Consider the following 54,952-nt stretch of genomic DNA (forward strand, 5'->3'; position numbering starts at 1 on the left):
GTGGCTGCCCCGGCCCGCGTGACCTTCAGCGCCGCGGCTTTCTGGGCAAGGCCGATGGCCGCCTCCATCGCCATCCCCTCACCCAGACCGGCGAGCAGATATCCGGCGAAAGTGTCGCCCGCCGCAGTGGTATCGACGGGGGAGACCTTGATGGCCGGAAAATCGCGCGCGCCGTCCACGCCGTGCCAAGTGACCCCGTCGCCGCCGCGCGTGACGATCACATCCGCCACGCCCAGCGCCGCGGGGGCATCGCCCGTGGCGTCCTCAAGCTGGCTGGCCTCGACGGCATTGAGGATCAGCAGATCGGTCTGCGGGAGAATCGCCTGTGTCGCGGCGGCGTCGAACGGGGCCGCGCAGTAACAGATGCGCAGGCCGGCCTTGTGGGCCAGGGCGGCGGCCTCGATCTGCATGTTGGTCTCGTTCTGCGTCACGAACAGATCGCCGGGCTTGGCACCCTCCAGCGCCGCAGCCACCTCGCCCTCGGTCAGCGACAGGTTGGCGCCGGGCAGCAGCACGATGGCATTCTCGGCGCCCTCGTCGACCGTGATGATCGCGTGGCCCGTCGGCCCGCCCCGCCGCGCCACATGGGCGAGCGACACGCCGTGACGCTCTAGCTCGGCCAGCGCCAGCCCGCCGCCCTCGCCGACGGCGCCGATATGCACGACCTCCGCCCCCGCTTTCGCCGCAGCAACGGAAAGGTTGGCGCCCTTGCCGCCGAGGCCCTGCGAGACATCGGTGGAGGCCAGAGTTTCCCCCGGCGCCGGGATGTGCGGCACGCGGTACACATGGTCGATATTGATCGAGCCGAGATTATAGATCGTCATGGTCTGCCCCTACCCGACCTTCACGGCCGCCATGACGGCCATGTTGAGGATGTCGTTCACGTTGCTCAGCGTCGAGCAGATCTGGATCGGCTTGTCGATGCCGGTGAGGATCGGCCCGATCACCGTCGCCCCCGCCATCTCCTGCATCAGCTTGACCGAGATCGAGGCGGAGTGCCGCGCCGGTACCACCAGCACGTTGGCCGGGCCGGTGAGGCGCGAGAACGGGTAGTTCTCGGCCGAGCGCGGGTTCAGCGCCACGTCCACTGCCATCTCGCCCTCGAACTCGAAATCCACCCCGCGCCGCTCCAGCTCCAGCGGGGCGCGATGCATCTTCTCCGACCGTTCCGAGACGGGGTAGCCGAAGGTCGAGAACGAGACGAAGGCGACGCGCGGCACAAGGCCGAGATGCTTCGCCACTGCCGCGCCGCGCTCGGCGATATCGGCGAGATCGCCTTCCTCGGGCCATTCATGCACCAGCGTATCGGCGATCAGCACGATGCGGCCCTTGTGCATGAGCGCGGAAACACCGACGGCGCCATCATGCGGGCCGGCGTTGAAGACGTGGTTGATCAGCTCCAGCACATGCGCGCTCTTGCGGGTAGCGCCGGTGACCATGCCGTCGGCATGTCCATGCGCCAGCATCAGCGCGGCAAAGACGTGCCTGTCGCGCGCGGCGAGGCGGTGAATGTCCTGCGCGTCGTGGCCCTTGCGCTGCAGGCGGTTGTAAAGGAAATCCTTGTAGGTCTCGAGCTGGTCGGTGATCGCCGCATTGACGATCTGCAGCTCGCCCACCGCATCGCCCATCCCGGCGGCGCCGAGCTTCTCGGCCACATCGGATTCGCGCCCCACCACCACGGCCCGGCCAAGGCCGGAGCGCTGGAAGTTGACGGCAGCGCGCAGCACGCGCGGATCGTCGCCCTCGGCGAAGACGATCTTCGCCTGCGCCGCCCGGGCGCGGGCATAGAGGCCGCGAAGCACGCTCGCCGTCGGGTCCATCCGCGCCATGAGCGCCTGCTCATAGCTCTCCATATCGATGATCGGGCGGCGCGCGACGCCGGTGGCCATGCCGGCGCGGGCGACGGCGGGCGGGATCTTGTGGATCAGCCGGGGGTCGAAGGGCGTCGGGATGATGTAATCGCGCCCGAAGGTCAGGTTGCGGCCATAGGCCAGCGCCACCTGGTCGGGCACATCCTCGCGCGCCAGCGCCGCGAGGGCCTGCGCACAGGCAATCTTCATATCGTCGTTGATGGCGCGGGCGTGTATATCCAGCGCCCCGCGGAAGAGGTAGGGGAAGCCGAGGACGTTGTTGACCTGGTTGGGGTAGTCGGAGCGCCCGGTGGCGACGATGGCATCCTCGCGAACTTCGTGCGCCTCCTCCGGCGTGATCTCGGGGTCGGGGTTGGCCATGGCGAAGATCACCGGGTCCGGCGCCATGCTGGCCACCATCTCACGCGTAACGGCGCCCTTGACGGAAACGCCGAGGAAGACATCGGCCCCCTCCATCGCCTCGGCGAGGCTGCGCTTGTCGGTCACCGCGGCATGCGCCGATTTCCACTGGTTCATGCCCTCGGTGCGGCCCTGATAGATGACGCCCTTGGTGTCGCACATGATGCAATTGTCGGGCGTGGCGCCCATCGACTTGATGAGCTCCAGGCAGGCGATCCCCGCCGCGCCGGCGCCGTTGAGCACGATGCGGACGTCCTCGATCTTCTTGCCCGAGAGGTGCAGCGCGTTGATGAGCCCCGCGGCGCAGATCACCGCCGTTCCATGCTGGTCGTCATGGAAGACGGGGATGTCCATCTCCTCCTTCAGGCGCTGCTCGATGATGAAGCACTCGGGCGCCTTGATATCCTCGAGGTTGATGCCCCCGAAGGACGGACCCATCAGGCGGACGGCGTCGCAGAAGGCGTCCGCGTCCTCGGTGTCGAGCTCCAGGTCGATGGAGTTGATGTCGGCGAAGCGCTTGAAGAGCACCGACTTGCCTTCCATCACCGGCTTGGAGGCCAGCGCGCCGAGGTTGCCGAGGCCGAGCACCGCCGTGCCGTTGGAGATGACGGCGACGAGATTGCCCTTGTTGGTGTAGTCGTAGGCCGTCTCCGGGTTCTCGGCGATGGCCTCGCAGGGGATGGCGACGCCGGGGGAATAGGCGAGGCTGAGGTCCCGCTGGGTGGTCATCGGCACGGTGGCCGTCACCTCCCATTTGCCGGGCGTCGGCTCCATGTGGAACGTCAGCGCGTCTTCGCGCGTGAAACGCGGCTTGGCCATGTGGGGCTCCTCCGTTTGCCAACCACTCCATAGCCAGAACGATCTAGAACCGCGAGCATCGGTCAAAAAATTGTTCAAGCTTTCGACTTGCCACAGAGTCAGGCTTGACTCATAGTCAGAGACTAGATAGCGGAACCGATTCGGAGGAAGAGATGGAGTTGCTTTTTTCGATCTTCGTGGTTGCGTTGGCGATTGTGACAGTCTTTTCCATCGTTCTTTCTTGGACAATTATCCGCGCCGGAAGGCATCGATTTGAGGAAGCTCAACGACTCCAAGGAGACTTATCTTCCGTCAGCCAAGGAAAGGTCAAACCATCCTTTGAAGTCGGCAATGATCCTAGAGTTGTAGAAGGGATGGAGCAGGATAGTTCCGGGGTGGTAGTGCGGAATACCCGCCTTTCAGACGACTATTTAAAGAGTATTTTCGGAAGCTGATGACCGATACATATGTCGGCTGGGTACCTACCGTAACTGGAAATCTGTCCTTCTCGATTATTGGCACGGGCCGAAGTCCAAAAAAACTCTACAAGACTTATCGCACCGTCGATAAGCACAAATATACTTTGGCCGCCCAAGTCAGGCGCACCTCAGATAGAGTTACACTGAACCCTTATGCGCCGCTAAGGCATATCTTTATTTTTGCCGCATATTCATCCGAAACACAGAAACACTTTTTAAATTCTGGCAAAGTTTTCATAGTTCCAGAAGAGGAATCTAACCCGTTGTCTCGGTGTCTTAGCGTACGCGGAAGCCTTCTCGATGCTGCATCTAAATAGGAGCTCCGACGATGTGCCTGTGTACCTAAATGGGCCGGTAAAGGAGTCTCTTGCGTCAGCGCTTTCAGAGGCCGAAGTTTACGAGTCAAAGTCTGCATCTAGGACATTCTTTGACTATGCCCTTCCCCTCTTCGGTGCAGTCTTAGCTTTATTATCATTGCCAGTTGGTGCGATCCCTGATGAAGATCCTGGAAGCCAAGCCAACGCCTTCAATAATTTTGTCGGGGCCCTACGGAGTTATCCATTCGTTTTCGTTGCAGCTCCACTCATTCCGTTTCTCGTTCGATACACGGCATCCAAGTCACCGTTGTCGCGGTGGCGTAGCCTTCAAAGAGTCTTGATAGGAATTGGTTTCTCTGCGTCCGTATTGTTCTCAGTTTCTATCTCAATGACTCTAGCTTCTTTGTTATTGCTCTCTCTGAACTACTTCTCTCTCTAGGGTCGGTTTACCCTTTCGCCCGCCTGCCCCGCGCCCTACTCTGCCGCCTCGACCGGGAGCACGGGCAAAGGGGGCAGGCATGAGCGCAGACGGCGCCACGCCGATGATGGCGCAATATCTGGAGATCAAGGAGAGCCAGCCCGGCGCCCTCCTCTTCTACCGGATGGGCGACTTCTACGAGATGTTCTTCGACGACGCGATCGCCGCCGCCGAGGCGCTCGACATCGCGCTCACCAAGCGGGGCAAGCACCTCGGCGAGGATATCGCCATGTGCGGCGTGCCCGTCCACGCCGCCGAGGGCTACCTTCTGCAACTCATCCGCAAGGGCTTCCGCGTCGCCATCGCTGAGCAGATGGAGGACCCGGCGGAGGCCAAGAAGCGCGGCTACAAGGCGGTCGTGAAACGCGAGGTGGTGCGGCTGGTGACCCCCGGCACGCTCTCCGAAGAGGCGCTGCTGGATGCGCGGCGCCACAACTTCCTCGCCGCCTTCGCCGAGGTCCGCGATGACGGCGCCCTCGCCTGGGTCGACATGTCGACCGGCGGCTTCTGGGTGACAACCTGCGCGCCCTCGCGGCTGGCGCCGGAGCTCGCCCGCCTCGGCCCCCGCGAGGTGCTGATGGCCGAGGGGGTCGAGGCGCCCTACGCGGGCCTCGTAGAGGAGGCCGGCGCGGCGCTGACGCCGGTGCACAAGGGCACCTTCGACAGCACCGCCGGCGAGCGGCGGCTCTGCGGGCTCTTCAACGTCACCTCGCTGGAGGGCTTCGGCGCCTTCACCCGCGCGGAGATCGCCGCGATGGCGGCGTTGGCGGAGTATCTCGACCTCACCCAGCGCGGCCAGATGCCGCTCCTCCGCCCGCCGCAGCGCGAGCGGGCCGGGGCGATGATGCAGATCGATGCCGCGACCCGCCGCTCGCTGGAACTGACCCATGCGACGGGCGGCGGCCGCGCCGGCTCTCTTCTCGCCTGCATCGACCGCAGCGTCACCGCCGCCGGGGCGCGCCTGCTGGAGCGGCGGCTCTCGGCGCCCTCCTGCGACCTCGCCACCATCCATGCCCGGCAGGCCGGCGTGGCGGCACTGGTGGAGGCCGGCGGGCTCCGCCGCGACCTGCGCGAGCGGCTGCGGGCGGTGCATGACATCGACCGGGCGCTCTCGCGGCTATCGCTGGGCCGGGCTGGCCCGCGTGACCTCGCGGCCATCCGCGATTCCGTGGCGGAGGCGGGGCGGCTCGCCGAACGGCTCGACGGCGAGGAACTGCCGGAGGAGCTCGCGCAGGCGGCGGGCGCGCTGACGGGGATGGAGGAGCTGGGCGAGCTGCTCGACGCCGCCCTGATCGCCGAGCCGCCGCTGCTGGCGCGCGATGGCGGCTTCACCGCGCAAGGCTTCGACGAGGAGCTCGACGAGGCCCGCACCCTTCGCGACGAGGGGCGCGGCGTGATCGCCGGAATGCAGGCGGAGTATGCCGAGCGCTCCGGCGTGAGCGCGTTGAAGATCAAGCACAACAACGTGCTGGGCTATTTCATCGAGGTGACCGCGACGCATGAAGCGAAGATGCGGGCGCTTCCGGAGGTGTTCATCCACCGCCAGACGACCGCCAGCCAGGTTCGCTTCACGACGGTCGAGCTGAACGAGCTGGAGACGCGCATCCTCAACGCCGGGGGCCGGGCGCTGGAGCTGGAAAAGCGCATCTTCACCCGTCTGAGCGAGGCGGTTCTGGCCGAGGCCGGCCCGCTCGGCACCCTCGCCCGCGCATTGGCGGAGATCGACCTCGCCGCCGGGCTGGCCGAGCTGGCGGCGGCCGAGGATTGGGCCCGCCCGGTGCTGGAAGACAGCCGCGCCTTCGAGATCACCGCCGGGCGCCACCCCGTGGTGGCGGAGGCGCTGCGGCGCGAGGGCAAGCCCTTCGTCGCCAATGATTGCGGGCTGAGCGAGGCGGCGATCTGGCTGCTGACCGGGCCGAACATGGCGGGGAAATCCACCTTCCTGCGGCAGAACGCGCTCATCGCCATCCTCGCCCAGATCGGCGCCTATGTGCCGGCGGAGGCGGCCTGTATCGGGCTGGTGTCGCAGATCTTCTCCCGCGTGGGCGCGTCGGATGATCTCGCGAGGGGCCGCTCGACCTTTATGGTCGAGATGGTGGAGACGGCGGCGATTCTCCACCAGGCCGACGACCGGGCACTGGTGATCCTCGACGAGATCGGGCGCGGCACGGCAACGTGGGACGGGCTCTCCATCGCCTGGGCGGTGCTGGAGCACCTGCAGGCCGTGAACCGCTGCCGGGGCATCTTCGCGACCCATTACCACGAGCTGGCAGCGCTGGCCGGGCGGCTGGATGGGGTGGAGAACGCCCATGTCGCGGTGCGCGAATGGGAGGGCGACGTGATCTTCCTGCACGAGGTGCAGGAGGGCGCGGCGGAAAGCTCCTACGGGGTACAGGTCGCCCGGCTCGCGGGCCTGCCAGAAGCGGCGGTGGCGCGCGCCCGCGACGTCTTGAAGGCGCTGGAGGAAGGCGAGCGGGAGGGCGGCGCCTCGGCGGCTCTGATCGACGATCTCCCGCTGTTCGCCGCGGCCCCGCCGCCGGCCCCAAAACCCGCAGCGCGGGAAAGCGACGTGGAGGCCGCGCTGAGAGACGTGCTCCCCGACGAGCTGACCCCTCGCGAGGCGCTGGATCTGGTCTACCGGCTCAAAGGCTTGCTGTAAGGCGGGCTTCGCTGGCCAACCACCATCACGGACGGAGATGCCGAAGGGGGCTGTCTGCCCCCTCTTGGCCTTTGGCCAATTCACCCCCGAGGATATTTCGCAGTCGAAGAAAGCCGGCCTGCCGTAATTGCGACAGACCGGCCTCTTCGACTGCGGTCATCGGCGTCCCCGCCTGTACCGCCCTGTCAGGATGACCCAACAGGCTTAATGATAGATGAACGTGGAAGAGGCCCAACGGGGCCCCCTTCGACTGTCAAATATCCCGGGGTCCGGGGCAGCGCCCCGGGGGTGCCGCCGGGACAGGCACCCGGGTCAGTTCGCCGGCGTTGACGACACGCCCACCTGGGCGGCGCGCAGGAGGCGGCCCTGAAGGGTGAATCCGGCGCCCATGACCTGAATGATATCGCCGGCGCGGGTGTTCGGCACGGGTGCCTCGAACATCGCTTCGTGCACCTTGGGGTCGAAGCGGTCGCCCACTTCGGGCGTGACCTGCTCGATGCCGTGCTTGCCGAAGGTATCGAGCAGCGCGCGCATCGTCAGCTCGATGCCTTCGACGAGCGGGGCGTTGTCCTTCTTCAGCTCATCGCCCACCGCGTCGAGCGCGCGGGAGAGATTGTCGTAGATGGGCAGCAGATCGCCGGCGAGGCGGGAGGCGCCGTAGGCCTCGCCGTCGCGGCGGGCGCGGTCGGCGCGCTTGCGGGCGTTCTCGGCATCGGCGAGGGCGCGCACGAAGCGGTCCTTGTACTCGTCGCGCTCGGCGGCGAGCGCCTGAAGCTCGGCATTGCCGCCTTCCTCCTCGGCCTCGGCCCCCGCTTCGCGGGCAGCGTCGATCGCGGCTTGCTCGGCCTCGATCTCTTCGGCCTCGGCGGCGAGATCGTCGAGGCTCTGCGGCTCGGGGTTCTTGCTCGACATAACGTCCTCTTGTCTTGTCAGGCCCGCCCGGCGAGCAGGCGCCCGACGAGCTGTGCGGTATAATCTACAATGGGTACGATCCGGCCGTAGTTCAGCCGGGTTGGCCCGATGATACCAACCGCACCTATGATCTTACGGTCGGCGTTCATATAGGGAGAAACCACCAGAGAGCTACCCGAAAGTGAAAAGAGCTTGTTCTCCGAACCGATGAAAATGCGCACCCCTTCGCCGCCCTCGGCGAGCTCGAGGAAGGAGGCGATGTCCTGCTTGCGCTCCAGATCGTCAAAGAGCAGGCGAATGCGCTCGAGATCGGCCTCGGAGGCGGCCTCGTCGGAGAGCAGGTTCCCCCTGCCCCGGACGATGAGCCGGTCGGGCACGCCCTCGGCCACGGCCCAGCTGGCAAGACCGGATTCCACCAGACTCGCGGCGAGCGAATCGATTTCGGCGCGGCGGGTGGCGATCTCCTGACCGATGGCGCCGCGCAGCTCGCTGAGGCCGCGACCCTGCGCAATGGCAGAGACGAAATTGGCCGCCTCACGCAGGCTTGACGGGGTCTGGCCGGGCGGCGGGGTGAAAAGACGGTTTTCGACATGGCCATCGGCGAAGACGAGCACCACGAGTGCCCGGTCAGGCGCGAGTGACAGGAACTCAACGTGGCGGATCGGCGCCTCGTGCTTGGGCGCCAGCACCAGCGACGCGCCGCGGGTGAGGCCGGAGAGCGCGGAGCCGACACGGTCGAGCAGCGCCGGCACCTGCTGCTCGGGGCCAATCGCCGCGCCGTCGAGCAGCTGGCGGTCTTCGCCGCCCAGGTCGGACATCTCCAGCAGGCCGTCGACGAAGAGCCGCAGCCCCGCCTCGGTGGGCATGCGCCCGGCCGAGACATGGGGCGAGCCGAGGAGTCCGAGGTATTCCAGATCCTGCATCGTGTTGCGGATGGTGGCCGCGGACACCTGTTCGCTCAGCTGACGGGTCAGCGAGCGGGAGCCGACGGGCGCGCCGGTTTCGAGATAGGTCTCCACCACGCGGCGAAAGACCTCGCGCGAGCGGTCGGAGAGTTCCTGGATGTTCGGGCTCGTGTCCTGCATGGCGCTTTGCCCCCTTGCGGGTCGGAGACATTAAACCTGCCCCACTGGGAGCGTCAATGCGGGCGGGGGCCGCGCCCGGCGCGGAGGGTTGGAATTCAGCGTGCCGCGGCGTATTGCGCGGCCAACAAGTCAAGGAGAATGCGATGCGCCCGTCTGGCCGAGCGAATGACGAAATGCGGCAGGTGTCGATCGAGACCGGCGTGAACGCCCATGCCGAGGGCTCTTGCCTGATCCGCGTGGGCCGCACGCAGGTGATCTGCACGGCAACGGTGGAAGACCGGGCGCCCTCGTTCCTCAAGGGCTCTGGCCTGGGCTGGGTGACGGCGGAATACGGCATGCTGCCGCGCGCGACCAACACGCGGATGCGGCGCGAGGCGAAGACCAGCCAGGGCGGCCGCACGCAGGAAATCCAGCGCCTGATCGGGCGGAGCCTGCGGGCCGGGGTTGACCGGGTGGCACTTGGCGAGCGGCAGATCGTGGTGGATTGCGATGTGATCCAGGCGGATGGCGGCACGCGCTGCGCCTCGATCACCGGCGGCTGGGTTGCGCTGCGGCTGGCCGTGAACCGGCTGATGAAGGCTGGGATCGTAACGACCGACCCGTTGCATAAGCCGGTAAGCGCCGTGAGCTGCGGGATCTACGCCGGCCAGCCGGTGCTGGACCTCGACTACCCCGAGGACAGCGAGGCGGGTGTCGATGGGAATTTCATCCTCTGCGGCGACCGTCTGGTCGAAGTGCAGATGAGCGCCGAGGGCGCCACCTTCAGCCGCGACGAGATGGGCAAGCTGCTCGACCTCGCCGAAGCCGGCTGCGGGGCGCTGGCAGAGGCGCAGCTTCAAGCGGCGACCGATGCGCAGGTTTGAGGGCGACGCGCTTTTGATCGCCACCCATAACGGCGGCAAGCTGGCGGAGATGCGCGAGCTCTTGGCGCCTTACGGGGTGCGCGTGAGCAGCAATGCCGACCATGGGCTGCCGGAGCCGGAGGAGACGGAAGAGACCTTCGTGGGCAACGCGCGCATCAAGGCGCGCGCCGCCGTCTCCGCGACGGGCCTCCCTGCCCTTGCCGATGATTCCGGCATCGAGGTGGAGGCGCTTGGCGGCGCCCCCGGCGTGCATACCGCCGACTGGGCCGAGACACCCTCTGGCCGCGATTTCGTGATGGCGATGACACGGACCTGGGAGGAGCTGGAGCGGATCGACGCGCCGGAGCCCCGGCGCGCGACCTTCTGCTGCACGCTGGTTCTGGCCTGGCCCGATGGGCACGAGGAGGTCTTCGAGGGCCGCATGCCGGGGCGGATCGTCTGGCCCATGCGGGGCGCGACCGGACACGGCTATGACCCGATCTTCCAGCCCGAGGGCCATGAGATGACCTTTGGCGAGATGGATCCCGCGGAGAAGAACCGCATTTCGCACCGGGCGCGAGCCTTTGCGGCGCTGGTTGAGGGCTGCTTTGGCGGATGATTGGCGCGAAGGAGGCTTCGGCCTCTACGTGCACTGGCCTTTCTGCCAGGCCAAATGCCCATATTGCGACTTCAACTCCCATGTGGTCTCCGCCGTCGACCAGACCCGCTGGGCCGACGCCTTCGAAGCCGAGATCGCCCGCTACGGAGCGGAGACGGGCCGGCGGGTGCTGGGCTCGATCTTCTTCGGGGGCGGCACGCCGAGCCTGATGCAGCCCGAGGTCGTCGCCCGGGTGATCGAAGCGGCGCGCGGCCAGTGGGACTTCGCCAACGACATCGAGATTTCGCTGGAGGCGAACCCGACGAGCGCAGAGGCGGCGCGGTTTGAGGGCTATCGCGCGGCGGGGGTGAATCGCCTCTCGATGGGCGTGCAGGCGCTGAACGATACTGATTTGCGGGCGTTGGGGCGGCTGCATTCGGCGGATGAGGCGATGGCCGCTTTCGGGATGGCGCGGGAGCTGTTCGGGCGCGTCTCGTTCGACCTGATCTATGCGCGCCAGAAGCAGACCGTCGCCGAGTGGGAGGCTGAGCTCGGGCGGGCGCTGAGCCTCGCGGTGGATCACCTGTCGCTCTACCAACTGACGATCGAGGACGGCACGGCCTTCGGGGCGCGCGCGCGGGCCGGGAAGTTAGCGGGGCTGCCGGGTGAGGATGCCTCAGACGAAATGTGGGATGTGACGCAGGCGCTGACCGAAGCCGCGGGCATGAGGGCCTATGAGACCTCGAACCACGCCGCCGAGGGCGCCGAGAGCCGTCACAACCTGATCTATTGGCGGAGCGGTGACTGGGTGGGTGTGGGCCCCGGTGCGCATGGGCGGCTGACGCTGGATGGGGCCCGCTGGGCGACGGAGACGGCGCTGCAGCCGGGTGCCTGGCTGGCCGCTGCGGAAGCCGGTCGCGGCGAGGCTCAGCGCGAGGCGTTGGGGCAGCAGGAGCGGCTAGAGGAGCTGTTGCTCATGGGTCTGCGGCTGAGCGAAGGCGTGGATTGGGCGCGGGCCGAGCGGCTCGGTGGCGCTGATTTATCCAGAAATATCAGATATTTGGAAGAAATCGGCATGGTGGAGATGCCCGGCGGGCGACTGCGCGCCACCTCCGCCGGCCGCCCGGTACTGAACGCCGTTCTTCGCCAGCTTCTGGGCTGAGATCAGCCGCCGCCGAGGGCGCGGAGCAGGTCGTCGAGCTGATCCAGATCGCGGTAGTGCAGCGCCAAGGTGCCACCTTCGGTGCCCGGCTTGTGGGTGATCGAGACGCCCATCTTCAGCTGCGCGGCAAGCTCGGCCTCGATTGCCTTGGTGTCGGCATCCTTCTCACCCGCCTCGCGGGCCTGGCGTGGCTTCGGCGGGGTCAGGCCCTGCTTGACCAGCCGCTCGGTCGCGCGGACAGACAGGCCGCCCTGCAGGATGCGGCGGGCAAGCGCCGAGGCGTCGGCATGGCCGACGAGGCAGCGGGCGTGACCGGCGGAGAGCGTGCCCTCGGTCAGATGGGCCTGCACATCCTCGGGCAGCGTCAGAAGGCGCAGGAGGTTGGCGATATAGGGGCGCGACTTGCCGAGCGCCGTGGCCATCTGCTCTTGCGTATGGCCGAAGCGATCCATCAGGGCACGGTAGCCGGCGGCCTCGTCGATGGGGTTGAGGTCGGCGCGCTGGATGTTCTCGATGATAGCGATCTCGAGCACGTCGGATTCGGAATACTCCCGCACCAGCACGGGCAGCTCGTGCAGACGGGCGAGTTGCGCCGCGCGCCAGCGGCGCTCCCCCGCGACGATCTGATAGTCGCCGGGGTGGCCGGGATCCGGCCGCACGATGAGCGGCTGGATGATGCCGCGGCGGGCGACGGAATCGGCGAGCTCGCGCAATTCGGCCTCGTCGAAGTGGCGGCGCGGCTGATCAGGATTGGCGCGCACACGCTCGATCGGCACATGCGTGTCGGGCTTGCGAGGGGTCTTCGCCTCTTCGCTTGTGGCGGGCGAGACATCGGCCATCAGGGCAGAGAGGCCGCGCCCGAGGCCGCGGGTTTTCGGCTTGGCGAGAGGCTTCTCGGCGGGGGTCTCGTTGTCGGACATCAGCCCTCCTTGCCCGTCTCGCGGGCGATCAGTTCTGCGGCCAAGGCGCGATAGGCGAATGCGCCGGTGGAATTGCTGTCGTACTCCAGCACCGGGCGCGCGAAAGACGGCGCCTCGCTGAGCCGGACATTGCGGGGGATCACCGTCTCGAACACCAGCTCGCCGAGGTTCTCGCGCGCATCTTCCTCGACCTGGCTGGCGAGGTTGTTGCGGCGGTCGACCATGGTGAGCACGACGCCCTCGATGCGCAGATCCGGGTTGGGGCCCGCGCGAAGCTCTCGCACCGTCAGCATGAGTTGGGAGAGGCCCTCAAGCGCGTAGAATTCGGCTTGGAGAGGGACGAGAAGCGCGTCTGCCGCGACCAAGGCGTTGAGGGTGAGCAGGCTAAGGGCGGGCGGACAATCGATGAGGATCATGTCGAAATCGGTGTCTTCGGGGCGCAGGGCCTGGCGCAGCAGGCGCATACGATTGTCGTTGTTTATCAGGTCGATATCGGCCGACGAGAGATCCGTCGTCGCCGGGATGACCGATAGATTAGGGAAGGTCGTGGGCCGCGCTGCCGCCGCCAGATCGGCCTCTCCGATGAGGAGGTCGTAGGTATTCACCTCTCGGTCGTCGCGCTCGATACCGAGGCCGGTGGAGGCGTTGCCCTGCGGATCGAGATCGACAAGAAGCACGCGCCGCCCCTGTTCTGCCAGCCCGGCTCCCAGGTTGATCGCCGTGGTCGTCTTGCCGACGCCGCCCTTCTGGTTTGCGATGGCAATGATGCGGGCGCCGGCTTCAGGCACGTCGGATCCTTTCGAGGATGAGGAGGGTCGCGTCCGCATCAGTCTTACTGGGCACCCGGGTGAGATCAAAGACCCACCCGCGCATCGCGGCCTCGATTTCCTCCTTGGCGCGGCGGCCTTTTGGCAGAATGGCGCGGCCACCTTCAGCCAGGTGCGGAGTGAGGAGGTTTAGCAGCTCGGGCAAAGGCTTGAGAGCGCGGGCGGAGACGACGTCGGCGCTCAGCGGGGGCGTTGTCTCGATGCGGGTGGCGTGGATCTTCGGGGTGAGGGAGAGCTCGCGGGCCGCCTGGCGGAGGAAGGTCGCCTTCCGCTGGTCGGACTCTACGAGGGTCATTTGGGCGCTGGGAGCGCGCTCGGCGGCGAGGATGGCGATCACCATGCCAGGCAATCCCCCACCAGAGCCGAAGTCGGCCCAGTGGGTGAAGTCCGGCGGTGCGAGATCGAATAGCTGCGCAGAATCAAGGATATGGCGCTTCCAGACTTCTGACTGGGTGCCAGGGGCAATCAGGTTGATGCGGGATGTCCATTTCAGCAGGAGCGCGCTGAAGGCCTCCAGCCGCTCCTGTGTTTCACGTGAAACATCGAGGTTGCCCTGAGCCGTCACGCGATCTGCGCCTTCTCCAGCCGCTTGAGGCGGGCGGTCAGAAGCATGAGCGCAGCGGGCGTCATCCCCTCCATCCGCGAGGCCTGAGCGATGGAGGCCGGGCGAGCGCGCTGCAGCTTCTGTTTGAGCTCGTTGGAGAGACCTTCGATCGGCGCATAATCGAACGTCGCCGGGATTTCGAGAGCTTCGTCGCGACGCATCGCGGCGATGTCACGGGACTGACGTTCGAGGTAGTGCATATAGAGGGCGTCGCGCTTGAGCTGCTTCTGGATGGGCGGTGGAATGTCGCCCAATTCCGGAGCAAGCGTAAGGAGTTGCGGAAAGTCGGCGTCGGCGAGAGAGAGCATCTCCATCGCGTTGCGGCTCTCCTTCTCGGGGTTCAGGTTGGCGCCGGTGCCGGCAATGGCACGGGCCGTGAGCGAGACGCTCTCGAGCCGAGTGCGTCCTTCAGTGAGTGCCGCGGCCTTCGTCTCGAAGCTCTCCCAGCGCGCATCGCCGACGCAACCAGCATCGCGGCCGACGGGCGTGAGCCGCTGATCGGCATTGTCCGCCCTAAGCGAAAGTCGGAACTCGGCGCGAGAGGTGAACATCCGGTAGGGCTCGGTGACGCCATGCGTGATGAGATCGTCGATCATCACACCGATGTAGGAGGTCGAGCGGGTGAACAGCAGCTGCTCGCCGTGGTGAGCCCGACGCGCAGCGTTCAGCCCGGCCACGAGGCCCTGTGCTGCCGCTTCCTCGTACCCTGTCGTGCCGTTGATCTGGCCCGCGAGGTAGAGCCCCGGCAGAGCCTTCAGCCCGAGCCCGGCATCGAGCGCCCGGGGGTCGACGTAGTCGTACTCGATGGCATATCCCGGCTTCAGGACGACGGCCTGCTCCAGACCGGCGATTGAGTGCACATAGTCCTCCTGCACATCGGCGGGAAGCGAAGTGGAGATGCCGTTGGGATAGACTTGATGGGTCTCAAGCCCTTCTGGTTCAAGGAAAATCTGATGCGACGTCTTTTCGGCGAAGCGCACGACCTTGTCCTCAATCGAGGGGCAATAGCGCGGCCCGATGCCGCCGATATGACCGCCGTACATGGCCGACCGGCTCAGATTTTCACGGATGATCTCGTGAGTTCGTTCGTTGGTTTGCGTGATGCCGCAGGCGACCTGCCGCGCAACTGGTGCGTCGGAGAGGAAGGAAAACATCGTCGGGTCGTCGTCACCCGGCTGCATCTCAAGCCCATCCCAGTTGATCGTGCGACCGTCCAGGCGCGGAGGTGTGCCCGTCTTGAGCCGCCCCATGGGAAGGCCGAGCGCATCAAGCCTCTCTCCCAGCCTCGTGGAGGGCGCCTCGCCTGCACGTCCGCCGGGCCGAGAGACATCGCCAATATGGATTACACCACGCAGGAAGGTCCCCGTCGTCAGCACCGCGGCGGAGCAGCCGATTTCAGAGCCGTCACCCAGGATCACACCTGTCACCTCGCCTTGGGTGACGATGAGATCGGTCACCTCCCCTTCAAGGATCGTCAGGCCGGGCATCTCGGTCAGCTCGCGCTGCATCCGCTCGGCATAGCGGGCCCGGTCAGACTGCGCGCGCGGCCCCTGCACCGCCGGGCCCTTCCGACGGTTGAGCAGGCGGAATTGGATGCCGGCGTAATCGGCCACCCGGCCCATCACGCCGTCCATAGCGTCGATCTCGCGTACGAGGTGGCCTTTGCCGAGACCACCGATAGCCGGGTTACACGACATGGCACCTATCGAGCTCGTCTTCAGCGTCACAAGCGCGACGTCAGCGCCCATGCGGGCCGCCGCATGGGCGGCTTCTGCCCCAGCATGGCCGCCGCCGATCACGATGACATCGAAGCGCTGTTTCACGTGAAACACTCCTATTTGCCGATGCAGAAGCTCGAGAAGATCTCGTCCAGCAGATTTTCCACCCCGACCCGGCCGATCAGCATGTCGAGGGCTCGCATGGCCTCTCTCAGCCGTTCGGCGGCCAATTCGGCCCGATCGGAGCCCGCTCTTACCTCACCTTCAGCCGATTCCAAAGCCCCCGCGGCGGCCTGAACGGCACGAAGCTGCCGCTGCCGGTGGATGGTCGCCGCTCCGGCCACGCGCCGCTGAAGCCGTGCCCCAATTTCCTCAAGCAGCGCGCTCACCCCCTGCCCCGTCTTGCCAGAGACCCCTTCGCCGCCAAGGTCGGCCTTGCCGCTCACGATCAGATCGTCCGCCTCCGGCGTAAGCAGCGGCACGTCGCCAGCCTCGTCCAGCAGGAATACCCGCAGGTCCGCAGCAGCTGCCCGCTCAAGTGCACGAGAGACACCGATCCTCTCGACCTCGTCCTCCGCTTCCCGCAAACCGGCGGTATCCAGAAGGGTCACGGGCAGCCCGCCCACGTCCATCCGCACCTCGATCACGTCGCGAGTGGTCCCGGCCACACGGCTGGTAATCGCCGCCTCGCGCCGCGCCATTGCGTTGAGAAGCGTCGACTTTCCGGCATTCGGCCGTCCGACGATGGCCACTTCGAACCCCTCGCGCAGCCGCTCCGCCGCCCCGTATCCAGAGACTTCTGCGCGCAGCTCCGGCAGAACCTGGCCGATCAACGCGAGAACCTCTGGCGCCACATCGACCGGCACCTCCTCGTCGGCGAAGTCGATGGTCGCCTCGATCAGCGCCGCCGCCCGCACCAGCGCCTCCCGCCAGCCAGCCGCCTTGCCCCCGAGCGCCCCGGCCAGCACCCGCACCGCCTGGCGCCGCTGCGCCTCGGTCTCGGCCTCCACCAGATCGGCCAGCCCCTCCACCTGCGCCAGGTCGAGCCGCCCGTTCTCCAGCGCCCGCCGGGTGAACTCCCCGGCCTCGGCGGGCCGCAGCCCCTCCGCCTCGCTAAGGGCGGCCAGCAAGGCAGCAACAACTGCCCGGCTCCCATGGCAGTGCAGCTCCACCACCGCCTCGCCCGTGTAGCTCCGCCCAGGCTCGAAGGTCAGCAGCAGCGCTTCGTCGATCAGCCCATCAGGGCCGTTCAACCTCGCCAACCGCCGCCCCTGCACGGGAAGCGGCCCAGCCAGGGCCTCCACCGCAGCCCGAGCCTCCGGCCCAGAAACGCGAACCACCGCCAGCCCGGCTTTTCCGGCGGCGGTGGCAGGGGCGAAGATGGTATCCATTCGCCTATCTCACTGAAATATAAATGTTTTAGGTGTTCATCGAGTCGAAGAAGTCAGAATTCGTCTTGGTCTGCTTCAGCTTCGAAATCAGGAACTCGATGGCATCCGTCGTACCCATCGGGTTCAGGATCCGCCGCAGCACATAGGTTTTCTGCAGATCGGCCTTGTCGACCAGCAGATCCTCCTTCCGCGTACCGGACTTCAGGATGTCCATCGCCGGGAACACCCGCTTATCGGCCACCTTCCGGTCGAGCACGATCTCGCTGTTACCGGTGCCCTTGAACTCCTCGAAGATCACCTCGTCCATCCGGCTGCCTGTATCGATCAGCGCCGTCGCGATGATCGTCAGCGAGCCGCCCTCCTCGATGTTCCGCGCCGCACCAAAGAAGCGCTTAGGCCGCTGCAGCGCGTTGGCGTCCACACCACCGGTTAGCACCTTGCCCGACGACGGCACCGTCGTGTTGAAGGCCCGGCCGAGGCGCGTGATCGAGTCGAGCAGGATCACGACGTCGCGCTTGTGCTCCACCAACCGCTTGGCCTTCTCGATGACCATCTCGGAGACGGCCACGTGCCGCTGCGCCGGCTCGTCGAAGGTCGACGAGACGACCTCCCCCTTCACCGAACGCTGCATGTCCGTCACCTCCTCGGGCCGCTCGTCGATGAGCAGCACGATCAGGTAGGCCTCGGGGTGGTTCACCTCGATGGACCGCGCAATATTCTGCAAAAGCACCGTCTTGCCCGTCCGCGGCGGGGCCACGATCAGGCCACGCTGGCCTTTGCCGATCGGCGCCACAAGGTCGATGATCCGCGCCGAGCGATCCTTGCTGGCCGCGTCATTCTCGATTTCCATGTTCAGCCGCTCATCGGGGTAAAGCGGCGTGAGGTTGTCGAAGGCCACCTTGTGGCGGGCGCGTTCCGGGTCCTCGAAATTGATGCTCTCCACGCTGGTCAGCGCGAAGTAGCGCTCGTTCTCGCCCGGCTCGGCGATAACGCCCTCAACGGTGTCACCCGTGCGCAGCGAATATTGGCGGATCATGTCGGGGCTGACGTAAATGTCATCCGGGCCCGGCAAATAGTTCGCCTCGGGGCTGCGCAGAAAGCCGAAGCCGTCCTGCAGCACTTCCAGCACACCGTCACCGCCGATCACCCAATCGTCTTCGGCCCGCTCCTTCAGGATGGCGAACATCATGTCGCCCTTGCGCATGGTCGAGGCGTTCTCGATTTCCAGCTCTTCCGCCAGCGCGAGAAGATCCTTGGGGCTCTGGGCCTTCAGGTCGGCAAGATTCAGGCGCTCTTCGGGCATGGGGATACTCATGATGGGGCGGGTGCTCCCGCCGCTGGTCTGAAAGATCGGATGGTGCGGTCCCCGGACGGGGCGCAAGAGCTCAGATAAGGCCGCCAGAGCGCCAAGTCAATCCGGCGGGCCAGCGGAGGCCGCGCGGGCGCAGCCCGGCTCTCAGCGCCCCTCTCCTGCCGGTCTCAGCAAGCCTTCAGAACGGCCGGGCGATCACCATCACCACGATGACGATCAGCAGCACCGTCGGCACCTCGTTCACCATTCGGTAAACGCGCCCTGTCCGCGTGTTCGTGCCGGCTTCGAATTCCCGCAGCCGGGCGGAGAGCCAGCCATGCAGCCCCGTCATCCCCAGCACGGCTGCCGCCTTCACCCAGGGCCAGATCTCATGCCAATCGATCACGCCCGGGGTGAACACCAGCATCAGCCCGAAGAGCCAGGTCGCGATCATCGCCGGGTTCATGATGGCCTTGAGCAGCCGCCGCTCCATCACGCGAAACGTGCTCTCCAGCTCCGAGCCGCTCTTGGCGCGCTCGGCGTGGTACACGAACAGCCGCGGCAGGTAGAACATGCCCGCCATCCAGGCGACGACCGAGATCACATGCAGCGACTTCGTCGTCGGATAAAACCAGGTGAGAAAATCTCCGATCATGGCAGGCACTCCTTCGCCTCTCCTCAACCAAAGATTCTTAAGAAAGGAAAGTAGTGGTGGTTGTAGGGGCTGTGGGTAACCCACTGCTCCGAAGTTCTTCGCAGCTTTACCCACAGGTGGGGATGGTCCGGAGCGGCGAGATGAACGAATCGGAAACCTGACAAGCCACTGATATTTTTCATAAAGATTCGCAGATGACGCAGCAGTCTCTTAATTGACTCTCCGGATTGCTCCACAGCGCGCCCGAGTCCCTCACATTCCCCGACTTGTTCCTATCCACCGTGGGGGACTCGGGGCCCCTCTCCGCCGAAGCGCCGTCAAGGCCATGGGCAAATCGGCCGGGGCGTGGCATTCAGACGATCCACGCACCCGGTCTCCCGCGCTTGTCCCCCATGTCATCCACAGCCCTCATCCTTGCCTCCGGTTCCGCCATCCGCGCCGCCTTGCTCAAGCAGGTGCGTCTGCCGTTCGAAGTGGTCACCGCCCGCGTCGACGAGGTGGCGATCCGCGAAGCGCTGGCCGCCGACGGCGCCAAGCCGCGAGACATCGCCGATGCGCTGGCAGAAGCGAAAGCGCGCAAGGTCGCCGGCCGGCATGACAGCCGCATTGTGCTCGGCGCCGATCAGGTGCTCGTCCACCAGGGCGAGGTGCTCGCCAAGCCCGAAAGCCGCGACGAGGCGGCGGCCCAGCTCGACCGCCTCGCCGGGCAGACGCATGAGCTGCTCTCCGCCGCCGTGCTTTACGATCAGGGTGAGCCCATCTGGCGTCACATCACTCGCGCGCGTCTGACGATGCATGCGCTCACCGCTGCCGAAATCGAAGCTTACCTCGCCCGCACCTGGCCCGGCGTCGGCGACAGCGTCGGCGCCTACAAGATCGAGGAGGAGGGGCTGGCGCTCTTCAGCGACATTCAGGGCGATCAGGCCACCATCCTGGGTTTGCCGCTGCTGCCCCTCTTGTCATACCTGCGGCTTCGCGGAACATATCCGGCATGAGCGAACATTCCTTTCCCCTCGCCGGTGTCCTCGGTCACCCGATCGGACATTCGCGCTCGCCGCAGCTGCACCGCCACTGGCTGAAAACCTATGGAATTAAGGGCGATTACGTCGCCCTGCCGGTCAGCGAAGACAATCTGAAAGATGTGCTGGCCGCCATGCCCAAGATGGGCTTCGTCGGCTGCAACGTCACGATCCCCCACAAGGTCGCGGTGCTCGACATCGCCGACCATATCTCTGACCGCGCCACGTTGCTCGGCGCCGCCAACACGCTGATCTTTCGCGCCGATGGCGGCATCCATGCCGACAATACCGATGGCGTGGGCTTTCTCGCGAATATCCGCCAGCACGCGCCCGATTGGTCGGCCGCTACCGGCCCCTGCTGCGTGCTCGGCGCCGGCGGCGCGGCCCGCGCGGTCATCGGCGCGCTCATCGAGGATGGCGCGACAGAAATCCTGCTGAGCAACCGCACGAGGCCCAAGGCCGAGGCGCTGAAGCAGGATTTCGGCAGCAAGATCACCGTGGTCGACTGGGTGCAGGCCGGCAATGCCATCGAAGATGCCCAGACCATCGTGAACTGCACCTCGCTCGGCATGCAGGGCTGCCCCGAACTGCGCGTGCCGCTCGACGGGCTCTCGCCGGGCAAGCTGGTGACCGATCTCGTCTACCAGCCCCTCCGCACCCGCCTTCTGACAGAGGCCGAGGAGGCCGGGTGTACCACCGTCGATGGCCTGGGCATGCTGCTGCACCAGGCCGTGCCGGGGTTCGAGCGCTGGTTCGGCGTGAAACCCGAGGTGGATGACGCCGCCCGCGCCGCCGCCCTCGGCCAATGACGCGGCTGGGTCTTACCGGCTCCATCGGTACCGGCAAAAGCACCACCGCGGCGATGTTCGCCGACGAAGGGGTGGCCATCTGGGATGCCGATGCCGCCGTGCACCGGCTCTACGCGCCCGGTGGCGATGGGGCGGAGGTGCTGCGAGGCGACTTCCCCGACGCGATTACATCCGAAGGCGGGGTCGACCGCCCTGCCCTCGCTGCCCTTGTCACCGCCGATCCGGCGGCGCTGAAACGGCTTGAGGCACTGGTGCATCCGCTCGTCGCGGACGACCGCGCGCGTTTCCTTGCCGAAACAACCGCCCCCGTCACCCTCTGCGACATCCCCCTGCTCTTCGAGACCGGGCTGGAGGGGCTTTTCGACAAGACGATCACCACATCCTGCCCACCCGAGATGCAGCGCGAGCGCGTCCTCGCCCGCCCGGGGATGACGGAGGAGAAGTTCGCCGCCATCCTCGCCCGGCAGATGCCGGATGCCGAAAAGCGGGCCCGGGCGGATTTCACCGTCGTCACCGATACGCTAGACCATGCCCGCGCCCAGGTGCGGGCCATCCTCAAGGAGATCGCCGATGCGTGAGATCGTCCTCGACACCGAAACCACCGGCTTCGAGCCCGAAACCGGCGACCGCATCGTCGAGATCGGCGCCGTAGAGCTGAATGGCCATATCCCCACGGGCCGCACCTACCACAAATACCTCAACCCCCAACGCGACATGCCGCAGGAGGCGTTCGAGGTGCACGGGTTGAGCGAGGAATTCCTTCGCGACAAGCCGCTCTTCGCCGATCTCGCCGATGAGTTTCTCGCCTTCGTGGGCGATGCCAAGCTCGTCATCCACAACGCCGCCTTTGACATGAAATTCCTCAATGCCGAGCTTCGCTGGGCCGGCAAGCCGCTGCTGCCGATGGAGCAGAGCATCGACACCGTCGCCATCGCGCGGCGCAAGTTCCCGGGCTCGCCCGCCTCGCTCGATGCGCTCTGCCGCCGCTTCGGCATCGACAATTCGTCGCGCACCCTGCACGGGGCCCTGCTCGACAGCGAGATCCTGGCGGAGGTGTATCTTGAGCTGATCGGCGGCCGGCAGCCCGACCTGGTGCTCGGCGGGCCGGCCAGCAGCAACACGCCAGGCAGCGCCACGGCCTGGCGCCCCCAGCCGCGTCCCCAGCGCCTGCCGCCCCGGCTGACAGAGTCGGAGCGTGCGGCGCATGAGGCGTTCGTGGAGAAGATCGGCGAGGGCGCGCTCTGGCGTCAGGCCTGAGCGCGGCCCAGCCCGATCAGGCGTCAGCAGTCGGCGTTTCGCCGGCGGCCTTCTGCGCCTCAAGCCGGCGCTGCATGTCGGCGCGATAGAGGCTGACGAAATCGATGTTTTCGAGGTTCACGGCCGGGAAGCCACCATCGCGCGTCATGTCAGAGACGATGCGGCGCAGATAGGGGAAGGTCAGGCGCGGGCATTCGATCATCAGGTAGGGGTGCAGCTGCTCTTGCGCGACGCCCTTGATCTCGAAGATGCCGGCGTACTCGACTTCCATGTGGAAGAGCACGGTCTCGGTGCCTTTGGCCTTGGAGGTGATCTTCAGCTTGGTGATGACCTCGTAGGTATCCTCGCCGCGCTTGCGGGCATCGAGGTTCACCTGCACTGAGACTTCCGGCACGGCGTCGGGCTGGGCGCCCTTCTGGCTGAGCACGTTCTCGAAAGACAGGTCGCGGATGAACTGCGCGAGAACGCGCTGGCTGATCTGCTGCTGGGGTTGCTGAGGGGCGGCGCCGTTGGGCGCGCTGCCGTTCGGTTGGGTCTCGGGCGTATCGGCCATGTCGGGCTCCCGTTGTTATAAATCGCGTTTGCGTAACAGGCGGCGCCCCGCGCCTCAACGCAAAAGCCCGCTATGTGCGGCTTTGGCGTTAGTGACGTGTCCAGCCAGAGGGTTCGTGCGTCGGCCGTTTGCCGGGCGTCACCTCTTCGAAATCGGCGTCGATGATGTCGCCGCTCTGGGGCGCGCGCGGGTCGTGCTGCGGTTGAGCCGTACCGTAGGTGAAGCTCTGCGCCACCACCCGCTCGCGCACATGCTTGAACACGAAGCGCCGCACCTGCGGCACCAACAGCGCGAAGCCGCATGCATCGGTGAAGAAGCCGGGCGTCAGCAAAAGGGCGCCCGAGACGAGGATCATAGCCCCGTGGGCCAGAGGCTCGGACGGGTCGCGCAGCTCGTTGAAGCTGCGCTTGAGGTCATTGATGGCCCGCGCGCCCTCGCGCCGCACCAGATAGGTGCCGAGCAGGGCGGTGATGACCACGATGGCCAGCGTCGGCCAGAGCCCGATCAGACCGCCCACCTGGATGAACAGCGCGATCTCGATGATGGGTACAGCCAGAAAGGCCGCGAAAAGCCACATGGCTCAACCTCCTCTGGGCCCGGTTGGGCCTTTTCTGTCAGGGGCCAAGGTGGACTTGGCCCCTCGCCCGCCCTAGATAGGGTCTGTATGCCTCATCGCAACGCCGAACTGTCGAAAGTCGACTCTCCATGAACGGTCCGATCCTTCAATTACTGGTTCTCGCCGGTATCGCCATCTTCTTGATCCTGCGCCTGCGCAGCGTGCTCGGCACGCGCGAAGGCTTCGAGAAAAAGGCCGTGAAGGGGCAGACCGACAAGCGCCTCTCACGCCCTGAACTGGAAGTGATCGAGGGCGGCCCCGACCGTGATATCATCGATCATGTGCCGGAAAACTCGCCCTCGGCCAAAGCCCTGGCCGAGATGAAGCGCGCCGACCCGTCCTTCTCGGTCGGCGAGTTCCTGCACGGGGCGCGCGGCGCCTATGAGATGATCCTGATGGCCTTCGAGCATGGCGATCTAGCCAGTGTGCGGGCCTTCCTGTCGGATGACGTCTACGCCGCCTTCGCCCATGTGGTGGAAGAGCGTGAGCGTGAGGGCCTGCAGATCGAAGCCAAGTTCGAGGGCCTGTCTGAGCTGTCGCTCAAGGAAGCGGAGTATGACGAGCAGACCGGCGCCGGTGACCTCACCGTGCGCTTCGTGGGCGAGCTCATCTGGGCCGTGCGTGACCGTGCCGGCGATATCGTCGATGGCTCGCTGACCGACCGGCGCCGCCAGCGCGATGTCTGGACGTTCTCTCGCGACATGAAGAGCGACGATCCCAACTGGCAATTGGTCGCCACTGGCGAATGATCCGCTGGGCTGTCGCAGGCCTGGCGCTTCTCATCGCGGGGGCCGCCTATCCCATGCCGACCGCCCGCATCCTCTCTTTCGATGACCTCTCCGGCTGGGAGGACGACGACCACGCTGCGGCTTTGGACGTCTTCCTCTCCACCTGCGGCGACATGCGGGGCCGCGACTGGGCGACGCTCTGCGCCTTCGGGCGCACGGGGCCGGACGCGAAGGCGTTCTTCGAGCGCTTCTTCCTGCCCGTCGAGCTGGAGAGCGATACACCCGCGCTCTTCACCGGCTATTACGAGCCGGAGCTGCGCGGCGACCGCTTTCGCAGCGATTACTACCACGTCCCCCTCTACGCCCCGCCGCCGGAGCTGCCCGACAGCGGCCCCTGGCTGACGCGCCGCGAGATCGAGGAGAGCGGGATACTCGATGACCGAGGCCTTGCCCTGGCCTGGGTAGCCGACCCGGTGGATGCCTTTTTCCTGCAGATCCAGGGCTCTGGCCGCATCCGCCTGCCGGGGGGAGAGCTGATGCGGCTGGGTTATGCCGCCGCCAACCGGCGCGAATACAGCTCGATCGGCGAGGCGCTCATCGCCCGTGGCATCTTCGAGCCGCATGAGGTGTCGTTCGACCGTATCCGCGCCTGGGTGCGCGCCAACCCCGATGAGGGTCTGGACCTGCTGCGCAGCAATTCCTCCTACGTGTTCTTCCGCCGGGTCGACGATGTGCCCGCCGACAAGGGCCCGCTCGGCGCCATGAACCGCTCCGTCACGCCCATGCGCACGCTGGCCGTCGACCCGGCCTATGTGCCGCTCGGCGCGCCGGTCTGGATGGAGAAGCAGGGCGACGAGCCGATGCAGCGGCTGATGATCGCGCAGGACACCGGCTCGGCCATCAAGGGGCCGCAGCGGGCCGATATCTTCTTCGGCACCGGGCGCGCCGCAGGCAGCGCCGCCGGCAACATCCGCGATGGCGGGCGGATGGTGATGCTCCTGCCCATCCAGCTCGCCCATGCCCTTGCGGCGGATGCGGAGACGGAGATCCGCTGATGCGCCGGCCCAGACATCTCTCGCCAGAGGAGCGCCGCCTCTGGGACAGCATCGCGCGCCAGGCCGAGCCGATGCATCCCAAGGCCCCGGCCCCTCCGCCCACTCCGGCGCCCAAGCCAGAGCGCCCCGCGTCCAGGCCCGAGCCTCGTCGCAACGCGCCGCTGCCGCCCTTCCGCATGGGCGAGAAGGCGGCGCCGAAGCCGGTGAAGGACGACCTCGCCCCCAGCATGGCTGAGGCGCTGCGCGCCAAGCCGCCCACGATGGACAACAAGGCCCACAGGCGCCTGACCCGCGGCAAACTGAAGCCCGATGCCCGCATCGACCTGCACGGCATGACGGCGGCCGAGGCGCACCCCTATCTCACCAGCTTCCTGCTGACGGCCCATGCCCAGGGGCACCGACTGGTGCTGGTGATCACCGGCAAGGGCAAGCGCCGCGACGAGCTGGCGCCCATGCCGGTGCGCCAGGGCGTGCTGCGCCACAACGTGCCGCACTGGCTGGCGCTGCCGCCGCTGCGCACCATCGTCATGCAGATCACGCCGGCCCATATCCGCCATGGCGGAGAAGGGGCCTATTACGTGTATCTACGCCGGCATCGCTGAGGGGCGGGCGAAGAGGCTGAGTGCCACCCAGGCGAGCAGGGCCGCCACGGCGAAATAAAGCGCGAAGGCCATGAACTGCGCCTCCATCCCGATACCGCGGTCGAGCAGCCAGCCCGAGATGCCGGGGCCGAGCGCCGAGCCGAAGACCATGATCGAGGCGTTGACCGACTTGATCGCCCCGATGAAGCGCGTCCCATACACATCCGCCCAGAAGGCCGCGACGACGGTGCCCGCCAGCCCCATGCCCATGCCGACGAAGCAGAGGGCCACGGCGGCGCCCAGAAGGCTCTCGGCCCGGGCCATCAGCACGAAGGCGATGATGAAGGGGATGAGGAACAGCCGGAGCATCCGCATCGGCCCGAACCGGTCGATGGCGATGCCGGAGGCCAGCGTGGTGCTGACGGAGACGGCGGTGAAGAGCGGCAGCAGGGCGACGAAGCCCGCCAGCGTCCACCCCTTCTCGGCCACCAGCTCGACCTGCTGGAACCACAGCACCGTGCCCCAGCTCGGCGGGCCAAGCAGCAGCGGCACCAGGCACCAGAACAGCGGATGGCGCAGCATCTCGCCCCGTGTCCAGTGCCGGTTACTGATGCCGGCGCTCTCCTCGCCCGTCGCGAAGCTCTGCGGGCTGCGCTCGGCGCGCAGGAGCCGCAGGATCACCGGCAGCATCACCAGCACCAGCCCGGCGGCGACCACCCAGAGCCAGCGCCAGGCCATCACCTCGGCCAGCGCCACGAAGGTGATCGGCAGAACCGCCTGCCCGAGCGCGAATCCCATGGCGGCGATGGAAAGCGCCCGCCCGCGCGTGGCGACGAACCAGCGCGCCATGGCGACGGTGGAGAGCTGACTCATCATGCCCTGCCCGAAGAAGCGCAGCGCGAAGATGGTGCCCAGCAGCATGGCGATGCCGGCGAGGTTCGCCATTGCTAGACAGGCCAGCGCCAGCCCGCCCATCACCGCGATGGCCAGATGCCGCACGCGAAACCGGTCAGTGAGCGCCCCGGCCCAGAGCATCAGCGCCGCCGAGGCGGTGGTGCCGATCGTATAGAGCCCGCCCCACTGGCCATGGCTGAGCCCCAGCTCACCCCGGATCTGATCGGAGAACAGCGCGATGAAGAAGGTCTGCCCGTAGGAGGAGCTGAACGACAGGAGCACCCCGGCAAGCAGGAAGAGCCAGTTGTCGCGGATGAAGGTGAAAAAAGACATGGAGGCCTTCCTCTGCCGCTTTGGCGGGAAAGGGAAGGGTGCGCCGTGTGGAGAGCGGGGAGGGGGGCTGTCTGCCCCCCGTCGCCAGAGGCGACTCCCCCCGAGGATTTTCTTGGAGCAAAGACTGGGGGGCGGTGGCGGGCCGCGCTCGGCAGAGGATCGGGCGGCGGGCATGGGGCAGGCGGAGCGTTGGAAGAGGGGGCGCGCGCGGTTTTTCGAGCGCGCGCGCCTTGGATCAGAGTACGTACCGGCTGAGGTCTGAGCTGCGCGCGAGATCGCCGACGTTCTTCTCGACGAAGGCCTCGTCGACCACCACCTTCTCGCCGCCCTTGTCGGGGGCGGTGAAGCTGAGCTCTTCGAACACACGCTCCATGATCGTGTAGAGGCGGCGGGCGCCGATGTTCTCGACGCTCTCGTTCACCTCGGCCGCGATGCGGGCGAGGGCGTGGATGCCGTCGTCGGTGAAGGTGACTTCGACCTCCTCGGTGCCCATCAGGGCGGTGTATTGCAGCGTGAGGGCGTTGTCCGTTTCCGTCAGGATGCGGACGAAATCCTCCTCGGTCAGCGCGCGCAGCTCGACGCGGATCGGCAGGCGGCCCTGCAGCTCGGGCAGCAGGTCGCTCGGCTTGGCGACGTGGAAGGCACCCGAGGCGATGAAGAGGATGTGGTCGGTGCGGACAGGCCCGTGCTTGGTGGAGACATTGGTGCCCTCGATCAGCGGCAGCAGATCGCGCTGCACGCCCTCGCGGGAGACATCGGCACCGCGCGCTTCTGACTTGGCGCAGACCTTGTCGATCTCGTCGATGAAGACGATGCCGTTCTCTTCGACGCTCTCGAGCGCGGCGCGCTTGACCGCCTCGTCATCGAGCAGCTTGTCGGCCTCGTCGGCGATCAGCACGTCGTAGCTGTCGGCAACGCGCATCTTCTTCGTCACCGTGCGTTGCCCAAAGGCCTTGCCGAAGATGTCGCCCAGATTCATTCCGCCGCCCATCATGCCGGGCTGGCCGGGAATCTCGAACATGCCGCCGGGCTGCGAATTGTCGGCCACCTCCAGCTCGACGACCTTGTCATCGAGCTCGCCGGCGCGAAGCTTGGTGCGGAACATCTCGCGCGTCTGGTCGCGGGCATTCTCGCCGGCCAGCGCTTCGATCACCCGGTCTTCGGCGGCCTGCTGCGCGCGGGCCTTCACATCTTCGCGCATCTGCTCGCGGGTCTGCAGGATGGCGCTGTCGACGAGATCGCGGATGATCTGCTCGACATCGCGGCCCACGTAGCCGACCTCGGTGAACTTGGTGGCCTCGACCTTGAGGAAGGGCGCGCGCGCCAGCTTGGCCAGGCGACGCGAGATCTCTGTCTTGCCGACGCCGGTGGGGCCGATCATCAGGATATTCTTGGGGAACACCTCTTCGCGCAGCGAAGCCGGCAGCTGTTTGCGCCGCCAGCGGCTGCGCAGGGCAACGGCTACGGCGCGCTTGGCTTCCTTCTGGCCGATGATGAAACGATCGAGCTCCGAGACGATCTCGCGCGGCGTGAGGTCTGACATACTGTACTCCGGGTTTAACCGGCGACTTAGGCGGCGATGCGCCATTTTCCAACCCCGCCGCTGGCCAAACCGCGCGACGGGGCGGTACAGTCAGCGGATGTTGCAGACTGAAGACCCGGAATGAAGTCCTTCCTATCCAAGTTCTTTCGAGCCCCGACCCCCAGCTTCGATGCCCCGCTCGCCCCCGACCAGCCGCTCGCGCTGATCGGCGATGTGCATGGATGCGATACGCTGCTGGACGGCATGCTTACCCGGCTGGACGACGAGGCGCCGGGCCATCAGATCGTGCTTCTCGGCGATTACATCGACCGGGGCGAGCAATCGGCGCAGGTGCTGCGAAGGCTGATAGGCCTGCAGAATGCCATCTGTCTGATGGGCAATCACGAGGCCATGTGCCTGGATTTCCTGGAAAAACCGCGGCGGACCGGGGATCGCTGGTTGCGCAACGGCGGGCTGCAGACGCTCGCTTCCTTCGGGATCGGCGGGCTGGGGCTGACACCCTCGCCGGAACAGCTGAAGGCCGCGGCGGCGGAGCTGAAAGAGGCCATGGGCCCGGAGATGATCACCTGGATGGAACGGCTGCGCGCCAGCTACATCAGCGGCAACGTTGCCGCCATCCACGCCGGCGGCGACCCGGAGGTGCCGATTGAGGAGCAGGACGAGGCGGCCTGTCTTTGGGGCGCGCCCGGCTTTATGACGACGCCGCGGCAGGACGGAATGTGGGTGGTGCACGGCCATGTCATCGTGCCCGAGCCCAGCGTGGTGCTGGGCCGAATCGCCCTGGATACGGGTGCCTATGCGACAGGTTGCCTAACGGCTGCTCTCATTAACGGGTCAAACGTGCATTTCTTGCAGCACAGAAATAACAATTCGGCCTGAGCCAATTAAGGCTGTTCAACAAAGCAGGCCGTCTGAGTTAAGATTTTGCCAAATCGGCCGCCCCGGGTGGCCAGCCAAAGAGACCGAGGGGCGGATGACACCGATTTCGATGACGCTGCGCGCCACATTGCTGGGCTGTGCACTTTCCATGGCCGGATGCGGCGTGACCTATTTCAGCCCGACGGTGAGCGACCAGGTGACCGGCCTCGACGTGCGCGTGCTGCCCGTCACCCCGGAATCGGTTTTGCTTGCAAATCGGCAGCCTTACGCGCCCCGCAGCCTGCCCGCCTATTTCAGCCAGGTCGCCGGCGGCGGCACGCCGCGCGGGATTGGGGCGCTGCCGTCCTCGCCGCAGGTGCCCGACCTGACGCCGGGCCAGCTGTCTCTGCGCCCGCCGCCGTCGGCTGACGATACCTCCTACCGAATCGGTGTGGGCGATCAGATCCGCCTGGCGACGCGGGCGCGCGAAGACGTGCTCGACCCGCTGTCGGCCGATGTGGCCGGCCAGAACGTGCGGCAGGATTACACGGTGCGAGACGATGGCGCCGTCACCATCCCCGAGATCGGCACCATCGAGATGGCGGGCCTGACCATCGAGCAGGCCGAGGCGCAGCTCTTCGATCGCTTCATCCAGGGCGGGATAGACCCGAGCTTCAGCCTCGAGGTGTCGAACTTCAATTCGCAATACGTCAACATCGGCGGCGCGGTGACGAACGACACCCGCGTGCCGGTGGCGCTGACCCTGCCCACCATCAACGATGCCATTACCGCCGCCGGCGGCATCCAGGTGGCCAACCCGGAATTCGCCTCGATCCGCATCTATCGCGACGGCACGCTCTATGAGATCCCGCTGGAAGATTATCGCGACCGGGCCGATCTGCAGAACATCCGCCTGACGGATGGAGATTCGGTGTTCGTCGATACGGGCTACGATCTCGACCGCGCGCTCGACTTCTATCAGCAGCAGATCCAGCTCACGACGCTGGAGTCGAGCGCCCGCGCTCAAGCGCTGAGCGAGCTGTCGACAGAGATCGGCCTGCGCCGCGCCGCGCTGAACGAGGTGCGTGCGAACTACCAGGCCCAGCTCGATCTCGGTGCTATCGAATTCGATTACGTCTATCTCGCCGGCGAGGTGACCAACCAGGGTCGCCAGCCGCTGCCTCTGAACCAGCAGGCGTCACTGGCCGATGTGCTTTACGGCAATGGTGGCTTCCAGACGGCCACTGGCAACCCGGCGCAGATCTACGTGCTTCGCGCTTCGTCCGACCCGCGCGAATTCGGCGCGGTCACGGCCTGGCATCTCGATGCCTCCAACGCCATCAACCTGACGCTGGCGACGCGGATGGAGATGCGACCCGACGACATCATCTTCATCGAAGAGCAGCCGATCACACGTTGGAACCGCGCGTTGCAGCAGTTCTTCCCGGTGCTTCTCAACTCGGCCGCCGGAGCTCTCGAATAATCGTCCGCGCGCAGGCGAAACGATTGAATTTAGCTAAGATTCGAAGGTTGAGAGCCGCGTAAGATATTCATGCTTCCTTCTCACCTGCCGCGAAGCGGTGAGTGAGTTGAGGGGGTAGATTATCATGCGATTCTCTTTTTGGGCCCGCTGCCGCACTGCGGCGGCGATTCTGCAGCTTTGCCTGGCGCTGAGCGCCGGCTTGATTGTCTTGCCGGCGAGCGCCCTGGCAGAGGTAACCTATCCGCCGCTGGTCGTGGGCAATGACCGGGGCGGTCTCGTCGATACGCGGGCGCGCTTCGTTCGCCAGCTGATGGCTTCGGGCCAGCGCGTCGAGATACGCGGCAACATCTGCTATTCGGCCTGCACTCTCTATCTGGGCGCGAGCGATGTCTGCGTCTCGCCAAGTACCAGCTTTGGCTTTCACGGCCCTAGCAGCTACGGGGCGCCGCTGCCGCCGCAGATGTTCGAGCACTGGTCCAACGTTATGGCGCAGTTCTATCGCGAACCGCTGCGCAGCTGGTTCATGCAGGACGCGAGGTACCTGCGTATCAGCATGCGCCACATCTCGGGGCAGGAGCTGATCCGCATGGGTTACCGCAGCTGCTGACCAGAAAACGAAAGCGCCGCGACCCGGGAAGGGACGCGGCGCAAAACTCCGGGCCTTGGCCCGCTAAGCTTAGTTGGTCGTGTTCGGGGTCGAGCCACCAACGGCATTGCCGGCCGCGATCGCACCAACCGTCGTAACGGCAACGATACCGAGTTGCGCAGCGATACCACCGAAGGCGGTTACACCCGCGCCCAGGCCACCAGCCGCAGCGCCGCCGACGCCGGCGCCCGCGCCGCCAGCTCCGCCGGCACCACCGTTGAACAGATTACGAAGGCGCGGGAAGCTGTCCTGCGTCACGCCAACCGCGTCGCCACAGGTGACCAGCAGGTTGCCAGACACGGAATCGAGCGAGGCGGAGGTGACGGCACCAGAGCCGCAAGCGCCGGATTGGGTGGCGATGCTCATCAGGTCATCGGCCATGGCGGGGGCCGCGCCAAGGGTGAGGGCGGTGGCCGCAATCGTCAGAAACTTGGTCATATATTTTCCTTCTCAGTCTCAGGCTTCGTTGTGCCCCAGGATCAGGGCGCGAATAAACAGGTTCGCCTACCAATGCACTTCAAAATGTATGCGCCGCGCCTTTTGGGCGCGGCGCATCAGAGCCGGTTACCCGGTATTAGTTCGTTGTGTTCGGCGTCGCGCCGCCAACAGCGTTGCCGGCTGCGATGCTGCCAGCGGTAAGACCGACCGACAGAGCGAGCTGAGCGAAGACGCCGCCGAAGGCGGTGACGCCACCAGCCGCACCAGCCGCACCAGCCGCAGCGCCGCCGACGCCGGCACCAGCGCCGCCACCGTTAAGCAGATTGCGAAGGCGCGGGAAGCTGTCTTGCGTCACGCCAACGGGGTCGCCGCAGGTGACGAGGATGCTGCCGCCGGCATCGAGAGTCGCCGAAGTCACAGCGCCAGAGCCGCAAGCTCCGGACTGCATGGCGATATCCATGACGGAGTCAGCGTAGACGGGGGCGGAGCCGAGCGCGAGCGCGGTGGCGCCGATAATCATCAAACGGTTCATTGTTACTAATCCTCAAGGTGGGCGAAGCTGTCCCAGCGTTAACACAAGCAGCCCCGGCCTGCATAGCGGCGCGGGCGACATCATTTGTCCGTTTCGGAATATCGAAGCCTGTTTCGGCGCGAAATGCGCAATAAAGCGCCAATCGTGGTGGCGCTTTTGCCGCAATGCGGCGCGAAAGATCAGCCGCTGATTCGCTCCACGGTCAGATTGCCGTTCGTATAGACGCAGATATCGGCGGCGATGGCCATGGCCCGGCGCGCAATCTCCTCGGCGCTATGCTCGCTGTCCATCAGGGCGCGGGCCGCCGCGAGCGCGTAATTCCCGCCGGAGCCGATGGCGGTGACGTCATGCTCGGGCTCCAGCACGTCGCCGGCGCCGGTGATGACGAACAGGTCCTTGCCGTCGGTGACGATCAGCATTGCCTCGAGCTTTTGCAGGTATTTATCGGTCCGCCAGTCCTTCGCGAGCTCGACACTGGCGCGCTGCAGCTGGCCGGGCGTGGCCTCCAGCTTCTTCTCAAGCCGCTCCAGCAGGGCGAAGGCATCCGCCGTCGAGCCGGCGAACCCGGCGACGACCTCACGCCCGCCCGGGGCGAGCCGGCGCACCTTGGTGGCGGTGCCCTTGATGACGGTCTGGCCGAGGGTCACCTGGCCGTCGCCGGCGACGACGACCTCGCCGCCCTTGCGCACGCCGATGATCGTTGTGCCGTGCCAGCCGGGAAATTCGCTGTCTGCCATGGGAAAGCCTCCTTCCCGGCGGATATGGGGGCCGGGGCGAAAATGAAAAGGGCGCCCGAAGGCGCCCTGGTATTCAGATGATCGGCAATCAGATCGCGCTGTCGATCCAGCTTTTCAGCGCGGCCTTCGGCGCCGCACCGGCGCGGGAAGACACGGGCTGGCCGCCGGAGAAGACGAACAGCGCCGGAATGCCGCGCACACCCATCTGGGCGGGGGTATCCGGGTTTTCGTCAACGTTGACTTTGACGACCTTCAGCTTGTCGCCGTATTCCTCGGAAAGTTCTTCGAGGGCCGGGCCGATCTGCTTGCAGGGGCCGCACCACTCTGCCCAGAAATCGACGACGACGGGGACGTCGGCATTGCGAACTTCGGATTCGAATGTCGCGTCAGTGACGGGTATCGTGGCCATGGAAGCCTCCTAGCACAAGATGTCGAGGGCTGAACGTAGGTAGGCCCCCAACCCGCGTCAAGGCCGGAGGGGCGGCGCCGCTACGGCAGCTCGATGCGCAGAAGGGCATCGGCCAGCATCTGCTCCGGCAGATCCATGAGCGTGGCATTGGCCGTCCACAGGATCGAAAGCCGCAGGGGGCGGGTGCCGTAGATCTCGCGCAGCATTGCGCCATAGGCCGCCATCTGGCGCAGGATGCCTTCCGGCGTGGCGGCGGGGCGCTCTGGCACGATGCGGTTGGTCTTGAAGTCGATCGCATGCACCTCCGCCTCGGTCACGATCAGCCGGTCGATCGCACCGAAGAGCCTGCGGCCATGAAAGGCGGGGGGCGCCGCTGTCAGCTCGACCTCCGCCAGCGCGCCCGGGCCGAAGATCGGGGCGAGGTTGGGCGCCGCAATCAGGCGGCGGGCATCGGCGATCAGGCGGGCGGCTTCCTCCGGCTCTGGAGGCTCATCCGTCGCGGCGAGCAGGGCGCGGCCGGCGGCCTCGCGCTCGGCCTCGGGCAGGGCGGGCAGATGCTCGAAGAGCAGGTGGAAATGCCGGCCGCGCTGACGCGAGAAGTCGCCGTCGCCGGCAAGGGTGTCGCCATACAGGATCTTCGCCCCGCCGAGATCGGAGGGCGAAACGAATTCAGCCACGGCGGCGGGCGGTGCGAGTCGGGAAAGCTCCAGCGGTTCGGGCGCGGCGGGGGCAGGGGCCCGGGCCTCTGCCTCTGGGGCCGTGCCAGGCCAGGCACCGTGCTGCAGGCGTTGGCCGGTGCCGGTGGGCGCCTCCAACTCCACCGCCGGCCCATGCGCCATGCCGTCGGCGACCAGCTTGTGCCAGTCGCGATCCTTCCCGGCCTCGCCGGCGGCGGCAACGATCAGCCAGTGCTCTGCCCGCGTCATCGCCACGTAGAGCAGCCGCAGCTCTTCGCGCCGCTCCGCCTCCAGCCGCTCTTCGCGCATGGCGAGCAGCGGCGGCGGCATCTCGTCTTTCAGCGGTGCCCAGAACGGCGGGCCGTCCTCCGCCAGCACGGCGCCGCGGAACTGCTCGGGCCGGTTGGCGCAATCGGGCAGGATCACGATGGGCGCCTCCAGCCCTTTGGCGCCATGCACCGTCATCACACGGATGCGCCGCTCCGCCTGGCCGAGCGGGCGCTTGATGTCGATGTCTTCCGTCTGCATCCACTCGGCGAAGCCGGTGACGGAGGGCGCCTCGCGCCGCTCATAGGCGAGGGCCTGCGAGAGCAGCGCGTCGATACCCTCTTCGGCCTCCACCCCCAGCCGCTCCAGCAGACGCTTGCGACCGCCGTGATGGGTGAGCAGGCGCATAATCAGGTCGTAGGGGCGCAGGAAGTCGGCCCGGTCGCGCAGATCGCGCAGGATGGCGAGCGTTTCCGGATGGCGCGTATCGGCCCTCAGTGCCTGCCAGAGCGACTGGCCGCCGCGCGGCTGAGCGAGGCGGTGCAGATCGGCTTCGCTCCAGCCGAAGAGCGGCGAGCGCAGGGCGGCGGCCAGCGACAGGTCGTCATCGTCGAGGGCGAGGAAGCGGATGATGGCGCCGATATCCTGCACGGCGAGTTCGGCGCCCAGCTTCACGCGATCTTTCCCCGCCACGGCGAGGCCGGCAGATTTGCAGGCCCGGATGATCTCGGAGAACAGCGCCTTCTGCCGCCCGCGCACGAGGATCAGCACGTCGCCCTCATGGATGCGCCGGGGGCGCCAGAGCCCGGGCGACACCTCCTCCGGCAAGCGCTCCTCGGCGATCATGCGCTTGATCTCGGCGGCAATAGTCTCGGCCAGCAGGGTCTGCGCCTTGCGGCTTTCGGTCGGGTCTTCGCTGCTTTCGAACTCGGGGTCTTCGCTCTTCTCCTCCTTGGGGATCGGCGGCCAGACATCCACGCGGCCCGGCATCTCTTCCTTGAAGGCGATGTGCTCGTTGGCGTCGGGCAGGAGTGGGGCATCCTTCACCCGGGCGAAGGTCAGATCCACCGCCTGCAGGACGGCGCGGGAAGAGCGGAAGGAATGCTGCAGCACCGCCGTCTGCAGGCCGGGGGGCGGCAGGCGCTCGGCGAAATGGGCGCGCATCCGGGCAAAGCCCTCCGGGTCCGCCCCTTGGAACGAGTAGATGCTCTGCTTCATATCGCCGACGACGAAGAGCGTTCGCGTCACATCGCGCGCGCCCTCGCCAGAGACGATTTCGCGGGCGAGCAGCTCGATGACCTGCCATTGGCCGGGCGAGGTATCCTGCGCCTCGTCAACGAGGATGTGGTCGATGCCGCCGTCGAGCCGGTAGAGCACCCAGTCGGCAACCTTCGGGTCGGTCAGCAGGGCGGCGGCACGGGCGATAAGATCGTCGAAGTCGAGCAGGCCCCGGCGGGTCTTCTCTTCCGCCAGCCGCGCGGTGAATCGGTGGGCGAAGGCGTGCAGCGCCTCGGCGCGGGCGAGGGCGGCGAGGGCGATGCGGCGGGGGCGCGCGGCCTCGACCGCCTCGGCCAGCGGGTCGAGCCAGTCGGCGATCTCGGGATGCGCCTCGCGGATCGCCTTGGTGGGGATCTTGCCGGCCTTGGCGGTGAAGGGTGCGGCGGCGCCAGAGCCGGTGAGCAGCTGCGATTCCAGCACCTCCAGCTCGGCGGCGCGAAGGGGATGCGCCCAGTCGACAGCGGCGAGGCAGGCGGCCAGCTTGCGGTCGTTGGAGCCGCTGGCGTTGAGGATCGGAACGGCGGCGAGCACATCCGCCTCGGCGCCGGGCCAGGAGAGCGGCGCGCAGACTTCCTCGATCCGCTCGCCCTCGGGCACGCCGAGGATGCGGCGCAGGGCCGCGCTGTCGACCGGGGCAGAGAAATCGGCGGCGCGGCGCGACAGCTCGGCGAGCAGCGCCTTCAGCGCGTCTTCGCCGGAGAGATGCGCGGCCAGCCCGTCGACGAGGGCGACATCGGCGCCGCCGGCCATCTCTTCGAAGATGTCGCGGCGCAGCAGCTCGGCCTCGCGCTCTTCCATCTCGGCAAAGCCGGGGCCGACGCCGGCCTCCAGCGGAAAGCGGCGCAGAAGGGCGGCGCAGAAGGAGTGGATCGTCTGGATGCGCAGGCCGCCCGGCACCTCGATGGCGCGGGCGAAGAGCGTGCGGGCGGCGTTCAGCTCGTCCGGCCCGAACGGCCCGGCCTCGCCAAGGCCCTCCAGCTGGGCGCGCAGTTCGGCATCGGGCAGCATGGCCCATTCGCCGAGGCGGCTGAACAGCCGGTTCTGCATCTCGCCGGCGGCGGCCTTGGTATAGGTGAGGCAAAGGATGTTCGCCGCCTCGGCCCCACCCAGCAGCAACCTTGCCACCCTGTCGGTCAGCACGCGCGTCTTGCCCGAGCCGGCATTGGCGGCCAGCCAGGTGGAGGCGCCGGGCGCGGCCGCGGCGTGCTGGTTGCGCGAGGCGGCGTCGATCATGCCACGTCCTCGCCGGGGGCCACGTCGCTTTCGTCCCATTCGCCGAAACGGGCGAGATGGTCGTAATCGCCGCCAAAGGCCCCGGCGCGCCGGCGCGAGACATAGCCGCGGCCGGGCGTCATCCAGCTGGCGAGCAGGTTTTCCAGCCGGGACCAGACGGCACCGGCCGGCTCCTTCAACAGCGGCGCCGGCACGATCTTCGCGTCGCGCCCGAGGCCGATGTACTCGGCGCCCAGCACCGGCATCGGCCCGATCTCGTCAAAGCCGCCCTGCTCGATGAGCGCCGCCTCGAGCAGGAGCTGCTTCTCGAAGGCGAGCTGGCGCTTTTCGGTGGGCGGCGCGCCTGTCTTGTAATCGTACACCCAGGCGCCGGTGCTGCCCGCGATATCGATTCGGTCGGCCTTGGCGTGGAGCGTCACGCCGGTGCCGCCCACCCGCGCCTTCCCCTGATGCTCGTAATAGGCGGGCACGGCGCGCAGCTGCCGGGTGATCTCGCCGGCGAGAAAGCCCGGCGCCACCCGCGCGATGCGCGCGAGCCAGAGCCGGCGCATCGAGGGCCAGGGGCAATCCTCGGCCAGTACGATCTCGGCGATCCGCATCAGCTCGGCCTCGGCTGTGGGGGCGGCGGCAGGCGGGCCATCCTTGATGAAGCGCTCGAAGACGCGGTGCAGGATCTCGCCGCGCAGCCGGGCGTCGGGTTCCGGCGTCAGCGGATCGAGCGGGCGCAGCTTGAGGACGCGGCGGGCATAGACGGCATAGGGGTCGCTATAGAGCCGCCCGATATCTGTGACCCAGAGGTCGGTGGGGCGCTGGGCGACCGGGGGGCGCGGCGCTGGGCGGGGCGCGGGCAGCGGCGGGCCAGCCGGCCGCTCCAGTCGTTCGGCCAGGGCCAGCGCCTCGCGGCCCCGGGCGCGCATGTCGGCCAGCGCCGGCTTGCCCCGCTCCAGCCCGCCGAGCAGGTTGGTCAGCCGGTTGAGCCAGCGTGAGGGCACCGTCTCTGCCTCGTCGGAGCGCAGGGCGCGGGTGAGCCACACCTCTCGGCCAGCAGCGGCCTGCTGGAAGTCATGGGCGGACAGGCCGATCCGCCGCTCCGGCAGCAGCAGCCCCGCCCGTGCCCGCATGGCGCGGTTAAGCCAGGGGTCCGCCGGCGGCGGCTCTGGCCACGAGCCCTCGTTGAGGCCGGCGAGGATCATCAGATCCGCTCCCTGAACACGCGCCTCCAGCGTGCCCCAGATGCGGATGAGCGGATGGCCGGTGTCGGGGTTGCGCACCTCTTCGCCGCTGAGCACGCCGTAGAGCAGGGCGGCATATTCCGCCGCATCCACCTCGCCCGCCGCATCGGCATGGGTGGCGAGCGCCTCAATCACTACGCGGGCCTTGCGGCCGGGCTCTTCGTCCCACAGCACCCCGGCGCCATCCTGCGAGGGGCCGGCGGCGAGCCGTTCGGCCAGCGAGACATGGCGGGCGACGTGATCGGCCAGCGGCATGGGGCCGGGGGGGCCGAGGGTCAGGCAATCTTCCAGCCATTCGGCCCAGACGCGCAGGCGGTCGTCGCCCTTGAGACCGCGCTCCTCGAACTGGCGGAAGATGCCGGGGCCGGGCGCAGGCGGGCCGTGGCGGCGCAGCATCAGCTCCAGCGCGGCGGTGCGGCGCACGTGATTGCCGCGGTCGCGCCCGTCCGAGAGCGTGAAGGGGTGCTTGAGCAGCGCCAGCAGCTGCGCCGCGCCCGCCGGGCGAACGTAGAGCTCTGCCACCATGCGGAGGAACCGCCCCGGTGCCGTCAGCGGCAGGGGCACACCGGCGGAATCGTCGGGCGTGATGTTCCAGCGGCTCAGCGCGGCGGCGACGCGGCGGGTGAGCATCCGGTCGGGCGTGATGAGCGCGGCGGAAGTGCCCTCTTCGGCGGCCTGGCGGAGGCGGATGGCGATGGCCTCGGCCTCGTGCCGGGGGTCGGGCGCCTCCAGCAGGGTCAGCCCGGCGGTGGCCTCGGCCAAGCCTTCCAGCCGCGGACCCTCGGCGAGCCAGGCATCGGTCACCGGGGCGGGGCGCAGGGCGAGCGAGAGCAGGGCGTTGCGGGCCGGGGCCGGCGGGGCGGTGGTCGTCCAGCGGGGCAGGGCGGTCTCGCGCAGGTCGAGCGCATGGGCGAGCCGGCGGAAGCGGTATTGCGGATGGTCCTCGCCCGAGAGCGGCCCGCCCATCCCGTCCCACACCTCCTGCGGCAGGTCGTGGTCGAAGCCGGGCAGAATGGCGGCGCCGTTCGGCAGCTTGGCCACCGCCTCGATCAGCAGCGCCGCAGCCCCGCGTGAGCCGGTCGAGCCGGCGACGATCACCGGGCCGTCTGGCGGCGCCTCCGCCCACCGGGCGGCCAGTGCCTGCACGGCAGCGCGCATCCGCCCCTCGCGGCCGGGCGGGGCCTCGGCGGCGTCGAGAAATCCGGTGGCGATGCCGAGGAATTCCTGCGCCAGCGCCCAATGGCCGGAGAGGTCCGACACATCCAGCTCCTGCAAAGCTGAAGCGGGCACGCCCTCGCCCTCCATCTCCGCCAGAATGGCAGCGAGGCTGTCGGCGAGGTCGAAGAGCGCCGAGCGCGGCGCCAGCTCTGGCCGCGCTTCGATGAGCGCCGCGGTCAGGCGAGTCAGCTCCAGCTTGCGGCGCAGCGGCGGGGCAGCAGTGACAGCGCCGGCCTCCGGCATCAGCGCCAGATCGGTGAGCGTGCGGATGCGGGGCAGGATGCGCGCGCCGCTTTCGGCGCTGATCTCCTTCATCCGCCGCGCCATGCGGTTGGTGTTGACCCAGATCGTCACCCGCCCGCGCGCCTCGGGTGGCGCCTCGCCCAGCCGCGCATCGAGCCCGGCCAGCACCTCGCGGGCGAAGTCCACGCCCGGCGGCAGCGTGAACAGGCCCGGCCGCTCGAAGATCACCGGATCAGACACGCGCAAGCAGCTCTTCGGCAAGGGGCAGCGAGGCAGGCTGCCCGACATCCACCCAAGGGCCCTGATGGACGAGGCCGTAAAGGCGCCCCGCCTCGATCATCCGTTTCCAGAGCAGGTTGAGCGAGAACGACGTCTCGGGGATCGCGGCCAGCCCCTCGGTGCGGGTGATATGGGCGCCGGGGTACACATAGGTGCGCCCGCGGGAGATGCGCCCATCCGGCGCCAGATCGAAATCGCCCTTGCCGGGGTGGCCGATGGCGGCCTCGCGCGGGATCAGCAGCAGCAGCGCATCCATGCGGGCCGGGTCCCACGCGGCGGCGAGCTCGGCCAGTGCGCTCTGGCGGCCCCAGACGGCATCGGCGTTGAGAACGAACACAGGCTCTGGCCCGAGTAGGGGCAGGGCGGCGCGCAGGCCGCCGCCCGATTCCAGCAGATCGGGCTCGTCGGAGAACAGCAGGCCGCGCCCGGCCAGATGGTTGCGCAGCTGTTCGGCGCGGTAATGCAGGTTCACGACGCGGGTCAGCGGCATCACCTGATCGGTCAGCGCCAGCGCATGGTCGATCAGCGGGCGCCCCGCGACCTCGATCATCGGCTTGGGGCGGTCCGCCGTGAGCGCACCCATGCGGGTGCCGCGACCGGCGGCGAGGATCATCGCAGCTTTGGGCCTCATGCACCGCCCCGCGACAGCAGCTCTTCAGGCGGTGGGGCCGCGGCGCGTACCAGTGGCGCCAGCGGCGAGACGGCGGCATGGGTGAGCGAGGTCTCGATATGGTCGTAGACGCGCGGCAGATAGCCGAGGTAGTGCCGACGCCCGCCCTTCGCGAGCCCGGCGAAGATGCCGAGGATGCGCAGCGAGCGCATCAGCCCCAGCGCCGCCGCCTCGGCCGCGATCTCGCGCTCGGGCACCTCCAATGCGGCGGCGAAGCGGGTGGTGACGGCCTCGGCCAGCCCCGGGGCCGCATCGCGGCGGGCATCGGTGAGCCATGAGGCGAGGTCATAGGCGCGGGGGGCGATCACCGCGTCCTGAAAGTCGATCAGGCCGAGACGGCGCAGCCCCGGCTCGCCGGGCCGCCAGATGATGTTCTCGGCGTGAAAATCACGCAGCGACAGCCGGTCGGGCACGCAGCCCAGCTCCGTCAGACGCTCCCGCAGCCCGGCGCTCAGCGCCTCGGCGGCCTCCAGCGGCGCGTCGCCGTAGTGCTCGTAGAGCGGGGCGAGGCCTTCCGCCCCCTCGGCGGGGCCGAGCAGAGGCAGCTCGGGCGGGGTCGTGCGGGCGAGAAAGGCCAGCAGATCGGCGACGAGGGCCGCCGCCTTCGGCTCTCGCGAGGGTTTGCGGCGCAGGCGCGTGGCAAGCGTGTCTGGCCCCAGATCCTCGATCAGCGCGAAACCGGCTTCTTCGTCTGCCTCAAAGACCTCCGGCGCGGCGAGGCCGAGCAGGCGCAGATGGTCGGCCATCGAGGCGAAGCGCGGGATCAGCTCTGGCGGGGCGATCATGAGCAGGGCGCTTTGCCGCTTCGGCCCGGTCAGGCGCCAGTAGCGGCGGGTGGAGGCATCGCCTTGCAGGGGCAGTATCTCCCAGCCGGCACAGTCGGTCTCTGCCAGCCAGGCCTCCGCGGCCTCGTCAGAGCCGGGGGCAGGCGGGGGCAGCGGCGGGCCGACGGAGAGGTCCGGGTCAGACGGCATCGAGCACCGCCTCCAGCCGCCCGCGCCAGTTCGGCGGGCCCGACAGCTCCAGCCGGTGCGCCGCCACGCCGGCCTGCAGATGCAGGCGGAGCGCGCTCTCCGGCAGGCCGCCCTCCAGCCGCTCGGGCCATTCGATCAGGCAGATTGCCCCGGCCTCGAGCGCCGGCCATAGGCCAAGTTCGTCGGCCTCTTCGGGGGAGGAGAGGCGGTAGAGGTCAGCGTGCCAGATCTCGGCCACGGGTGCTTCGTAGGCCTGCACCAGCGTGTAGCTCGGGCTGGGCACCTCGGCGGCCTCGTCGCCCAAAGCTGCGCGGATCAGGGCGCGGGCGAAGACGCTTTTGCCCGCGCCGATCTCGCCCGACAGCGCCAGGCAATCGCCGGGGCGCAGCAGGGGCGCCAGCTTGCGCGCGAACGCCGCCGTTTCGGCCTCAACGGCCAGATCGAAGCTGCTCCAGGGTTCCATGCGGCGACCTTACGGGCCGGGGCAAAGGGCGAAAAGGCCAAACCGCGTTGGCGCCGCCACCGGCAAGGCACCGCTGCAAAAGCGGGCAGGCACTTAGCCGCGGCGCGAGGGCTCTGCCTCGATCAGCTCCAGCTCGCTCGGGGCGGTGTGCTTGTCGGGCCGGGGCAGCAGGCGGGGCCCCTCGGCGAGGGTTATCGGCAGAAAGCCAACCAGCAACGCCCCGGCGGGCAGCGGCTCGACCCGCAGGCGCAGGGTGCAGCCGTCGCGCCGCTTGGCCTGGCCGACCCAGCCGCGCCGCGCCTCGCGGCTTTCGGCCGTCTCTTTCAGCCTGTCCCAAACGGCGCTGGGCGCGGCCTGACGCCAGCGCTCCATCTCGCTGGAGAAAACCAGCTCGCTCAGCCGCGTCTCTGCCGCGCCCCAGATATCCTCATAGGCCTCGTTCGCCAGCGACAGGCGCCCGCCGGCGGTGAACACGGCCAGACCCTCTTCGCTGCGGTCGAGCACGGCCTGGGCGAGGTCCATCTCCTCGCGGAAATGCCGGGTGAGGGCGATCTCGCCGGTGATATCCTCGAAGAGGAAGGCCAGCGCCCCATCGGGATGGGGCCGGCCGGTGACCCGCAGGGTCTGGCCCGAGGGCAGCACCCAAGTCTCGCCGAAGACGCCTTCGCGCGCCTCGCTCTCAACCCGCGTCAGCCGCTCGCGCCACGAACGGTAGTTCTTCGGCTCCGGCAGCATACGCTTGTCGCGCAGCCGGTCGAGCAGGCTGGCGAGCGTTGGCTTGCCGGAGAGGTAGCTCACGGAGAGGCCGGTCAGATCGGTGAAGGCTGGGTTGAAGATCATCAGCCGCCTCTGGCGATCAACGATGGCCAGGCCGATCGCGAGCTGGGCGAAGGTCTTCGACAGAGTCTGCACGAATTCCGCCCGCGCCTGGGTGGCGATGGCCGTTTCGGTGACATCGGTGGCATAGCCCAGCAGCTCGCCGCCCCGGCGCACCAGCGTGACGTCGAAGGTCTGCGCCCGCGAGGCGCCGCTGAGGGCAAGCTCGCTGCGGCTCGTCGCGAGCTCGTTCTCCGCTGTGGGCAGAGAGAGATGGCCGAAGAGGTTCGGCGGCGGCCAGTCGCGCCCGCCTTCCTGCGCCGCGGGCTGGGCCATGTCGCAGAGCGCGAGATAGGCGCTGTTGGCCCATGATACGCGGCCAGCGCGGTCGACCTTCCAGATCGGCAGGGGGGCGGCGTCGCCGAGGGTGCGCAGGATCTCCAGCTCTTCCATCGCGGCATTCATCCCGGGCGCGCTGTCGGGCCTGTCCTGCCGCTCACGGATGATCGACACGCGCAGCCGGTTGCCCCAGCGCGCCAGCTCTGCCCGTGCATCGCCGAGCGCGCTGTCGAGCCGCCGCCGCTCGCCCGGGGCCACCTGCTCGATGACCTCCCCGATGCCGGTGAAGCGGGATTCCAGCGCTGCCACCACGCGGCGAAGGTCGCTGCCATCCTCGCCGCTGCCCCAGGCGGGCGGCATCATCTCGGCGGCGCCGGAGGAGGCGTCGATCAGGTTCTCGCGCTCGAAAAGGAAGGTCGCCGTCTCTTGCTCGCCGCTCCGCCGCCGGAGGGAGCGCGGCCAGCGCTGGGCGCCGGGGAGAAGCAGGAAGAGAAATCCAACCAGACCTGCTGCTGCGAGAAGCGAAAGGAGAGGCGTCGTCAGAGGAAACATGGGCAACCGAAAACAGACCAAGCGTGCGGTAAGCATCCGTATAAACCGTTTAACAGATGGTTAACCAAACGTCATCTGGAGGGGCCGTTCCGGTTTCCCGATCCAATTCCGCGCGTTAGCTCAGAGGCCCGCCGCGCGGGTGGCACGGCGCAGGCAGAATCGGCCCTGCGGAGGCCCGGTTCGTTAATGCTTCAGCGGGAGATTCGGCCCCAGCGGCCCCGCTGCCGGCGCCTCCAGCACCGCCCGCGGCCAGGTGGCATTCACCACCGCGCCCGAGCGCCCGTTGGTGGCGTTCGAGAAGGTCAGTCGTGCGCCGCTGCGCTCGAGCAGCGTCTTGGCGATGAACAGGCCCAGCCCCATGCCCTCGTATCCCGGGCGGCGCTGCGTTTCTTCCGCCGTGCGCCGGCGCCGCTGCATGGGCTCGCCGATGCGCGCCAGCACCGAGGGCGGAAAGCCGCGCCCGTCGTCGGCGATGCGCAGGGCGATGTGGCCCTGTGTCCAGCTCGCCTCGACCCGCACATCGGTGGCGGCGAAGTCGACCGCGTTCTGGATGAGATTGCGCAGCCCGTGGATCACCTCGGGCCGCCGCCAGATGCGCGGCTGCGTCTTGTTCAGGCCGGCGCAGGAGAAGGTAATGAGCTTGCCGCGCGCCAGATGCGGCTCTGCCGCCTCGCGCAGCACCTCCATCACCGGGGCGGCGCGCATATGCATGTCTTCGTTGCCGGCCCGGCCCATGGTGCGCAGGATGTCGCGGCAGCGATCGGCGCTGGAGGCGATGAGGCGTGCGTCCTCTGCCAGCTCGGGTGTGCCCTCCAGATCATTGGCCAGCTCGGCGGCTGTCAGCTTGATCGTGGCCAGCGGCGTGCCCAGCTCATGCGCCGTCGCGGCGATGACCCCGCCAAGGTCGGTGAGCTTCTGCTCGCGCGCCAGGGCCAGCTGCGTGGCCGAGAGCGCCTCTGTCAGCTCGGCCATCTCGTCGGTTACGCGGTGGGCGTAGAGCGTGAGAAAGACGGTGCCGATCCCCAGCGCGATCCAGAAGCCGTAGAGCCACATCTTGGGCAGCATAAGCACCTCGCCCGAGGCTTCCTGCAGCGGCTGGTACCAGAACAACAGCGCTGTGATCACAGCCAGCGTCAGCCCGCCGAGTGGCAGGGTGATGTGCAGGCGCATGACGGTGGCCGAAATGGTCACCGGCGGCAGCAGCAGCAGGGCGAAGGGGTTGTTCAGCCCGCCCGTCAGATAGAGCAGCGCGGCGAGCTGCAGCATGTCGAAGGTGATCATCCCCGCCGCTTCGCGCTCTGTCAGCATACGGGCGCCGTCGAAGATCAGGTTGCACAGCAGGTTGAGCGTGATCGACGAGCCGATGACGAGCGCGGCCAGATAGAGATTGAAGCGCAGATCGAGCAGAAACCACGCGGCCATGCCGCCCGCGATCTGCCCGGCGATGGCCAGCCAGCGGATCAGCACCAGCGTCGTCAGGCGGACGGGGCGGTCGCGGTCCATCACGAAGAGGTCGATGGGCCTGCGGTCGGCGCTGGGGGAGGCCGTGGTTTGCATAGGGCTCGCCTTTCCTCGGGGCGCCCGCATTGTTATGTGCCCAAGGCCACGCGATCAATGCAGGCTCTGCCCGGAAAGGCCGCTCATGCAGCGCAATCATGTGATCACACTCGCCGGCGCCACTGTGGTGGTGCTCGGTCTCGCCGGCTCCTACATCGCCACGACGGGGCTTTTCGCGCCCGAAGATGCCTATGCCGAGTGCCGCTCGGGCGCTGTCGCGGGCGGCGATCTTGGCGGCCCCTTCACACTGGTCAGCGAGACGGGTGAGGAGGTGACGGATGCCGAGCTCTGGGATGGCCTGAGCCTTGCCTATTTCGGCTACAGCTACTGCCCCGATGTCTGCCCCATCGACCTGCAGCGCAACGCCCTCGCCGTTGCCCAGGCCGAGGAAGAGACGGGGGCCGAGGTCACGCCGGTCTTCATCACCATCGACCCCGAGCGCGACACGCCGGACGTGCTCGCGCGATACACCGACAATTTTCATGATCGGATGATCGGGCTGACCGGCAGCGACGCGCAGGTGAAGACGGCGGCCGACGCCTGGCGCGTCTTCTACTCGCGCGGCGAAGGAGAAGGTGAGTTCTACGCCATGAACCATTCTGCCTTTTCCTACATCGTTCTGCCCGGCGGCGGCTTTGGCGATATCGTGCGCCGCGAGGAGACTCCGGAGTCGCTCGCCGGACGTCTGGAATGCTTCGCCGACGCGGTTCCCGGGTAATTCTGCGTCAAATTGACCCTCCGTCGCCGGGGGGATAAGGGGGGCACGGAAGGACCTCAGCCCATGGTACAAACTGACTTTTCTCTCGGTTCCGATCCCAGCCTGTTGATCGTCGATGACGACGAGCCGTTCCTGAAGCGGCTCGGACGCGCGATGGAAAAGCGTGGGTTCACGGTAGAGGTCGCCGAGAACGTGGCCGATGGCAAAGCCGCCGCCGCCGAGCGCCCGCCGGCCTATGCGGTGGTCGATCTGCGGCTTGAGGATGGCAACGGGCTGGAGGTGGTGGAAACGCTGCGCGAGACCCGCCCCGACAGCCGCATCGTGGTGCTCACCGGCTATGGCGCCATCGCCACCGCCGTGGCCGCGGTGAAGATCGGCGCCACCGATTACCTCTCCAAGCCCGCCGATGCCGATGATGTCACCCGTGCACTGCTGTCGGCGACCGACGCGCTGCCTGAACCGCCGGAAAACCCGATGAGCGCCGACAGGGTGCGCTGGGAGCATATCCAGCGCGTCTACGAGCTGTGTGATCGCAATGTCAGCGAAACGGCGCGCCGGCTCGGCATGCACCGCCGCACCCTGCAGCGCATCCTCGCCAAGCGCAGCCCGCGCTAGGGTGCGTCGCTGCCCGGCGAGAGCGGGGCGAAGTGGCGGCGCAGCCAGGTGACGAAGGTCATTGCATTGGGCCGCTGCGGCCCCGGCGGTAGGCAGGCCCAGTAATCGGTCTGCGGCAGGCCCGGGAAGGGCACCTCCTGCATCCGGCCAGCAACCAGATCCTCCATCAGCACGACTTCCGTCGCGAAGATCAGCCCGTAGCCGGCCCGCGCGGCCGAGACGGCAAGCATGGGATTGTCGATCTGCCGCGTGTCGAGCGCCGCCCGGTCATAGCCCGCCTCGCTCAGCCAGGCGACCTCGTGCGGGTCGCGATCCGTCAGCAGCCAGGGCAGCCGGGTGATGTCGCTGTCTCGCGCCAGAAGCTCCGGCGTGGCCGCGACGATGAAGCGGCTGCGCGCCAGATGGTAGCTCGTCCGGCCCGGCCAGTCGCCGCTGCCGGTTCGGATGGTCAGGTCGATCCCGTCGCGTGCCATGTCGACAAGCGCAGCCCCGGGCTCAAGTGAGACGGGAATGGTGGGATGCTCCTGCCAGAAGGCCCCGAGCAGCGGCATCAGAACGCTCTGCGAGAAGGCTGGCGCCGCCGAGATGCGCAGGCCCCGGCGCGCCTCGCTCTGCTTCAAGCTCTGCACCCCGCGGGCGATGGCAGAGAAGCCCTCGCCCAGGTCGCGCGCGAGCGCAGCCCCCGCCTCTGTCACCGCCAGCCCGCGCCCGGCCCGGTTTACGAGCGGAACGCCCAGCTCGGCTTCCAGCGCGCGCACCTGCTGGGCAACGGCGGGTTGGGTGACGTTGAGCGCGTCGGCCGCAGCGGTGAAGCTGCCCAGCCGCACCGTCGCCTCGAAGGCGCGAAGCGAGGAGAGGGAGGGGAAATGGTGCCAGTCGGGCGGAGGCATACCAAAGCCAGGCTTATGAATGCGAAGAATAGCTGATTCGCTCTGTTGGACCTTATGCGGCTAATCCGGCGTCATCACCAGCCGGGAGACCATAGATGCAATATCATCCGCTTCAGCTAGAGATGCTCCTGCGCCAACGCAGCGATGAGGCCGCGCGCCGCGCGCCCCGCCGGGCCATGGAGGCCGAGGCTCTGCGACTTTCGAAGGAGGCCGAAGATCAGAGGTCGAAGCGCTTGCGCACCCTGTCGACGATGCTGCCGTCGCGCAGGGGCACGGCAGGCAGCACGTCGTAATCCTCAAAGCCGAGGGCGCTGTAGTAGGCGAGCCCGCCGCTGTTATCGGCGCGGATCGTGGCATCGATCGTTTGAACATCTGCGGCGCGGGCGGCGGCGAGTGTCGCCTCGAACAGCTTGCGGCCGATGCCTTTGCCCGCCTGCCCCTCGGCCACGAAGCTGGCGATGATCGCCCAGCCTTCGGGGAAGGGGTCGCCCTCGCTATCCGGCCAGACCAGCGATTGAAACCCGCGGATCGTGCCGTCTTCCTCTGCCACGCTGCACGAGATGCCCAGCGACGGTTCGAGATAGTGGCGCAGCATGCGCGCCTCGTCGAACGGCGCCTGATGGGCGGTGGTGCCGCCGCGGGCGATGATCGGGTTGATCACCGCCGCCATTCCGGCGGCATCTGCGGGGCGGGCGGGGCGGATTTTTACTGTCATGCGGCCTGAAGAATTGCTCAGACCTCGGACCTTAACCAGCGCAGAAACCGGCGCAAGTCGTCTCTCATCGGGCCGGGCCGCCAGCACAGCCAGTAGCCCAGCTTCGTCTCTTCCGTCGAATGCAGGGCGACCAGCCGGCCCGCTTCCAGATCGTCCTTCGCAATGGCGGTGATGGCGGCGCCGATGCCGATGCCGGCTTCAATAGCGCTGGCCGCCATATCCTCTGTCGGCATGACCGTGCTGCGAATGTCGGTCAGGTCGAGCCCCTGCCTCGTGAGATAGGCGAATTGCTCGGGCCAATCCTCCTCGATGATCCAGTGCTGCTGCGCCAGCTCCTCGACACTCAGGGGGCCGGTGAGGCCGAGCCGCGGTGAGGCAACGATGGTGAAATGGGCAGGGAACAGGCGCTCCGTCTCCATCCCCGGCCAGTTGCCGTCGCCGAAGCGCACGGCCAGATCGAAGCGGTCACGCGTGAGATCGACGAGCTCGCGGCTGGGCGACATCGAGATGGGGATATCGGGATGCTCCGTCCAGAAGCGCCCGAGCCGGGGCACCAGCCAATGCGTGGCGAAGCGCGGGGTCATCGACACGCGCAGTGGGCCGCCGTCATGCCGCGCCTTGATCTCGCTGATGGCGGCCCCGATGCCCTCGAACCCATCGGTCAGCGCGGCAGCCAGCGCAGCACCTTCTTCCGTCAGCGCGATACCGCGCCCCTCGCGCCGGCAGAGAGGCAGGCCAAGCACCTCCTCCAGCCGCCGCACCTGCTGGGCCACGGCGGCGTGGGTGACGTTCAGCTCTGCCGCAGCCTTGCTGAAGCCACGGGTCCGCGCTGCGGCTTCGAAGGCGCGCAAGGCAGACAGGGAGGGAAGGTCGCGCCAATTCATATGTAACCTCAGCTTACATTACCCCAATCCTATTGACTCGCTAGCGCCATGCAAGAGCGGCTATCCATGTCTCACACCGCAAACAAGGAGACAGAGATGCTTACAATCCTCGGAGACGCCCTGCTCGCCGCCACCGGCCACCGCCCCACCGATGAAGTCGCCCGCCGCATCCGCCGCGAGCAAGAGCGCCGCCGCCGCGACGAGCGCTTCTGGGAGCGCCGCTGGTAACCGGCCCGCGTGATCTCGGGCAGTCCAACGCCCAGCCGATGTTGCCGGGCGGCGCCCGCCGGAAAGGGCGCTCAAGGTGAAGAAGAGTGAGAGGCGGCCACCTTCACCGGGGGCCGCCTCTTCGCATTTGATCGCGCCCCGCGAGTGGAACGCAGTGCCGCGGCTCCCGTTGGCTCTCGCAACCCACAGACGAGGAGAGGCCCATGACCTGCCAAATCATCGCCCGTGCCACCCCACTGCCGGGGCAGGAGAGCCGCCTGCATGCCCTGGCCGAGGAACTCGCAGACCGCGTGCGCGCCGAGCCGGGCTGCATCCGCTTCGAAGTCTTCGCCGAAGATGGCGGTGCGCTTACGATGGTGGAAGAATACCGTGACGAAGCCGCCATGGCCGCACATGCAGACGCGGCGCACACGAGGGACTTCAACGACGCATTGCAAGGCGTCGCCGGCGGCGCGCCCACAACCACACTCGCCACGCCGCTCGCAGCCAAACACTACGCCGCCCCCGCCGTGCGCGGGGTCGATCATGCCGGCCTGACGGTACCCGATATCGATGTCGCCACCCGCTTCTTCGCCGAGGCGTTCGGGGCAGTCACGCTCTATGATGTGCTGCCCAAGGACGGCCCGGATATGGCGGGCAATGGGCCAGAGGCCCAGCTCGGCCTCGCGCCCGGCACACGCATCACCCATATGCGCATGCTGCGTCTCGGCAACGGGCCGGGGCTGGAGCTCTTCCAGATGGCAGATGGCGAGCAGGCCGCGCCGCCGCGTCTGCAGGATATGGGCCTTACGCATATCGGCCTTTACGTGGATGACATCGAGGCGGCCACCACCGCCATCGAGGCTGCGGGCGGCACCTTGCTGGAAGGCCCGCACCCCTTGGCCAATAACGAGGATCAGGAGGGCAACGCCGGCATCTACGGCCACACGCCCTGGGGCCAGCTTATCGAGCTGCTCACCTATCCCGGCGGCATCGACTACCCGGCAGAGGCGCCCGCGCTGCGGTGGGCGCCCCGGCCCTGAGGTCTCGCGCCGCTACAGCGCGGCAAGCAAAGCGGCGTGGCGCGCGATGTAATCGGCGCGCGCCTCCAGCGGCGGGCGCAGGATGATGCCAAGGCCGTCGCCGGCGGCCTTCGGGAGGCGGCCGAAGAACCGGGTCGCCTCCTCTTCTGTAAAGCCGGCGATAGAGACCGCCTCCAGCCAGGCGCTCACCTTGTCGGCCCGCTTGATCTTGCGCTTCACTTCCTTCGGCAGCATCGCCGGCAGGCCGAAGCGCAGATGCACCGCCGCTGTCAGCCGCTCATCCAGCGCGCCGTAATCGGGGCCAATGGCGGATTTCACCGGCGAGATCATGTCGCCGATCACGTATTCCGGCGCATCGTGCAGCAGGGCCGCCAGCCGCCAGCGCACAGGCTCGGCGGGGTAGAGGCGGCCGAAGATCTCTTCCACCAGCAGCGAATGCTCAGCGACGGAATAGGGCCAGTCGCCGCGGGTCTGCCCGTTCCAGCGGGCGACGAAGGACAGGCCGTGGGCGATGTCCTCAATTTCGATGTCGAGCGGCGCTGGATCGAGCAGGTCGAGCCGGCGGCCAGAAAGCATACGTTGCCAGGCGCGCGGGGTTTTCATGCTGCGCCTCCCTCCCCAGGCGGCGAATTCCATATGGAATTCGCGCGCGGAAACCATATGGTTTCCGCCGCCCTCACAGGACCGCCTTGTCCTCTTCGAGCGCCTTCAGCATGTCGTCCATCAGGCCGGGATCGGCGGAGTGGACGCGGTTCCACGCCGGGATGAAGGGCGATTCGAAAGGGTTCTCGAGGAAGATCTGGCCGGCCCGCATCAGGTTCTCGGCGAAAAGCTCGATCGCCCGCTCCTCCTTGTGCCGGTCGAGCTGCAGGCCGTTCATCGTGGCGTCGGCGTCGTAATGCTCCAGGAGGTCCAGCGCCGTGCGGTAGTAGGTGGCCTTGAGCGAGCGGAAGATGTTGGGCGTGAAGACCGTCCCGTCGGCGGCGAGCTTGCGGAACAGCGCCTTGCAGATGTCGGTGCTCATGCGGGAGAGGCCGGTGTTGGCGTCGGCCTCGCTGAGCTCCTGGTGCTTGTGGTCGTAATTGTCGGCGATCTCGACCTGGCAGACCGACTTGGGCGCGAGGTTGCGCCACGCCTCCGACAATATCCCGATCTCCAGCCCCCAGTCCGACGGGATGCGCAGGTCGGGCAGCATGACCGAGCGCATCGCCATCTCGCCCGACAGCGGGTAGCGGAAGCCGCGGAGGAAATCGATGTAGTCCCGGTCGCCGATCACCTTCTTCAGCGCGATGAGCATGGGCGAGACGAGCAGCCGCGTGACGCGGCCGTTCATCTTGCCGCCGCCGATGCGGGGGTAGAAGCCCTTCGACATCTGGTAGGGCAGGTTCGGGTTTAGCACCGGGTAGACGAGGCGGGTCAGCATATCCCGGTGGTAGGTCGTGATGTCGCAATCATGGATCGCCACCACCGCCGAGTCGCGGAAGGCCATGTTGTAGCCGAGGCAGGTCCACACGTTTTTCCCCTTGCCGGGCTCGGAGGGGTAGAGGCCCAGCTCCTTCAGCCGGTCGCCGATGGCGAGCTGTGCGGGGCTGTCGTTCCAGATCACCACGTGGTTGTGGCGCAGGCGACTGAAGAAGGCCGCGGCCTCGCGGTATTGCGCCGTATCCGCCCGGTCGAGCCCGATGATGACGCGGTGCAGCCAGGGCAGCTCGTTGAGCTCATCCACGATCCGGCCGATGGCCTCGCCCTCCAGCTCGGAGAACAGGCAGGGCAGGATCAGCGTGACGGGCCGGTCGCGGGCCATCGAGCTGATCTCGTGGCTCATCTCCTCCACCCGGCGGGTGGCGAGGTTGTGCAGCGTGGCGACATTGCCGTTCTGGTGGAAGTCGGCCAAGGGGGCTCCTACTCGCTGAGCTGAAAGGTATCGAGGATGCGGCTCACCTCATCGGCCCAGCCATCGGGCCCGGTGAGCGTTGACCGGGTGATGCGCCCTTCGCCCTCGCCCGCCAGCAGGGGCAGAGGCGGGTGCGCGGGGTTGGCGATGATGATGCCGATATCGGCAGCTTCCAGCATCTCGACATCGTTGGGCGCGTCGCCGAGGGCGACGGTCGTCTCCGCGCCGAGCGAGGGCGCCAGCTCTGCCATGGCCTGCGCCTTGGTGCGCCCGAAAGAGAGGGTGAGGAACCGCCCGCCCGCGCGGGCATGCACCCCGTCTTCCGCCAGCTCTTGCAGAAAGGCGGCGCGGTCTTCCTCGCTGCCCGTCCAGAGGCCGGGTTCGGAGAACTGGCGAGCCTTGGCGCGGGAGGCCTCGGCCTCGCCAAGGCCTGTGGCAGCGGCGACCTCCGCCTCGCTCATCTGGTGGAAACCCTTGAAATCGCGATGCGCGACAGGCCGCCCGCTGAGGATCTGCATCAGGGCCGCGTAATCCTCGCCCGGCACGTCCTCCTCGCCCGCAGGCAGAACGCCGGCGCCGTTTTCCACGATGGCGGGGCAGTGCGCGAAGCCCATCTCTTCTCGCAGCGGCGCGATCTCGGCCGCCGTTTTCGACGAGGCCAGCACCAGCGGGATGCCGAGGCGTTGCAGCCGGGCCAGGCAGCCGGCGGCCGGCGCCCAGGCGTAGCTCTCGTGATCGAGCAGCGTGCCGTCGAGATCGGTGAAGATGGCGAGCCTGGGCATTGGCAAGAGCCTAGCCGCGGCTCTGCACCGCGGCAATCTCCCTTCGATCATTACGCTGGTGCAGAAATCTCTGCCGCGCGGGCGGCAATCCGCCCCGTTGAACACGGGTTTCTAACCCTTCGGCATGTTGGTATGAGCCGATCCGTATTTCCTTTCAGGAGCGCACAGAATGGCCGAAGATTACGTTGTCCGTGACATCAACCTCGCCGAGTATGGCCGCAAGGAACTCGACATTGCCGAGACCGAGATGCCGGGCCTCATGGCCACGCGTGAGGAATACGGCGCCTCGAAGCCGCTGAAAGGCGCGCGCATCGTCGGCTCGCTGCACATGACCATTCAGACCGCCGTGCTCATCGAGACGCTGGTCGAGCTGGGCGCCGATGTGCGCTGGGCGTCGTGCAACATCTTCTCGACGCAGGACCACGCCGCCGCCGCCATTGCCGCGGGCGGCACGCCGGTGTTCGCCGTGAAGGGGCAAACCCTTGAAGAGCATTGGGATTACCTCGACCGCTCCTTCCAGTTCCCCGAAGGCGCCAACATGATCCTCGACGATGGCGGCGATGCGACGCTCTACGTGCTGCTCGGCGCCCGCGTCGAAGCTGGCGAGACCGGCCTGATCGAAGCGCCGACCTCGGAAGAGGAAGAGGCGATCTTCGCGCAGATCAAGAAGCGCATGAAGGAAAGCCCCGGCTGGTTCACCAAGACGCGCGACGCGATCAAAGGTGTTTCCGAAGAGACCACCACGGGCGTGCATCGCCTGTACGATCTGCACAAGAAGGGCCTGCTGCCCTTCCCGGCGATCAACGTGAACGACTCGGTGACCAAGTCGAAGTTCGACAACAAGTACGGCTGCAAGGAATCGCTGGTCGACGGCATCCGCCGCGCGACCGACGTGATGATGGCCGGCAAGGTCGCCGTCGTCTGCGGCTATGGCGACGTGGGCAAGGGCTCCGCCGCCTCGCTCGCCGGCGCCGGCGCCCGCGTGAAGGTGACGGAGGTCGACCCGATCTGCGCCCTTCAGGCCGCGATGGACGGGTTCGAGGTGGTGCGGCTGGAAGATGTCGTCGCCACGGCGGATATCTTCGTCACCACCACCGGCAACCGCGACGTCATCCGCATCGAGCATATGCGCGAGATGAAGGACATGGCGATCGTCGGCAACATCGGCCATTTCGACAACGAGATTCAGGTGGCCAGCCTGCGCAACCACAAGTGGACGAACATCAAGGATCAGGTCGACATGATCTCGATGCCGTCCGGCAACCGGATCATCCTGCTCTCGCAAGGGCGCCTCTTGAACCTCGGCAACGCCACCGGCCACCCCAGCTTCGTGATGAGCGCCTCGTTCACCAACCAGGTGCTCGCGCAGATCGAGCTCTGGACGAAGGGCGAGGAATATCAGCCCGGCGTCTACATCCTGCCCAAGCATCTGGACGAGAAGGTGGCGCGTCTGCATCTCGACCGGATCGGCGTGCGCCTGACGGAGCTGCAGCCCGAGCAGGCCGCCTACATTGGCGTGACGGTCGAAGGGCCGTTCAAGCCCGAGCATTACCGCTACTGAGCGGGCCGACTTGCGAAACGAAAGGGGCGCCCAGGTGGCGCCCTTTTGCTTTGCGGGTTCGCTAAAATCCGAAGCACTCCGCCGATCAAGATACGGGCCGGTAACGTGATTTTGGCGGAGAGCTGTCAGATAGGCGCTGGGACCGCGTGCCTGGAGGCGCGGGGGTGAGTGGGGGCCTCGGCATTTGTGCCGGGGCCCATTTCACATCAGACGACCACGACGGCGGGGCTGAGCAGCGCCAGCACGAGGCCCATGATCCCGCAGCCGAACACCGCATAGCCGCCGTCGATCAGCGTCAGTTTGAACGGCCGGAAGGTGTAGGCGTAGTTCATCATCGTCCAGGGCGCG

The 54,952-nt window shown here is 67.5% G+C and carries 53 protein-coding genes (2 of these 53 only partly in view); 20 read left to right on the forward strand and 33 right to left on the reverse strand.

Features of this window, described 5'->3' with window-relative positions:
- Both ACXN5S_RS01535 and ACXN5S_RS01540 read right to left on the reverse strand, forming a co-directional pair.
- Positions 1-824, reverse strand: the 5' portion of a protein-coding gene (locus tag ACXN5S_RS01535) for a ribokinase (protein ID WP_458603620.1). 31 nt of this gene lie to the left of the window's left edge; only the first 824 of its 855 coding nucleotides appear in the window; the start codon lies at positions 822-824; the stop codon falls past the left edge of the window.
- 9 nt (positions 825-833) lie between these two features.
- The gene (locus ACXN5S_RS01540; protein WP_458603621.1) at positions 834-3,089 is read right to left on the reverse strand and encodes an NADP-dependent malic enzyme; all 2,256 of its coding nucleotides are present in this window, start codon (positions 3,087-3,089) and stop codon (positions 834-836) included.
- A gap of 152 nt (positions 3,090-3,241) precedes the next feature.
- Here ACXN5S_RS01540 and ACXN5S_RS01545 point away from each other — a divergent pair, with 152 nt between their 5' ends.
- Positions 3,242-3,523 (forward strand): hypothetical protein, encoded by a 282-nt coding sequence (locus ACXN5S_RS01545; RefSeq protein ID WP_458603622.1) that lies wholly within the window; start codon positions 3,242-3,244, stop codon positions 3,521-3,523.
- 859 nt (positions 3,524-4,382) lie between these two features.
- Positions 4,383-7,001, forward strand: coding sequence for a DNA mismatch repair protein MutS (gene mutS / locus ACXN5S_RS01550; protein WP_458603623.1), 2,619 nt, complete (start codon positions 4,383-4,385; stop codon positions 6,999-7,001).
- A gap of 312 nt (positions 7,002-7,313) precedes the next feature.
- On the opposite strand, the gene ACXN5S_RS01555 is transcribed toward mutS, so the two are convergent.
- Positions 7,314-7,913, reverse strand: a complete 600-nt coding sequence (locus ACXN5S_RS01555) for a nucleotide exchange factor GrpE (protein WP_458603624.1) — start codon at positions 7,911-7,913, stop codon at positions 7,314-7,316.
- A 17-nt stretch (positions 7,914-7,930) separates the two neighbouring features.
- On the reverse strand, positions 7,931-8,998 hold the full coding sequence (hrcA, locus tag ACXN5S_RS01560; protein ID WP_458603625.1) for a heat-inducible transcriptional repressor HrcA: 1,068 nt from the start codon (positions 8,996-8,998) through the stop codon (positions 7,931-7,933).
- A 143-nt stretch (positions 8,999-9,141) separates the two neighbouring features.
- On the opposite strand from hrcA, the gene rph reads away from it, so the two are divergent.
- Genes rph through hemW form a run of 3 tightly spaced genes read left to right on the forward strand, consistent with a single transcriptional unit; the run spans position 9,142 to position 11,600 of the window.
- Entirely contained in the window at positions 9,142-9,861 is a 720-nt protein-coding gene (rph, locus tag ACXN5S_RS01565; RefSeq protein ID WP_458603626.1) for a ribonuclease PH, read from the forward strand.
- A complete protein-coding gene (gene rdgB, locus ACXN5S_RS01570) occupies positions 9,848-10,459 on the forward strand; it encodes an RdgB/HAM1 family non-canonical purine NTP pyrophosphatase (RefSeq protein ID WP_458603627.1) in 612 nt (203 codons plus the stop codon). Before rph ends, rdgB begins: the two co-directional genes overlap by 14 nt.
- A complete protein-coding gene (gene hemW / locus ACXN5S_RS01575; protein ID WP_458603628.1) occupies positions 10,449-11,600 on the forward strand; it encodes a radical SAM family heme chaperone HemW in 1,152 nt (383 codons plus the stop codon). Before rdgB ends, hemW begins: the two co-directional genes overlap by 11 nt.
- A gap of 2 nt (positions 11,601-11,602) precedes the next feature.
- On the opposite strand, the gene ACXN5S_RS01580 is transcribed toward hemW, so the two are convergent.
- From ACXN5S_RS01580 to hemJ, 7 genes are all read right to left on the reverse strand, one after another.
- Positions 11,603-12,520: a ParB/RepB/Spo0J family partition protein gene (locus ACXN5S_RS01580; protein WP_458603629.1), complete on the reverse strand. Its 918-nt coding sequence runs from the start codon at positions 12,518-12,520 to the stop codon at positions 11,603-11,605.
- Positions 12,520-13,347, reverse strand: a complete 828-nt coding sequence (locus tag ACXN5S_RS01585; protein WP_458603630.1) for a ParA family protein — start codon at positions 13,345-13,347, stop codon at positions 12,520-12,522. Before ACXN5S_RS01585 ends, ACXN5S_RS01580 begins: the two co-directional genes overlap by 1 nt.
- The gene (rsmG, locus tag ACXN5S_RS01590; RefSeq protein ID WP_458603631.1) at positions 13,301-13,912 is read right to left on the reverse strand and encodes a 16S rRNA (guanine(527)-N(7))-methyltransferase RsmG; all 612 of its coding nucleotides are present in this window, start codon (positions 13,910-13,912) and stop codon (positions 13,301-13,303) included. Before rsmG ends, ACXN5S_RS01585 begins: the two co-directional genes overlap by 47 nt.
- Complete coding sequence (mnmG, locus tag ACXN5S_RS01595) at positions 13,909-15,783, reverse strand: tRNA uridine-5-carboxymethylaminomethyl(34) synthesis enzyme MnmG (RefSeq protein ID WP_458603632.1); 1,875 nt, start codon at positions 15,781-15,783, stop codon at positions 13,909-13,911. The genes rsmG and mnmG overlap by 4 nt, the downstream gene beginning before the upstream one ends.
- A gap of 2 nt (positions 15,784-15,785) precedes the next feature.
- Positions 15,786-17,060 carry a tRNA uridine-5-carboxymethylaminomethyl(34) synthesis GTPase MnmE gene (gene mnmE / locus ACXN5S_RS01600; protein ID WP_458603633.1) on the reverse strand — a complete coding sequence of 425 codons (1,275 nt, stop codon included), beginning with the start codon at positions 17,058-17,060 and terminating at the stop codon, positions 15,786-15,788.
- A 28-nt stretch (positions 17,061-17,088) separates the two neighbouring features.
- Positions 17,089-18,363 (reverse strand): transcription termination factor Rho, encoded by a 1,275-nt coding sequence (gene rho / locus ACXN5S_RS01605; protein WP_458604068.1) that lies wholly within the window; start codon positions 18,361-18,363, stop codon positions 17,089-17,091.
- Positions 18,364-18,550: 187 nt separating this feature from the next.
- Complete coding sequence (hemJ, locus tag ACXN5S_RS01610) at positions 18,551-19,006, reverse strand: protoporphyrinogen oxidase HemJ (RefSeq protein ID WP_458603634.1); 456 nt, start codon at positions 19,004-19,006, stop codon at positions 18,551-18,553.
- 392 nt (positions 19,007-19,398) lie between these two features.
- On the opposite strand from hemJ, the gene ACXN5S_RS01615 reads away from it, so the two are divergent.
- The 4 genes from ACXN5S_RS01615 to dnaQ are packed head-to-tail and all read left to right on the forward strand — an operon-like array spanning position 19,399 to position 22,091.
- The gene (locus ACXN5S_RS01615) at positions 19,399-20,001 is read left to right on the forward strand and encodes a Maf family protein (protein ID WP_458603635.1); all 603 of its coding nucleotides are present in this window, start codon (positions 19,399-19,401) and stop codon (positions 19,999-20,001) included.
- Positions 19,998-20,834, forward strand: coding sequence for a shikimate dehydrogenase (locus ACXN5S_RS01620; RefSeq protein WP_458603636.1), 837 nt, complete (start codon positions 19,998-20,000; stop codon positions 20,832-20,834). The genes ACXN5S_RS01615 and ACXN5S_RS01620 overlap by 4 nt, the downstream gene beginning before the upstream one ends.
- Complete coding sequence (gene coaE / locus ACXN5S_RS01625) at positions 20,831-21,412, forward strand: dephospho-CoA kinase (RefSeq protein ID WP_458603637.1); 582 nt, start codon at positions 20,831-20,833, stop codon at positions 21,410-21,412. Before ACXN5S_RS01620 ends, coaE begins: the two co-directional genes overlap by 4 nt.
- Positions 21,405-22,091, forward strand: a complete 687-nt coding sequence (dnaQ, locus tag ACXN5S_RS01630) for a DNA polymerase III subunit epsilon (RefSeq protein WP_458603638.1) — start codon at positions 21,405-21,407, stop codon at positions 22,089-22,091. The genes coaE and dnaQ overlap by 8 nt, the downstream gene beginning before the upstream one ends.
- Before the next feature lie 16 nt (positions 22,092-22,107).
- Here dnaQ and secB read toward each other — a convergent pair whose 3' ends face one another.
- Positions 22,108-22,644 (reverse strand): protein-export chaperone SecB, encoded by a 537-nt coding sequence (gene secB, locus ACXN5S_RS01635; protein WP_458603639.1) that lies wholly within the window; start codon positions 22,642-22,644, stop codon positions 22,108-22,110.
- 88 nt (positions 22,645-22,732) lie between these two features.
- Positions 22,733-23,221 (reverse strand): FxsA family protein, encoded by a 489-nt coding sequence (locus tag ACXN5S_RS01640; RefSeq protein ID WP_458603640.1) that lies wholly within the window; start codon positions 23,219-23,221, stop codon positions 22,733-22,735.
- Positions 23,222-23,349: 128 nt separating this feature from the next.
- Between ACXN5S_RS01640 and ACXN5S_RS01645 the strand changes: the two genes are divergently transcribed.
- From ACXN5S_RS01645 to ACXN5S_RS01655, 3 genes are read left to right on the forward strand one after another with little or no spacing between them, the layout of a single operon-like run.
- A complete protein-coding gene (locus ACXN5S_RS01645; RefSeq protein WP_458603641.1) occupies positions 23,350-24,009 on the forward strand; it encodes a Tim44/TimA family putative adaptor protein in 660 nt (219 codons plus the stop codon).
- The gene (gene mltA, locus ACXN5S_RS01650; protein WP_458603642.1) at positions 24,006-25,043 is read left to right on the forward strand and encodes a murein transglycosylase A; all 1,038 of its coding nucleotides are present in this window, start codon (positions 24,006-24,008) and stop codon (positions 25,041-25,043) included. Before ACXN5S_RS01645 ends, mltA begins: the two co-directional genes overlap by 4 nt.
- On the forward strand, positions 25,043-25,645 hold the full coding sequence (locus tag ACXN5S_RS01655) for a Smr/MutS family protein (RefSeq protein WP_458603643.1): 603 nt from the start codon (positions 25,043-25,045) through the stop codon (positions 25,643-25,645). The genes mltA and ACXN5S_RS01655 overlap by 1 nt, the downstream gene beginning before the upstream one ends.
- Here ACXN5S_RS01655 and ACXN5S_RS01660 read toward each other — a convergent pair.
- Together ACXN5S_RS01660 and hslU are read right to left on the reverse strand one after the other, a co-directional pair.
- Positions 25,628-26,851 (reverse strand): MFS transporter, encoded by a 1,224-nt coding sequence (locus tag ACXN5S_RS01660; protein ID WP_458603644.1) that lies wholly within the window; start codon positions 26,849-26,851, stop codon positions 25,628-25,630. The genes ACXN5S_RS01655 and ACXN5S_RS01660 overlap by 18 nt on opposite strands.
- Positions 26,852-27,086: 235 nt before the next feature.
- Positions 27,087-28,394 (reverse strand): ATP-dependent protease ATPase subunit HslU, encoded by a 1,308-nt coding sequence (gene hslU, locus ACXN5S_RS01665; RefSeq protein ID WP_458603645.1) that lies wholly within the window; start codon positions 28,392-28,394, stop codon positions 27,087-27,089.
- Between the two features lie 120 nt (positions 28,395-28,514).
- Here hslU and ACXN5S_RS01670 point away from each other — a divergent pair, with 120 nt between their 5' ends.
- From ACXN5S_RS01670 to ACXN5S_RS01680, 3 genes are all read left to right on the forward strand, one after another.
- A complete protein-coding gene (locus tag ACXN5S_RS01670) occupies positions 28,515-29,273 on the forward strand; it encodes a metallophosphoesterase (RefSeq protein ID WP_458603646.1) in 759 nt (252 codons plus the stop codon).
- Positions 29,274-29,367: 94 nt separating this feature from the next.
- Complete coding sequence (locus ACXN5S_RS01675) at positions 29,368-30,735, forward strand: polysaccharide biosynthesis/export family protein (protein WP_458603647.1); 1,368 nt, start codon at positions 29,368-29,370, stop codon at positions 30,733-30,735.
- Between the two features lie 124 nt (positions 30,736-30,859).
- Positions 30,860-31,342: a hypothetical protein gene (locus tag ACXN5S_RS01680; RefSeq protein ID WP_458603648.1), complete on the forward strand. Its 483-nt coding sequence runs from the start codon at positions 30,860-30,862 to the stop codon at positions 31,340-31,342.
- Positions 31,343-31,411: 69 nt separating this feature from the next.
- Here ACXN5S_RS01680 and ACXN5S_RS01685 read toward each other — a convergent pair whose 3' ends face one another.
- The 11 genes from ACXN5S_RS01685 to regB form a co-directional block, all read right to left on the reverse strand.
- A complete protein-coding gene (locus ACXN5S_RS01685; protein WP_458603649.1) occupies positions 31,412-31,819 on the reverse strand; it encodes a hypothetical protein in 408 nt (135 codons plus the stop codon).
- Positions 31,820-31,955: 136 nt separating this feature from the next.
- Complete coding sequence (locus ACXN5S_RS01690) at positions 31,956-32,351, reverse strand: hypothetical protein (protein WP_458603650.1); 396 nt, start codon at positions 32,349-32,351, stop codon at positions 31,956-31,958.
- 179 nt (positions 32,352-32,530) lie between these two features.
- Positions 32,531-33,088, reverse strand: a complete 558-nt coding sequence (gene hslV / locus ACXN5S_RS01695; protein ID WP_458603651.1) for an ATP-dependent protease subunit HslV — start codon at positions 33,086-33,088, stop codon at positions 32,531-32,533.
- 88 nt (positions 33,089-33,176) lie between these two features.
- Positions 33,177-33,497 carry a thioredoxin gene (gene trxA / locus ACXN5S_RS01700; RefSeq protein ID WP_458603652.1) on the reverse strand — a complete coding sequence of 107 codons (321 nt, stop codon included), beginning with the start codon at positions 33,495-33,497 and terminating at the stop codon, positions 33,177-33,179.
- An 80-nt stretch (positions 33,498-33,577) separates the two neighbouring features.
- Positions 33,578-36,952, reverse strand: a complete 3,375-nt coding sequence (gene addA, locus ACXN5S_RS01705; RefSeq protein WP_458603653.1) for a double-strand break repair helicase AddA — start codon at positions 36,950-36,952, stop codon at positions 33,578-33,580.
- A complete protein-coding gene (addB, locus tag ACXN5S_RS01710) occupies positions 36,949-39,885 on the reverse strand; it encodes a double-strand break repair protein AddB (RefSeq protein WP_458603654.1) in 2,937 nt (978 codons plus the stop codon). The genes addA and addB overlap by 4 nt, the downstream gene beginning before the upstream one ends.
- Positions 39,878-40,555, reverse strand: coding sequence for a nucleotidyltransferase family protein (locus ACXN5S_RS01715; RefSeq protein ID WP_458603655.1), 678 nt, complete (start codon positions 40,553-40,555; stop codon positions 39,878-39,880). The genes addB and ACXN5S_RS01715 overlap by 8 nt, the downstream gene beginning before the upstream one ends.
- Positions 40,552-41,568, reverse strand: coding sequence for an aminoglycoside phosphotransferase family protein (locus tag ACXN5S_RS01720; protein ID WP_458603656.1), 1,017 nt, complete (start codon positions 41,566-41,568; stop codon positions 40,552-40,554). Before ACXN5S_RS01720 ends, ACXN5S_RS01715 begins: the two co-directional genes overlap by 4 nt.
- Complete coding sequence (tsaE, locus tag ACXN5S_RS01725; protein ID WP_458603657.1) at positions 41,558-42,031, reverse strand: tRNA (adenosine(37)-N6)-threonylcarbamoyltransferase complex ATPase subunit type 1 TsaE; 474 nt, start codon at positions 42,029-42,031, stop codon at positions 41,558-41,560. The genes ACXN5S_RS01720 and tsaE overlap by 11 nt, the downstream gene beginning before the upstream one ends.
- A gap of 93 nt (positions 42,032-42,124) precedes the next feature.
- Positions 42,125-43,738, reverse strand: coding sequence for a PAS-domain containing protein (locus tag ACXN5S_RS01730; protein ID WP_458603658.1), 1,614 nt, complete (start codon positions 43,736-43,738; stop codon positions 42,125-42,127).
- Positions 43,739-43,921: 183 nt separating this feature from the next.
- Entirely contained in the window at positions 43,922-45,295 is a 1,374-nt protein-coding gene (gene regB / locus ACXN5S_RS01735; protein ID WP_458603659.1) for a sensor histidine kinase RegB, read from the reverse strand.
- 85 nt (positions 45,296-45,380) lie between these two features.
- Between regB and ACXN5S_RS01740 the strand changes: the two genes are divergently transcribed.
- Both ACXN5S_RS01740 and ACXN5S_RS01745 read left to right on the forward strand, forming a co-directional pair.
- Positions 45,381-46,013, forward strand: a complete 633-nt coding sequence (locus ACXN5S_RS01740; RefSeq protein ID WP_458603660.1) for an SCO family protein — start codon at positions 45,381-45,383, stop codon at positions 46,011-46,013.
- Between the two features lie 63 nt (positions 46,014-46,076).
- A complete protein-coding gene (locus ACXN5S_RS01745; RefSeq protein ID WP_458603661.1) occupies positions 46,077-46,628 on the forward strand; it encodes an ActR/PrrA/RegA family redox response regulator transcription factor in 552 nt (183 codons plus the stop codon).
- Here ACXN5S_RS01745 and ACXN5S_RS01750 read toward each other — a convergent pair.
- From ACXN5S_RS01750 to ACXN5S_RS01760, 3 genes are all read right to left on the reverse strand, one after another.
- The gene (locus tag ACXN5S_RS01750; protein WP_458603662.1) at positions 46,625-47,518 is read right to left on the reverse strand and encodes a LysR substrate-binding domain-containing protein; all 894 of its coding nucleotides are present in this window, start codon (positions 47,516-47,518) and stop codon (positions 46,625-46,627) included. The two genes, ACXN5S_RS01745 and ACXN5S_RS01750, sit on opposite strands and share 4 nt — an antisense overlap.
- 217 nt (positions 47,519-47,735) lie before the next feature.
- On the reverse strand, positions 47,736-48,233 hold the full coding sequence (locus ACXN5S_RS01755; protein WP_458603663.1) for an N-acetyltransferase family protein: 498 nt from the start codon (positions 48,231-48,233) through the stop codon (positions 47,736-47,738).
- 17 nt (positions 48,234-48,250) lie between these two features.
- Complete coding sequence (locus ACXN5S_RS01760; protein WP_458603664.1) at positions 48,251-49,117, reverse strand: LysR substrate-binding domain-containing protein; 867 nt, start codon at positions 49,115-49,117, stop codon at positions 48,251-48,253.
- A 96-nt stretch (positions 49,118-49,213) separates the two neighbouring features.
- On the opposite strand from ACXN5S_RS01760, the gene ACXN5S_RS01765 reads away from it, so the two are divergent.
- Positions 49,214-49,345 carry a hypothetical protein gene (locus ACXN5S_RS01765; protein WP_458603665.1) on the forward strand — a complete coding sequence of 44 codons (132 nt, stop codon included), beginning with the start codon at positions 49,214-49,216 and terminating at the stop codon, positions 49,343-49,345.
- Positions 49,346-49,548: 203 nt separating this feature from the next.
- Positions 49,549-50,367, forward strand: coding sequence for an antibiotic biosynthesis monooxygenase (locus ACXN5S_RS01770; protein WP_458603666.1), 819 nt, complete (start codon positions 49,549-49,551; stop codon positions 50,365-50,367).
- A 12-nt stretch (positions 50,368-50,379) separates the two neighbouring features.
- Here the strand turns inward: ACXN5S_RS01770 and ACXN5S_RS01775 are convergent, their stop codons facing one another.
- From ACXN5S_RS01775 to ACXN5S_RS01785, 3 genes are all read right to left on the reverse strand, one after another.
- Positions 50,380-50,970 carry an HD domain-containing protein gene (locus ACXN5S_RS01775; RefSeq protein WP_458603667.1) on the reverse strand — a complete coding sequence of 197 codons (591 nt, stop codon included), beginning with the start codon at positions 50,968-50,970 and terminating at the stop codon, positions 50,380-50,382.
- Between the two features lie 73 nt (positions 50,971-51,043).
- Positions 51,044-52,261, reverse strand: coding sequence for a glycosyltransferase family protein (locus ACXN5S_RS01780; RefSeq protein ID WP_458603668.1), 1,218 nt, complete (start codon positions 52,259-52,261; stop codon positions 51,044-51,046).
- Positions 52,262-52,269: 8 nt separating this feature from the next.
- Entirely contained in the window at positions 52,270-53,043 is a 774-nt protein-coding gene (locus tag ACXN5S_RS01785; RefSeq protein ID WP_458603669.1) for an HAD-IIB family hydrolase, read from the reverse strand.
- A gap of 169 nt (positions 53,044-53,212) precedes the next feature.
- Here ACXN5S_RS01785 and ahcY point away from each other — a divergent pair, with 169 nt between their 5' ends.
- Positions 53,213-54,604: an adenosylhomocysteinase gene (ahcY, locus tag ACXN5S_RS01790; protein WP_458603670.1), complete on the forward strand. Its 1,392-nt coding sequence runs from the start codon at positions 53,213-53,215 to the stop codon at positions 54,602-54,604.
- Positions 54,605-54,810: 206 nt separating this feature from the next.
- On the opposite strand, the gene ACXN5S_RS01795 is transcribed toward ahcY, so the two are convergent.
- Positions 54,811-54,952 carry the 3' end of a DUF1761 domain-containing protein gene (locus tag ACXN5S_RS01795; protein ID WP_458603671.1) on the reverse strand. Its footprint extends 275 nt past the window's final position, so only the last 142 of its 417 coding nucleotides appear in the window; its start codon lies beyond the right edge, outside the window; the stop codon is at positions 54,811-54,813.

The sequence above is a fragment of the Pseudoroseicyclus sp. H15 genome (genome assembly GCF_054353345.1).

What these genes read in the sequence shown, in the direction of transcription:
- ACXN5S_RS01615 (WP_458603635.1), top strand. Translation starts at nt 19,399, where the DNA reads ATGTCATCCACAGCCCTCATCCTTGCCTCCGGTTCCGCCATCCGCGCC.
- hslU (WP_458603645.1), bottom strand. Translation starts at nt 28,394, where the DNA reads ATGTCAGACCTCACGCCGCGCGAGATCGTCTCGGAGCTCGATCGTTTC.
- dnaQ (WP_458603638.1), top strand. Translation starts at nt 21,405, where the DNA reads ATGCGTGAGATCGTCCTCGACACCGAAACCACCGGCTTCGAGCCCGAA.
- ACXN5S_RS01685 (WP_458603649.1), bottom strand. Translation starts at nt 31,819, where the DNA reads ATGACCAAGTTTCTGACGATTGCGGCCACCGCCCTCACCCTTGGCGCG.
- regB (WP_458603659.1), bottom strand. Translation starts at nt 45,295, where the DNA reads ATGCAAACCACGGCCTCCCCCAGCGCCGACCGCAGGCCCATCGACCTC.
- hrcA (WP_458603625.1), bottom strand. Translation starts at nt 8,998, where the DNA reads ATGCAGGACACGAGCCCGAACATCCAGGAACTCTCCGACCGCTCGCGC.
- ACXN5S_RS01620 (WP_458603636.1), top strand. Translation starts at nt 19,998, where the DNA reads ATGAGCGAACATTCCTTTCCCCTCGCCGGTGTCCTCGGTCACCCGATC.
- ACXN5S_RS01730 (WP_458603658.1), bottom strand. Translation starts at nt 43,738, where the DNA reads ATGTTTCCTCTGACGACGCCTCTCCTTTCGCTTCTCGCAGCAGCAGGT.
- ACXN5S_RS01670 (WP_458603646.1), top strand. Translation starts at nt 28,515, where the DNA reads ATGAAGTCCTTCCTATCCAAGTTCTTTCGAGCCCCGACCCCCAGCTTC.
- ACXN5S_RS01770 (WP_458603666.1), top strand. Translation starts at nt 49,549, where the DNA reads ATGACCTGCCAAATCATCGCCCGTGCCACCCCACTGCCGGGGCAGGAG.
- ACXN5S_RS01755 (WP_458603663.1), bottom strand. Translation starts at nt 48,233, where the DNA reads ATGACAGTAAAAATCCGCCCCGCCCGCCCCGCAGATGCCGCCGGAATG.
- ACXN5S_RS01545 (WP_458603622.1), top strand. Translation starts at nt 3,242, where the DNA reads ATGGAGTTGCTTTTTTCGATCTTCGTGGTTGCGTTGGCGATTGTGACA.
- ahcY (WP_458603670.1), top strand. Translation starts at nt 53,213, where the DNA reads ATGGCCGAAGATTACGTTGTCCGTGACATCAACCTCGCCGAGTATGGC.
- secB (WP_458603639.1), bottom strand. Translation starts at nt 22,644, where the DNA reads ATGGCCGATACGCCCGAGACCCAACCGAACGGCAGCGCGCCCAACGGC.
- rdgB (WP_458603627.1), top strand. Translation starts at nt 9,848, where the DNA reads ATGCGCAGGTTTGAGGGCGACGCGCTTTTGATCGCCACCCATAACGGC.
- ACXN5S_RS01750 (WP_458603662.1), bottom strand. Translation starts at nt 47,518, where the DNA reads ATGCCTCCGCCCGACTGGCACCATTTCCCCTCCCTCTCCTCGCTTCGC.
- ACXN5S_RS01760 (WP_458603664.1), bottom strand. Translation starts at nt 49,117, where the DNA reads ATGAATTGGCGCGACCTTCCCTCCCTGTCTGCCTTGCGCGCCTTCGAA.
- rho (WP_458604068.1), bottom strand. Translation starts at nt 18,363, where the DNA reads ATGCCCGAAGAGCGCCTGAATCTTGCCGACCTGAAGGCCCAGAGCCCC.
- ACXN5S_RS01640 (WP_458603640.1), bottom strand. Translation starts at nt 23,221, where the DNA reads ATGTGGCTTTTCGCGGCCTTTCTGGCTGTACCCATCATCGAGATCGCG.
- ACXN5S_RS01585 (WP_458603630.1), bottom strand. Translation starts at nt 13,347, where the DNA reads ATGCGGACGCGACCCTCCTCATCCTCGAAAGGATCCGACGTGCCTGAA.
- ACXN5S_RS01655 (WP_458603643.1), top strand. Translation starts at nt 25,043, where the DNA reads ATGCGCCGGCCCAGACATCTCTCGCCAGAGGAGCGCCGCCTCTGGGAC.
- ACXN5S_RS01775 (WP_458603667.1), bottom strand. Translation starts at nt 50,970, where the DNA reads ATGAAAACCCCGCGCGCCTGGCAACGTATGCTTTCTGGCCGCCGGCTC.
- ACXN5S_RS01690 (WP_458603650.1), bottom strand. Translation starts at nt 32,351, where the DNA reads ATGAACCGTTTGATGATTATCGGCGCCACCGCGCTCGCGCTCGGCTCC.
- ACXN5S_RS01555 (WP_458603624.1), bottom strand. Translation starts at nt 7,913, where the DNA reads ATGTCGAGCAAGAACCCCGAGCCGCAGAGCCTCGACGATCTCGCCGCC.
- hemJ (WP_458603634.1), bottom strand. Translation starts at nt 19,006, where the DNA reads ATGATCGGAGATTTTCTCACCTGGTTTTATCCGACGACGAAGTCGCTG.
- ACXN5S_RS01660 (WP_458603644.1), bottom strand. Translation starts at nt 26,851, where the DNA reads ATGTCTTTTTTCACCTTCATCCGCGACAACTGGCTCTTCCTGCTTGCC.
- coaE (WP_458603637.1), top strand. Translation starts at nt 20,831, where the DNA reads ATGACGCGGCTGGGTCTTACCGGCTCCATCGGTACCGGCAAAAGCACC.
- addA (WP_458603653.1), bottom strand. Translation starts at nt 36,952, where the DNA reads ATGATCGACGCCGCCTCGCGCAACCAGCACGCCGCGGCCGCGCCCGGC.
- ACXN5S_RS01540 (WP_458603621.1), bottom strand. Translation starts at nt 3,089, where the DNA reads ATGGCCAAGCCGCGTTTCACGCGCGAAGACGCGCTGACGTTCCACATG.
- ACXN5S_RS01580 (WP_458603629.1), bottom strand. Translation starts at nt 12,520, where the DNA reads ATGTCCGACAACGAGACCCCCGCCGAGAAGCCTCTCGCCAAGCCGAAA.
- ACXN5S_RS01745 (WP_458603661.1), top strand. Translation starts at nt 46,077, where the DNA reads ATGGTACAAACTGACTTTTCTCTCGGTTCCGATCCCAGCCTGTTGATC.
- mutS (WP_458603623.1), top strand. Translation starts at nt 4,383, where the DNA reads ATGAGCGCAGACGGCGCCACGCCGATGATGGCGCAATATCTGGAGATC.
- ACXN5S_RS01765 (WP_458603665.1), top strand. Translation starts at nt 49,214, where the DNA reads ATGCTTACAATCCTCGGAGACGCCCTGCTCGCCGCCACCGGCCACCGC.
- trxA (WP_458603652.1), bottom strand. Translation starts at nt 33,497, where the DNA reads ATGGCCACGATACCCGTCACTGACGCGACATTCGAATCCGAAGTTCGC.
- ACXN5S_RS01740 (WP_458603660.1), top strand. Translation starts at nt 45,381, where the DNA reads ATGCAGCGCAATCATGTGATCACACTCGCCGGCGCCACTGTGGTGGTG.
- ACXN5S_RS01715 (WP_458603655.1), bottom strand. Translation starts at nt 40,555, where the DNA reads ATGAGGCCCAAAGCTGCGATGATCCTCGCCGCCGGTCGCGGCACCCGC.
- ACXN5S_RS01675 (WP_458603647.1), top strand. Translation starts at nt 29,368, where the DNA reads ATGACACCGATTTCGATGACGCTGCGCGCCACATTGCTGGGCTGTGCA.
- ACXN5S_RS01785 (WP_458603669.1), bottom strand. Translation starts at nt 53,043, where the DNA reads ATGCCCAGGCTCGCCATCTTCACCGATCTCGACGGCACGCTGCTCGAT.
- mltA (WP_458603642.1), top strand. Translation starts at nt 24,006, where the DNA reads ATGATCCGCTGGGCTGTCGCAGGCCTGGCGCTTCTCATCGCGGGGGCC.
- ACXN5S_RS01720 (WP_458603656.1), bottom strand. Translation starts at nt 41,568, where the DNA reads ATGCCGTCTGACCCGGACCTCTCCGTCGGCCCGCCGCTGCCCCCGCCT.
- tsaE (WP_458603657.1), bottom strand. Translation starts at nt 42,031, where the DNA reads ATGGAACCCTGGAGCAGCTTCGATCTGGCCGTTGAGGCCGAAACGGCG.
- mnmE (WP_458603633.1), bottom strand. Translation starts at nt 17,060, where the DNA reads ATGGATACCATCTTCGCCCCTGCCACCGCCGCCGGAAAAGCCGGGCTG.
- ACXN5S_RS01680 (WP_458603648.1), top strand. Translation starts at nt 30,860, where the DNA reads ATGCGATTCTCTTTTTGGGCCCGCTGCCGCACTGCGGCGGCGATTCTG.
- hslV (WP_458603651.1), bottom strand. Translation starts at nt 33,088, where the DNA reads ATGGCAGACAGCGAATTTCCCGGCTGGCACGGCACAACGATCATCGGC.
- ACXN5S_RS01645 (WP_458603641.1), top strand. Translation starts at nt 23,350, where the DNA reads ATGAACGGTCCGATCCTTCAATTACTGGTTCTCGCCGGTATCGCCATC.
- rph (WP_458603626.1), top strand. Translation starts at nt 9,142, where the DNA reads ATGCGCCCGTCTGGCCGAGCGAATGACGAAATGCGGCAGGTGTCGATC.